The sequence below is a fragment of the Macrococcus sp. DPC7161 genome (assembly GCF_004117835.1).
In the GTDB taxonomy this organism is placed as follows: domain Bacteria; phylum Bacillota; class Bacilli; order Staphylococcales; family Staphylococcaceae; genus SDSC01.
The window spans coordinates 1-57,330 of record NZ_SDSC01000010.1; the positions used below are offsets into that span (position 1 = coordinate 1).

Genomic DNA, 57,330 nt, shown 5'->3' on the forward strand with positions numbered 1-57,330 from the left:
TCAAGATGAGATTTCCCAACTTCGGTTATAAGATCCCTCAAAGATGATGAGGTTAATAGGTTCGAGGTGGAAGTGCAGTAATGTATGGAGCTGACGAATACTAATCGATCGAAGACTTAATCAATTTTAAAAGATTTTTTACACGGTAATGTTTGGTTACCTAGTTTTCTTACTTATCTAGTTTTGAAGGTACAATACCTTTTAAATAATTGTCTGGTGACGATGGCAAAGAGGTCACACCTGTTCCCATACCGAACACAGAAGTTAAGCTCTTTAGCGCCGATGGTAGTTGGTCTTACGGCCCGTGAGAGTAGGACGTTGCCGGGCAATATATAATGGAGAATTAGCTCAGCTGGGAGAGCATCTGCCTTACAAGCAGAGGGTCGGCGGTTCGATCCCGTCATTCTCCACCATTTATATCATGCCGGAATAGCTCAATTGGTAGAGCAACTGACTTGTAATCAGTAGGTTGAGGGTTCAAGTCCTTTTTCCGGCACCATTCAGAGCCATTAGCTCAGTTGGTAGAGCATTTGACTTTTAATCAAAGGGTCAGAGGTTCGAATCCTCTATGGCTCACCATTTTAATAATAATCGTATTTATATATAAGCGGGTGTGGCGGAATTGGCAGACGCACTAGACTTAGGATCTAGCGCCTTTGGCGTGGGGGTTCGACTCCCTTCACCCGCACCATATCTATGCGGAAGTAGTTCAGTGGTAGAATACAACCTTGCCAAGGTTGGGGTCGCGGGTTCGAATCCCGTCTTCCGCTCCATTGAAAAGCTTAATATTACTAGCTTATTATTTAATAAGCCGGGGTGGCGGAACTGGCAGACGCACAGGACTTAAAATCCTGCGGTAAGTGATTACCGTACCGGTTCGATTCCGGTCCTCGGCACCATTAGCGCCCGTAGCTCAATTGGATAGAGCGTTTGACTACGGATCAAAAGGTTAGGGGTTCGACTCCTCTCGGGCGCGCCATTTATAATTTATCAGCTACGGGAAGTAGCTCAGCTTGGTAGAGCACTTGGTTTGGGACCAAGGGGTCGCAGGTTCGAATCCTGTCTTCCCGACTTACTAAAGCTAAAATATGGGGGCTTAGCTCAGCTGGGAGAGCGCCTGCTTTGCACGCAGGAGGTCAGCGGTTCGATCCCGCTAGTCTCCACCATATAAATTTAATATCATTTCGGCGGCGTAGCTCAGCTGGCTAGAGCGTACGGTTCATACCCGTGAGGTCGGGGGTTCGATCCCCTCTGCCGCCACTACTTTTTTTAAATAAGTGAATACCTTTTGGATTTAGGACCTTTAGCTCAGTTGGTTAGAGCAAACGGCTCATAACCGTTTGGTCGCAGGTTCGAGTCCTGCAAGGTCCACTTTATATAATGGAGGAATACCCAAGTCCGGCTGAAGGGATCGGTCTTGAAAACCGACAGGGGCTTAACGGCTCGCGGGGGTTCGAATCCCTCTTCCTCCGCCATTATTTTTTACTTCAGCAAACAACAATTGAATTTACATAATACTTATTATTATCGCGGGATGGAGCAGTCTGGTAGCTCGTCGGGCTCATAACCCGAAGGTCGGTGGTTCAAATCCGCCTCCCGCAATTAAAGTGGTCCCGTGGTGTAGCGGTTAACATGCCTGCCTGTCACGCAGGAGATCGCGGGTTCGATTCCCGTCGGGACCGCCATTTGTATGGCTCAGTAGCTCAGTCGGTAGAGCAAAGGATTGAAAATCCTTGTGTCGGCGGTTCGATTCCGTCCTGAGCCATCTTTTTATTATTTACTATTATGCCGGAATAGCTCAATTGGTAGAGCAACTGACTTGTAATCAGTAGGTTGAGGGTTCAAGTCCTTTTTCCGGCACCATTCATTTGGAGGGGTAGCGAAGTGGCTAAACGCGGCGGACTGTAAATCCGCTCCTTCGGGTTCGGCAGTTCGAATCTGCCCCCCTCCACCATTTAATTTCATATAGTTATGTTAATATATTGTTATAGGGGCATAGTTCAACGGTAGAATAGAGGTCTCCAAAACCTTTGGTGTGGGTTCGATTCCTACTGCCCCTGCCATGGCGATTGTGGCGAAGTGGTTAACGCATCGGATTGTGGTTCCGACATTCGTGGGTTCGATTCCCATCAGTCGCCCTTTATTATTAATGGGCTATAGCCAAGCGGTAAGGCAACGGACTTTGACTCCGTCACTCGTTGGTTCGAATCCAGCTAGCCCAGCTTTTAAGGCGCCATAGCCAAGTGGTAAGGCCGAGGTCTGCAAAACCTCTATCACCGGTTCAAATCCGGTTGGCGCCTCCATATACATGCGGGAGTATTTTAATTCTAAAATACGGATCTTCCTGATCCGAGTTGTAGGTGCAAGTCCTACCTTCCGCTCCATAAAAATTTTAAAATGCGGGAGTATTTCAACTTTTAGAATACGAATCTTCCTGATTTGAGATATAGGTGTAAGTCCTATCTTCCGCTCCATTTTAGTTACCATTGGGTAGCTTATTTTTTTGCACTTTTTTAGGTATAATAAGATAAATTGATATGAATCTACATATTACATAATCTTATTTTTTACCTAGAAGGTGTACATATGAAAAAGGATATTGAGAAAACAAAACATCATCTAATAGCGTTTCCTGATTTAGAACATCTGTCAGCGTCAATTAAGCAGTTAAAAGCAGAACTTTCGACATTGATACTTGAACATGATGAATTGCTATTTATTCAGTGTAGAAATATAGAAATGCAATATTCATTGCTATTTGGTGAATTAGAATATAAAGCATTTGAGAAACAATGTGAATCTCAAAGATTAAAAAGAAAAATAGATTTGATACAAATGAAGAAAAATCGACAAGAGGTTGTAAATATCCATGAAATAGAGTCACAATTAGATATAGAATTTGAATCATATCAGCAACAGCTTATGAATGAAATGAATAGGATTCAAAATGCAATTAAAAGGTATCAGTCTGAAACATTAACGGATAAAGAAGCCGTTGAAGTAAAAAGCTTGTATCGTATTATTGTAAAGAAAATTCATCCAGATATTCATCCTAATATTTCACCCGATAAATTAGAATTATTTTATAGGGCTATGACAGCCTATGATAATGGTGATTTAGAAACTTTAAGGTTAATAGCTACAGTCATTAGTGGTGATAGCATAGATGGTGATATTGGTGATAATAAAACGATATTTAAACTTCATGAAAAGTTAGATCACCAGATTCAAAAATTAAAAGCAAGCATTGAGAATATAAAAGACAATTATCCATATAATACAAAATTTATCTTGGAAGATGAAAAACAAATAAATCAGCGTAAACAAGAGCTGAATACAAATATTCAACTACATCAACAACTGATTGAACAATATGAGCAAAGAATCGATGAATTAATGAGGTGATATTATGAATGAAATTAAACCTATAGTATGTAACGGTTTGTTAAATGTTATACATTCTAAAGATACAAATCTTTCATTAAAACAGCCATTTTCAAGAGATATCTTCTTGTTTGAAACACATATTGCTGGAACAACGCACATTGATGATATTGAAATGATCGCACCTCAATTAAACGAAGGTGACCGATTAAACTTTTTTAGAGAACCTGATAATACGTATGATAAAAATGCAATCGTTATAAAAAATAATCAAAACAGAAAGATTGGGTATGTTCCAAAAGCAGATAATATTATTTTCTCGAGATTAATGGATGCCGGTAAATTATTATTTGGTAAAATCATTGATGTTGAAGAAAGAGGACGTTGGATTCAAATAAAAATAGGTATTTATTTGAACGATTAATACCACATTAAAATTGTAAAAAGTAGCATTGACACTAAAATTACCGTGTTCTATAATTATTACATTGCCTATTAGCCACCGTGGCGGAATTGGCAGACGCGCCGGACTCAAAATCCGGTTCCTTCGGGAGTGTCGGTTCGACCCCGACCGGTGGTATATTTGACAAGGTTTATGCCTTGTCTTTTTTTATGTTAAATTATATTTTTTAAATATTTAGACATATTAAGTACTATCTATTTTGTTTGTATGAGAGACATTAAAGGGGGATGTTTATGTACATAGGACATTACAAAGTGAGATGGTTATTTTTTATGACAGGGCTAGCGATAATTGGGCTAGGCATTGCATTGATGTTGAGGGGACGTCAATTTGGTTTAAGTAGTTGGGATGTACTGCATTATGGTCTTCAAAAGCAATTAGGATTAACGATTGGTTTATGGAGTATTATTATGGGCATCTTAATTGTATTGGTCACAGTCATATTTGATCGTAGGTGGCCAAAGACAGGTGTTTATATCAATATGTTAATGATCGGTACGTTTACAGATATATTCAACTATTTATTGCCGAATATCACTGGATTAATGCCACAAATCATTGTTTATAGTATTGGTTTTCTCGTACTATCATTTGGCATTGCATTCTACATAACACCTGAACTAGGAGCAGGACCGAGAGACACATTTATGTTGCTATTAATAGAAAGAACACCAATGGACTTAAAAACAGCGAGAACATTAATGGAAGTCATTGTGTTAATCATTGGTTATCTATTAGGAGGACCAGTAGGTATAGGTACAATCGTAGTTACATTATCGTTAGGTACATGTATTCAAATGTGGTTACCATTTACTAGAAAAATTTTGTCTTTATTAGGTGTTAACAGAAAAGAAATTGAAAGACTATAAACTAATATACTAAATCGGAGGTTATGATGGACTTAACATTATTATTAGATCAACAGAAACTCAATATTAGAACGTCAGTATTAATTAAACGCGGTGATGAATGGTTAATTCATCAAGGTAAAAAAGAAAAATTTGCAACTTCAATCGGTGGAAGAATTAAATTACTCGAAGATTCAAGAAAAGCATTAGCACGTGAAATTGAAGAAGAATTGAATATTAAAGTTTCAAAAGAAAGACTACAATTTAGAACAATCGTTGAGAACTTTTTTAGCTATAACAAGCAGAAGTATCATGAATTATTGTTTATATATCAATTAGAAATTACAGATGAACTAGGATTTGATAAAATCGTTGATCAACCTGATGAAACATTTGATTTCTTCTTTGTTAATCAAGAGGAACTTAAAAATATTGATATGAAACCAGAACTTTTAAAAGATATAATGTTAGGCAAGGTACAAGAAGCACATATCATTAATTATGATGAGAATTTTGGTAGTAATAATGATAAGGAAATCATCAGTTCTATTTCAGAAGCAAATGAAGATTACCAATCGACAAAACAAACTTACTCAGTTGATGAGGTATTTAATAAATATGAATAAAATCATGATAATAGGATCACCAGGTAGTGGTAAGAGTACGTTCTCCAAAGAACTTTCGAAAAAAATAAATTTGCCATTATTCCATTTAGATTTGTTAAATTGGAAAAGTGATGGGACAACTGTAGATAAATCTATATTTTTAGAAAAGCTAAAAAATATAATTGATAAGCCAAAGTGGATTATTGATGGTAATTACAATTCGTCATTAGAGATGAGATTTGAGGCTTGTGATACAGTGATATTTTTAGATTATGATGTTGAAACTTGTATTAATGGTGTTTTATATAGAAGAGGGAAGAAACGTACGGATATGCCATTTATTGAACCAGAAGAGAATATTGATGAAACGTTTTTAAATTTTGTTAAAAGTTATCCAGTAGATAGTAAGCCTGCTGTATTGAAGTTAATTGAAAAATATCATTTTAAACAAGTTTATATTTTTAAATCAAGAGATGAAGCTAAACATTTTCTAAATAACTTATAACCAAATCCGACTTGGATTTGGTTTTCTTTTTTAAGCATGATTATATCAATTGTGGGTAAAGTAAAAATAAAGGAGTGGTGAGCATGGTGAAATATGAAGAGATTAAATCGGGTGTTATTTTTGATGTGGGTCAGTCAGATCATATGATGAAGGATTTCTTTATTGGTAATAGTTTTATGAATTCACTTGTAAAAGATGAAAATGTGAATGTTACGGTTGCTAATGTTGTGTTTGAACCTGGTAGTAGAAATAATTGGCATAAGCATAATAATGGTTATCAAATTTTACTGGTTACTGGTGGTGAAGGTTGGTATCAAGAGGAAGGTAAGTCACCACAATCTCTTAAAGAAGGCGATGTTGTTGTGACACATGATGGTGTGAAGCACTGGCATGGTGCAAAAGAGGACAGTTGGTTTAGTCATATTGCAATCACTGCTGGTGAATTTGAATGGCTAGAAGCTGTTGATGATACATCATATCAGGCACTTAATTAAGGTCTGATATGAATTTACAAATGAAATAGAAGGTTAAAATCCAAATGATTAAAATAGGGATAGCATAATACCAACGTTTTAAATCATGTCTTGATAAGTTCTGTGCTTCAATTTGACATGCTTGAAATACGTCTCTGGGTATTAATTTTATAGTAATTGCGATGAATACTGGTAGTAATATCACATCATCTAAATAGCCAAGTACAGGTATAAAGTCCGGTATTAAATCGATTGGGGATAAGGCATATAAAATTGTAATCAGCGCGAGTATTTTTGCTAATACTGGCGTTTCTTTTTTATTTAATGCAATAAAGATTGCCGGTATATCAATTTTGATTTGTTTGGCACGTTGTATTAAGTTCATTGTTCATCTCCTTTGTAATAGGGTTATAATATTAATAATATTGAGTGATGTAAAGCATTACGATTGTTTATATTTGATGATAAATTACTAAAGAACAGGTTGGTTAAAGAAATGGTTCACATTAGAAGTGTTATTTATGCATTGCAAGATAAAGGTATCGTGAGTACGAAAGTAAGTATCGGTCAAATTTCAGGTGGTACATCGAGTAAGGTGTATTTACTTGAGGACAAAGGGAATAAGATGATATTAAAAATTAATGACCCTGAAGTTATTGAACAAGAAGTTTTATTTTTAAATGAATATCAATCGATTTCAAACTTTCCTAAGGTGGTTTATTTTGATGAGCGATTTCAATTCTTTATGATGGAATATGTTGTGGGGAAAATGATAGATCGACATGAATCAAAGGAAATCGTGTTAAATCAAAGCTATATATTTAAAGATTATCATTTAGCAAAGGATAATCGCGTTGGTTATGTGGATACGTTATATACAAACTTTCATGAATTTTTAAAAGTAAATGTACTTATTGATATCGACACTATTGTAAATTATGCACAAATAGATGAAGTTTTTTATATGGATAAGCTAGATACAATGCCTTTACCAAATGAGCATCCGAAATATGTACATGGTGATTTTGGTTATCATAACATGCTAGTGAATGAGAACAAAATATCTGTAATTGATCCAACACCGATGCAAAATTTAATATTATATGAACTATTGTTTATGTATTTTTCAACACCTTATGATATAAATGTAATCTCATTAAAAAGTATATACCAATTGTATATAGAATATGAAGAAATGACTTTTGATACGTTTCTTTTTTATGCTGAAGTCGTTTGTTTATTACGCATTGCAACATGTGCTAGACACCATATAGAAGAAATGCCTTTGTATATAGAAGTATTCGAAAATATTTTTTAAGAAATGTCCCCGAACGGTATTTCGGACTCTTTTTGGCAAATGAAATGTCCCCGAACAACATTTCGGACTCTTTTTGTCATCCAAAAAGTCCCCAAATCAAATCGATTCAGGGACTTTTACATTTTATATAAGTTTTAATTCAATCAAGCTTTCTGCTGAATCAATGATGGTTTGTTCAGCGGGTCTTGGTTGCCATTTCAATGATTCTGTTGCAAATTTATTCGTATGTAAGAATTGTCTATTTAACATTGGTATAAATGTTCTGAGTGGTTTGACACCAATTGCTATTGTTAGTAGTAAATTATCTGGAACGACTACAGTTTTTACGTTTTCTCCTGCTGGGCCTATTTTATAACGAAGTATTTCATTCATGCGTTTCATCATAATGTTTTCATTTAATGCGTTGATTCTTTTGTTGTTACTTGCTTCGTTTTCTAGTGCAATGATGTGTAAATCTGCAAGATCTCTTACATCAACCACTTCGAAGTTTACATTAAATGCAGGTAATTGTCCTTCTAATATTTTTTGTATGATGAGTACTGAACCATTTTGCTTTTTATCAAGCATTGGTCCAAAAACAGCACCTGGCAAAATCGTTGTGAGCGGAATTTCAGGGTATTCTTTCATAAAGTCCCAAGCTGTTTGTTCTGCCATAATTTTAGATTTACGATATGCGTTTAAATTTTTATTGTCTAGATCTGTCCAATACGTTTCATCAACTTCTTGATCAGTACAATTATTTTCAGGTGATGAAGCGGCGATAGATGATGTTAAAATGATTTTTTTGACTTTTGCATGTGTTGCACCTCTTAACACATTAAGTGTTCCTCTAACGGCTGTGTCTATTAATTTTGGATCATTTTGATTATTTCCACCTAATGGAGAAGCGATGTGCATAACTGCATCTTGTCCATGACAAATGGCTTTCCATGCAACTGGTCTTGTGATATCTGCAATTTTATATTCGAAATTTGCGAAGTTAGCATCATGATTTTCTAATAGCGCTTTAAGAAATTCACCTTTATCTTTAGTTCTTACAGTTGCTGTAACTTGATAATTTTTTTTGAGTAATTTTAAGATGGTCCAGCTTGCTACATAGCCTGTACCACCTGTTACAAGTACTTTTTTCATGATATACTCCTTTGCTTTTTTGTTTATTATATGTGTTTTTATTATTATTGTATAGAAAAAACGAGTATCTTAAAAGATACTCGTTGATTAATTAAATCTCATCACGTGATGAAATGATTTTATTTACAATGCCATATTCTAAAGCTTCTTGAGTGTTTAACCAGTAGTCACGACCTGTATGTTGTTCTACTTCTTCTACTGATTTACCTGTTTCGCGAGCGATTAATTCGTTTAGCTTTTGACGTGTACGAATGATTTCTTTCGCAGTGATTTCCATATTTGAAGCTTGTCCTTGTGTACCGCCACTTGGTTGGTGAATCATAAAGCGTGTATTCGGTAATGCGTAACGATTTTCTTTCTTACCTGATAAATAAATTAATACGCCAGCACTTACGACCCAACCAGCACCAATAATTTTTACTTCAGGTTTAATAAAGTTGATCATGTCGTGAATTAAATAACCTGAATCAACGTGTCCTCCCGGAGATGAAATGATTAATTTAATTGGCTCATCACCAGTTGATTCTAATAATAACAATTGTTTAACAACTTCTTCAGCCACTTCTGAATTGATTTCGCCAGAGATGACTATTGTACGCGTCTCGATTAATTTTTCTAATAATAAATCTTTTCTTTCTGATGACATATTTTTGCCTCCTAAGTAATGATTAATTTCATCATAAAATAATGGTCAATTTAAGTCAAAGCATATACATTTATATATTCTTAATCATTTATTTAAAATGTTTGAAGTTACAAAGTTTATCTTGTATATATGCTCATAGATGATATGATTAATGTAATTTGAGTTTAAAGGAGATAATGAAGTGAACAATGGATTGAAAGATTTTATCTTTAAAATATTGAATGGGATGGCAATGGGGATTGTGGTTGCATTAGTACCGAATGCAATGCTAGGTGAAGTATTTAAATACTTAGCAACCTTTAACCCTGTTTTTAATATATTTACTACAGCATTAATGATTTTTCAGTTTTCTTTACCTTTACTAGTAGGTGTTTGTATCAGCCATCAATTTAAATTTAATGGTATTCAAACATCAATTGTAGCAGGAAGTACACTACTAGGTTCAGGTGCCGTTGTCTTTAAAGATAAGGCATTTACGTTTGTTGGTATTGGTGATTTAATTAATATTTTGTTAGTTGCAATTATTAGTGTGTTAATTGTGAATTACCTTTATCATCGTTTAGGTACTTTAACGGTAGTAATTTTACCGATTATTGGGGGTCTAGTTCCTGGTTTAATCGGTATGGTGACTTTGCCATATGTAAAATTATTTACGGGAACACTCGGTCAAATGGTTGCGCATTTTACAACGTTAAATCCATTATTAATGAGTATTTTAATTGCTGTCACATATGCATTATTAATGGCTTCACCAATTTCAGTTGTGGCTATTGCAACAGTTATCGGACTTTCTGGGTTAGGTAGTGGTGCTGCCAACTTAGGCTGTACAGCATGTGTTTACACTTTCATCGTTGGATCAATGAAGGTCAATGATAAAGGTACAAACACTGCATTAATTATTGGTGCATCAAAAATGATGATGCCTGTTTACTTTAAAAATCCAATCATTGCTGTACCTTTATTAATTAATGGAATTGTGATGGGGATTACTGCTTATACATTTAATATTCAAGGTACACCTGCATCTGCGGGATTCTCATATACAGGTTTAGTTGGACCGATTAATGCACTTAAATTTATGGAAGGCAACTTTACTACGAACGTACTTATTTTATTAGTATGTTATATAGTGATTCCATTGACAAGTGCAGTACTTGTACATAGTACAATGAGAAAGTTTGTCCCTGTTTATAAAAAAGAAATTTATAAATTTAATATTTAATGATTCCATAGGGAAGTAGCGCTTGCTACTTCTTTTTTTATATGTAAATACAACTTTCTAAATTTTTAGAATATTTTGTATTGTTTATTTATACATACGTCATTATAATTATGTTTAGGTAAAGGGGAGGTAAAAAAATTGAAAATGTTAAAATGGCTAAAATTAGTGATAGCAATGCTTGTTTTAATGAGTGTTTTACCAGTTTCGAATGTATTTGCAAAAGCAGATCAATATGATGTTATCCAAAAACGAGGGGTTTTAAAGGTTGGATTGTCAGCAGACTTTGCACCGATGGAGTTTGAACGAACGATTAATGGTAAACGTCAGTATGCAGGTATTGACGTTGATTTAATCAAGAAAATTGCAAAAGATCAAAATGTTGAATTACAAATTGTGAACATGAGTTTTGATAGTTTATTAGGTGCGTTGAAAACTGGAAAAATCGATATGATTGCTTCAGGTATGACACCGACACCTGAACGCGAAAAGCAAGTTGACTTCTCGAATAACTATTTCTCAGTTACACAAAAAGTAATCATTCAAAAGAAAGATAAAAAGAAATTTAAAAGTTTAAAAGACTTTAAAGATGTGCCTGTATCGGTACAAAAACAAACAACACAAGAAGAATTGGCACAAAAAGAAATGCCAGACGCTGTATTAACGTCTTTAACACGCACACCAGAAGTTATCATGAGTGTGAATACAGGTAAGACTGAAGCGGCAGTCATTGATAGTATTGTTGGGGAAGCATATTTAACTCAAAATCCAAGTTTAACATTTGCTGATGTAGAGTTTAATGATTCTAAGAAAACAACAGCAATCGCAATTCCTAAAGATTCTCCGAAGTTATTAGATGCGATTAATAAATCAATCAAAGATGCGCAAGATAAAGGTTTAATTAAGCAATATGAGAAAAAAGCGCATAAACAAATGTTTGATGATGGGACATTTTTAAGTAAGTATGGCTCATTCTTTATTCAAGGTATTGGTGCGACAATATTAATCTCTATTATTGGAGTAGTATTTGGGTCATTAATCGGTGGTATTTTTGCATTCTTAAAGTTAAGTTCAAGTAAAATTTTAAAAGCAATTGCATGGGTATACATTGAGTTCATTCGTGGTACGCCATTACTTGTTCAAGTATTCTTAGTATACTTTGGTACTACAGCAGTATTAGGTTTAGATTTATCAGCATTTATTTGCGGTACAATTGCATTAATTTTAAATTGCGGTGCATATATTGCTGAAATCATACGTGCAGGTATTAAAGCCGTTGATAAAGGTCAAATGGAAGCAGCGCGTTCATTAGGTTTAAACCATGCACAAGCAATGAATAAAGTCATTATGCCTCAAGCCATTAAAAAGATTTTACCGGCATTAGGTAATGAATTTATTACTGTCATTAAAGAGTCTTCAATTGTATCTGTTATCGGGGTTTCAGAATTGATGTTTAATGCACAAGTTGTACAAGGTGCGAGCTTTGATCCATTCACGCCATTGTTAATCGCGGCAATTACTTACTTTGTTTTAACGTTTATTTTATCTCGAGTGATGAGCTTCATCGAAAGGAGAATGAGTGTTAGTGATTAAAATTAATGATTTACATAAATATTTCGGGAAAGTAGAAGTCTTAAAAGGAATTGATTTAGAAGTTAAAGAAGGTGAAGTGGTAGCTATCATCGGCCCATCAGGTAGTGGTAAATCTACGTTACTGAGATGTTTGAATTTGCTTGAAACACCAACAAGTGGTGAAATTATTTTTGAAGGCGTGCCTTTAACAGCTAAAGGTACAGATATTAATAAACTTCGTCAAAAAATGGGGATGGTATTCCAAAGCTTTAACTTATTCCCACATAAAACAGCACTTGAAAATTTAATACTTACACCATTATTACTTAAAAAGGGCTCGAGAGCTGATCTAGAAGCAAAAGGTATGGCGTTACTAGAGAAAGTAGGATTAAATGATCGTGCAAATAACTATCCTTCTCAATTGTCAGGTGGTCAAAAACAACGTGTGGCGATTGCGCGAGCACTTGCAATGGAACCCGATGTAATGTTATTTGATGAACCAACGTCAGCTCTTGACCCAGAAGTAGTTGGTGATGTGTTGGAAGTTATGAAGACACTTGCTAAAGAAGGCATGACAATGGTTGTTGTAACACATGAAATGGGTTTTGCTAGAGAAGTTGCAGACCGTGTGATTTTCATGGACCATGGTATTGTACAAGAAGATGCACCACCAGAACAATTATTTACAAATCCACAAAACGAACGTGCAAAAGCGTTCTTATCAAAAGTTTTATAATAAAAATAAAAGCTCAAATTCTCAAAAAGAATTTGAGCTTTTTTGCATGTTTTTGTATGAAATAATTTGAAAACAAATGAATTAAGAAAATTTTAAAAATCATATTGCATAAAGATACGTAAATATGTATAATTAACAAATATCAAAAGGAGTGGTTGTATTGAAGATTAGAAAATTAATTAAAATATTCATCGCGATGACATTGTTTTTATGCATGTTTCAAAATGTAACTTTTGCAAAAGATGATCAAATGGAGCTCATTAAAAAACGTGGTGAACTACGTGTTGGTTTATCTGCGGATTATGCACCGTATGAATTTGAACAAACGGTGAATGGTAAAAGGGAATATGTCGGCATTGATATTGAGCTTGCGAAAAAGATTGCCAAAGACTTAGGTGTAGAATTAAAAATTGTTAATATGAGTTTTGATAGTTTATTAGGTGCAATGAAAACTGGAAAAATCGATGTGATTATTTCAGGTATGTCACCGACACCTGAACGTAAAAAGGAAGTAGATTTTACTGACACATACATGCAAGTGACTCAACGCATGATTATTCAAAAGAAAGATCAAAAGAAATTGCAAACAGCAAAAGACTTTGATGGTAAATCTATTGGTGTACAAAAGCAAACCACTCAAGAAGAATTGGCAAAAACTGAATTACCAAATGCCAACGTGACTTCATTAACACGTGTACCTGAAATTATTATGGCATTAAATACTGGAAAAATTGATGGTCTTATCTTAGAAGGGCCAGTAGGTGAAGCATATTTATCTAAAAACACGAACTTAGCATTCTCCAAATTAGAATTTGCGAATGCTTCAAAAGGTACAGCCATTGCATTACCAAAGGATTCACCTAAATTATTAAATGCATTAAATAGTTCTATTAAAGAAGTAAAAGAAAAAGATTTAATTAAAGATTATAAGAAAAAAGCGAATACATTAATGTTTGAAGATGGTAGCTTTTTCAGTAAATATGGGACATATTTCATTCAAGGTGTTGGATTTACAGTATTATTATCACTTTTAGGTGTTGTATTTGGTTCGTTACTTGGTGGATTATTCTCATTTATGAAATTAAGCAGTAATAAACTATTAAAAGCGATTGCTTGGATTTATATTGAATTTATTCGTGGCACACCTTTACTTGTTCAAGTATTCTTAGTGTACTTTGGAACAACTGCAGTGCTTGGTTTAGACTTATCAGCATTTATTTGTGGGACAATTGCATTAATCATCAATTGTGGTGCATATATCGCAGAAATTATCCGTGCTGGTATTAAAGCAGTTGATAAAGGCCAAATGGAAGCGGCCCGTTCATTAGGAATGACACACAAGCAAGCAATGAATAAAGTCATTATGCCACAAGCGATTAAAAACATCTTACCAGCGCTAGGAAATGAATTTATTACTGTTATTAAAGAGTCTTCGATTGTATCAGTAATTGGGGTATCTGAACTGATGTTTAATGCACAAGTCGTTCAAGGTGCAAGTTTTGATCCTTTCACACCATTACTCATCGTAGCTGTTGTTTACTTCATCCTTACATTTGGACTATCAAGAATATTAGGTATCTTTGAAAGGAGAATGAGTGTTAGTGATTAAAATTAAAAATTTACATAAACAATTTGGTAAAGTAGAAGTTTTAAAAGGGATTGATTTAGAAGTTAAAGAAGGAGAAGTAGTAGCCATCATTGGTCCTTCTGGTAGTGGTAAATCCACATTATTAAGATGTTTAAACTTATTAGAATCTCCAACAAGTGGTGAAATCATTTTTGAAGGTGTGCCTTTAACAGCAAAAGGCACAGATATTAATAAGCTTCGCCAAAAAATGGGGATGGTATTCCAAAGTTTTAATTTGTTCCCACATAAAACGGTGATAGAAAATTTAATGTTAACACCACAACTGCTTAAAAAAGGAACGAAAGCGGATTTAGAAGTGAAAGCTTACGCATTACTTGAAAAAGTAGGATTAAAAGACCGTGCAACACACTATCCATCACAGTTATCAGGTGGACAAAAACAACGTGTCGCAATCGCTAGAGCCCTTGCGATGGAACCCGATGTAATGTTATTTGATGAACCAACGTCAGCTCTTGACCCAGAAGTAGTTGGTGATGTGTTGGAAGTTATGAAGACACTTGCTAAAGAAGGCATGACAATGGTTGTTGTAACACATGAAATGGGTTTTGCTAGAGAAGTTGCAGACCGTGTGATTTTCATGGACCATGGTATTGTACAAGAAGATGCAACGCCAGAACAATTATTTACAAATCCACAAAATGAACGTGCGAAAGCGTTCTTATCAAAAGTACTATAATAATGGATTGGGATATCGTGTCCCAGTCCATTTTTTATGTTAAAATATACTGTAATTATTTTTGAGGTGATCGTATCGAAAATTTAAAACAGGAAATCATCAATTATAGTAAAACGATTGGTATTAGTGCCATTGGTTTTACAACAGCTGAACCTTTTGAAGATTTAAGACCAATATTAGAAGCATATTATGCAAATAACTATCAATCTGGGTTTGAACCCGATGATATTGAAGCTAGAATTGACCCTAAGCTTTCGATGCCAAACGCGCAAAGTATTATCGCTATTGCGGTTGGTTATCCGAATAAATTAAAGGACGCACCTGCTTCTAAACGCGGTGCTCGTCGTGGCATATTTGCAAGAGCATCATGGGGGATTGATTACCATTCCTTGCTTAGAAATCGTTTAAATTTACTAGAAGCCTTCATTAAAGAACGCGTGCCAGAAGCAGAATGTTTATCGATGGTGGATACTGGTGTACTGAGTGATCGTAGTGTCGCTGAACGTGCGGGTCTTGGCTATAGTGCAAAGAATGGTTTTGTTTTAAATGAAAATTTAGGCACATGGACTTATTTAGGAGAAATGCTTGTTAATCTTCCATTTGAACCTGATACACCAGTTGTGGACAGTTGTTATGACTGTACGATTTGTATTGATAAATGCCCAACTGGTGCACTTGTTGGTAATGGACAATTAGATTCTAAAAAGTGCATTAGCTTTTTAACACAAACAAAAGGCATGATTGCTGATGAATATCGTTATAAAATAGGGAATCGTTTATATGGTTGTGATACTTGTCAGCAAGTTTGTCCTAAAAATAAAGGTATTAATGTGTTACAAGACGATATTCAATTAGAGCCAGAAATATTAAAACCACTGTTAAGACCTTTATTAACGATAAGTAATAAAGATTTCAAAAGTACATACGGCCATCTGGCAGGCAGTTGGCGTGGCAAAAAACCAATACAAAGAAATGCTATTTTAGCACTTGCGCATTTTAAAGATGATACTGCGATTGAGGATTTAAAGCATGTAGCAATTAATGATGTGCGTATTGAAATCAAAGCAACGGCATATTGGGCAATTGGACAAATTATGGGTGATGCTGAAAAAGGGTTTTTAATGAATCGATACGAAATAGAATCAGATGAATTAGTCAAAGAAGAAATATTAAAAGGATTAGAGGTAAATTAAATGTCATCAATTAATGTTGTTTTATATCAACCAGAAATACCAGCAAATACAGGGAATATCGCAAGAAGTTGTGCTGCTACTGATACGCACTTGCACTTAATACGACCATTAGGGTTTTCAACAGACGATAAAATGTTACGTCGTGCAGGGTTAGATTATTGGAAATTCGTAAACATCACATATTATGATAGTATTGAAGAATTTTTTGAAAAGACTGCAGGCGGCAAGTACTACTTATTAACGAAGTTCGGTAAAAAGCCACATACTACGTTTGATTACAGTGATACAAATGAGAAACATTATTTCATTTTCGGTAAAGAAACAACTGGATTACCTGATTGGGTAAAAGAAAAGTACATGGATACTGCACTTCGTATACCGATGAATGAAAATGTTCGATCATTAAACTTATCAAATACAGCAGCAATTTTAATTTATGAAGCATTACGCCAACAAAATTATCCTGGATTACAGTAGGTGATAATATGGAAGATGTATTAAAGTTATTACATCAACATCGTTCAATTCGAAAATTCGAAACAACAACTTTATCTAAAGAAACAGTTCAATGGTTAGTAGAAGCGGCACAAATGGCTTCTACGAGTAGTTTTTTACAAAGTTATAGTATTATTGGTGTGACTGATCCAGCTAAGAAACGTGCTTTACGTGACATTAGTGGTCAAAATTATGTTGAAGAAAATGGTCATTTGTTTGTATTTGTGATTGATTTTCATAAACATGAGCAACTTGCAAAAAGAAACGGTAAAAATATTGCACAAAATTTAGGCAATACAGAAAGCTTTATTGTAGGAACAGTTGATGCGGCACTTGCTGCTCAAAATATGAGTATTGCTGCAGAAAGTATGGGTTTAGGCATTTGTTTTATTGGAAGTTTAAGAAATGATATTCAACAAGTTGCTGAAATACTAGAATTACCTGAATTTGTTGTACCTTTATTCGGTTTAGTTGTAGGTATCCCAACAGATAAAGGCAGTCAGAAGGCACGTTTACCATTTGAAACCATTTATCATGAAAATGGCTATCAAGCATTTGATTATGAACAATATGAGGCTTATGACGAATTGATTAGTCAATATTATGCGGATAGAACGAATGGTAAAAGAAGTGATCTATGGTCAGATCAAGTGGTAGGTATGTTAAAAGAGAAATCAAGAGAAGATGTAGATGTTTTTGTGAAATCTAAAGGTTTCTTACAACAATAAAAAAAGCTGTGCCTGAGCACAGCTTCTTATTTATTTAAGTCTTCTTCTCTTACACCATAATTTGATTCACGGCCTGCAGTTAATAATGCTGTTAAAAATGAAATAACGACCATGCCAATTAATAAAGTTTTCATTAAAGTTATCCCCCTAATGGTTTAATATATTAATTATATAACAAGAATGCAAATTTTTAAATAGCGAATTAAAAGGTGATGTAAATGAAAGTATTCACAAACGGAAAAATATATACAGAGCAAGGTGTCATAGACAACGGTTATATCATTGTTAAAGATGGTACGATTGAGTCTATTCATCATGGATCGTATCAAGGAGATTTAGAAACAATTGATTGTAAAGGTCAACATGTATTACCTGGCTTTATTGATATTCACATTCATGGTGGTTACAGTTTTGATACGATGGATGCAACTAAAGAAGCGATTTCAGGTCTTGCCAAAAATTTAGTATCTGAAGGGACGACGAGTTTTTTACCGACAACCATGACTGATGATATAGAACGCGTAAAAAAAGCATTGGCCAATATTGCAGATTATCAAAACAACGAATTTGCAGAAGTACTTGGTATTCATTTAGAAGGGCCATTCATTTCTGAACATAAAGTGGGTGCACAAAATCCAAAGTACGTGATTAGACCCACTGTTGAACTTGTTCATGAATTACAAAAGGTAAGTAACAATCAAATAAAAATCGTAACCATTGCTCCTGAAGTGGAAGGTGCATTAGAGGTCATTGAACAATGTGATGATATTATTTTTTCAGCGGGACACACTATCGTTGATTTTGATGGCATGAATAACGCTGTGACTAAAGGGTTAAAGCATATCACGCATTTATATAATGCAGCAACACCTTTTACACATCGAGCACCTGGCGCATTTGGTGCCGCATTATTAAATGATGATTTAAAAACAGAATGTATCGTTGATGGCGTACACTCACATCCTGGTTCGGTTGCAATCGCTTATCGCATGAAAGGGAATACGAAGTTTATGGTGATTACTGATGCGATGCGTGCAAAAGGATTAGGCGATGGTGCTTCAGAACTAGGTGGACAGGCAGTTTATGTTAAAGGACAAGAAGCAAGACTTGAAGATGGTACGTTAGCGGGTAGTGTTTTAAAAATGAATGAAGGATTAAAGTTATTAAAACAATTTACAAACGAAACTATTGAAACACTTTGGCGTGTGATGAGTTTAAATCAAGCTGAAAGTTTAGGTGTTGATGACCGCTTAGGAAGTATCAAAGAGCAAAAGCAAGCAGATTTTGTTATAATAGATGATGAAATAAATGTTTTAACTACAGTTAAAAAAGGGTATACGGTGTATAACAGATAGAACTTCAGGAGGCGTTATTATGGCAATGAATTTTAAAATCTTTGAAAATAAGCAAATCGTAAGTGAGTATGCAGCAGATTTATTCCGTAAACAATTAAATAATAATCCAACTTCGATTGTTGCGGTAGCTTTAAATGATGAAGCGGATTTAGTATTAGATGCTGTAAAAGCAGATGTACAAAAAAATGCAGTTGATATGAGCCAAATTCACGTTTTTGATTATGACCAAAAGAAAGATGCATATTCAAATATTGGTCTTGTTGAACGTCAATATCATGCTGCAGGTAAAGACAAAGGTATTATTGATTTAATTAAATCAGAAGCTAAAACAAAAGAAAATAAAGGTAAATTAACAACACTTTTCGCCTCTTTAGATTCAGATGGATCAGTCGGATATCAATATATTGGTCAAAAAGAAGATACAGGATTACGTGCAGCACGTGAAATCGTAATTGTTGCAACAGGTGCGAATAAAGCATCGTTGATTGAAAAGTTATATCAAACTGAAGCTGGTGGCAATTTTGAAGCAGCAAATTTAAAAACACATCGCATGGTTAATGTGATTTTAGATTTAGAAGCAGCGGCTGGATTACCAGAAGATGTGAAAGAATATTACTTTAGTAAATTTGCTTAACATTATTAAAGGAAGTGATGATCATGACAAATGAGCATGTTACTGAAAACGAAATGGTACAAAACTTCGATGATGTTGTTGAGTTAGGTAAAGAAATGGAACAAATCTCTAAACAAAATAGTGAAATGTATGAAGAAAAACAATTAGAAGAACAAGACAATATTGATGAAAAATAACACGAACTTTTCGTGTTATTTTTTTTGTATTTTTTGTGAATGTAAGCGTTATTTAATGGTAAAATAATAGTGAATAAACATATAAGGGGAGAATTATAAATGACATTCAGAATTGAACATGATACTTTTGGAGAAATTAAAGTACCAGCAGATAAGTTTTGGGGAGCTCAAACGCAACGTAGTAAGCAAAACTTTCCAGTTGGTAAAGAACAAATGCCTATTGAAGTGGTCTATGGTTTTGCACATTTAAAGAAAGCAGCAGCAATTGTCAATTTAGGTTTAGGTAAATTATCAGAAGCGAAATCAAATGCAATTGTAAAAGCATGTGATGACGTTTTATCTGGTAAATTAGATGACCATTTCCCATTAGTTGTTTGGCAAACAGGAAGTGGTACGCAAAGTAATATGAACGTTAACGAAGTAGTTGCACACGTTGCAAATGATTATTTAAAAGCAGAAGGTTCGGATGAAACAGTACATCCTAACGATGATGTGAATAAATCACAAAGTTCAAACGACACTTATCCAACTGCTATGCATGTTGCACTTTATCATGAAATTGTTTCTAATTTACAACCTGCATTAACAAAGTTACGTACAACTTTAAAAGAAAAAGAAGATAGATTTGAGAATATTATTAAAATTGGTCGTACACATTTACAAGATGCAACCCCATTAACATTAGGACAAGAGATTTCAGGATGGCGTTATATGCTTGATAAATCTGAAGAAATTATTAAAGAATCAAGCAAACAATTATTGAACTTAGCAATTGGTGGTACAGCAGTAGGTACTGGTATTAATGCACACCCTGAGTTTGGTGATCGTGTCGCAAAACAAATTGGTATTCAAACGGGTTATGACTTCGTATCATCACCAAATAAATTCCATGCATTAACAGCACATGATGAAGTGACTTATGTACATGGTGCGCTTAAAGCGTTAGCTGCTGACTTAATGAAAATTGCAAACGATGTGCGTTGGTTATCATCAGGACCTCGTGCTGGTTTAGGTGAATTATCAATTCCTGAAAATGAACCAGGTTCATCAATCATGCCAGGTAAAGTGAATCCAACACAATCAGAAATGTTAACAATGGTTGCTGTTCAAGTGATGGGTAATGATGCAGTTGTTGGTATTGCAGCAAGCCAAGGTAACTTTGAATTAAACGTATTTAAACCTGTCATCATGTACAATACATTACAATCTATTTATTTATTAGCAGATGGTATGCGTTCATTTAATGACAATTGTGCAGTAGGTATTGAACCGATTGAAGAGAACATTACAGAGTACTTAAATCAATCTTTAATGTTAGTTACAGCATTAAATCCTCATATCGGATATGAAAAAGCAGCATATATTGCAAAAACAGCACATAAAGAAGGTTTAACTTTAAAAGAATCAGCACTTAAGAGTGGTTATTTAACAGAAGAAGAATTCAATGCGTGGATTAAACCTGAGGAAATGATTCACCCAAAATAAATTGGAGGCACTATGGATAGAATAGGATTAGTCGATATCGGCTCAAATACCATACGTTTGGTGATTTTTGAATATTCGAAAGCGTCAGGATTACAAGAATTACAAAACATTAAAACACCAGCAAGACTTTATCAATATTTAGATGATGAGAAAGTCATGTCAAAAGAAGGGGTACAAGTACTTTGTGATACTTTAAAAAGTTTCCAAAAAGTTGCTGAGAAATTTAATGTACGTTCTTTATATCCGGTTGCAACGGCCGCTGTAAGACAATCTTCTAACATAGATGAGATTATAACAACGGTTCGTGAAGAAACAGATATTGAAATGCGTATTATCTCAGAAAAAGAAGAAGCATTTTATGGCTTTTATGCAGTGATTCATACGTTACACTATGAAGATGGTGTAACGGTGGACATTGGTGGCGGTAGTACTGAAGTCACTTATTTTGAAGATAAAGAATTAAAACATTCGCATAGTTTCCCGTTTGGTGTTGTAACGTTACAAAAGTTATTCTTTAAAGATAAAGCACATAATGATAAAGAAGCCATTGAAAAATGTAAAGCATTTATTAAAGAACAACTTTCAACACTAAGATGGTTAGAAAAGCGTAAAGTACCAATCATAGCAATTGGGGGATCTGCGCGTAATATTGCTCGAATTCATCAATCACTTACGGAATATCCAATTGCAGGTGTCCACGGTTATCGCATGAAATCATCTGATTTAGAACAAGTATTTGAAGAACTCGTGAAGTCAGATGGAGATGATTTAGAAGATTTAGATGGATTAAGTCGTGACCGTCAAGACATCATCGTACCATCTTGTTTATTATTTAATACGTTATTTGATTATGTGGATGCTAAAGGATTTATTTTCTCTCGTAAAGGCTTACGTGAAGGTGTAATCATGCAGACACTTGAAGAGACTCATGATCATCCTTTTGATAAAGATAATGTCTTCAAGAATAGTCTAAAAAACTTGGCGAGTGATTATAATATTAATAAAGAAGAAGCACATCAACGTCAAATGATTGCAGAAGCATTGTATTATGAACTTGAAAAAAATGAATTGATTAAAGGTAATAAACAAGATAAAGCACTTTTAAGAAATGCAGCTTACTTATATTACTTAGGAAGTTATATTGATTCGGACGCTTCAAGTCAACATACATATTATATTATCTCGAATTCAAGTTTAAATGGTATTGAACATAAACAACGTGTGAAACTTGCCTTACTTTCAAGTTATAAAAATAAATCATTATTAAAGTTTTATGAAGATGAAACGAAATGGTTTTCAGGGGATGAAAAAGACAGTATTCAAATGTTAGGCAGCATTTTAAAGTTTAGTTATGCGTTAAATGTGAGTAATACGAATATTGTTCAATCATTGTATTTAGAAAAAAATAAAGAAAATTATGATTTGGTAATTATGTATGAAGGGGATCCAATTGCCGAAGAATACCAAGCTGAAAGACAGAAAAAGCACATCGAAAAAATTATCAAATCAAAACTTAACATCATATTTACAAAGAATTTACATTAATTCGGTATAAATAAGTGATAACATAAAACAAAATGGATGTGACAGGCATGGTAAATAGTTTAGATTTAAATAACACAGCATATTACAATAACCGAGAAGTGAGTTGGTTAGGCTTTAATTATCGCGTTATTCAAGAAGCTTTTGATAAGCGAAACCCTTTGTTAGAACGACTTAGATTTTTAGCAATTGCAAGCTCTAACTTAGATGAGTTCTTTATGGTCCGTGTTGCCGGATTAAAAGACCAAGTTAAAATGAACTTTAATGAACCAGAAAATAAAACAGGCATGACGCCTACAGAACAATTGATTGAAATTGACAAAGGGAATAGAGATAACGTATTGAAACAATATGATCAATATCATCAACTCTTACGTGAACTAGAAGGTCATCAATTTTACTTTAAAAGTATGGATGAATTGTCACCAGAGAACTACATGAATATTGAGAAAAAATTCAACTATGAAATTTTACCGACATTAACACCACTAGGTATCGATGCGTATCGTCCATTTCCGAAACTATCTAACAAATCTTTAAATATTTTTGTTGATGTTGTGACACCTTTAGGAGAGCAAAAGTCTGCAATTGTTCAAATTCCAGCATTATTGAATCGTATCATAACGTTACAAAACGAAAATAAAACAATTTTTGTTTTATTAGAAGATGTTATCACACATTTCATTAATAGATTATTTGTAGGTTATGAAATTAAGCGCACTTTTACATTTAGAATTACTAGAAATGCCGACTTAACGATTCATGAAGATGGCGCTGAAGATTTACTTATTGAGATTGAGAAGTTTTTAAAGAAACGTAAAAGTGGTGCAGCAGTGCGTCTTGAAATTGATACACGTTTTGATGAGACAATCAATGGATCATTTTTACAGCAAGAACTTGAACTTGAAGAACGTGACGTTTACAAAATCAATGGACCGCTAGATTTAACAATGCTATTCCAATTAACAGGCATTGTACAAAATAAATTACCACAGCTTGCCTTTAAACCATTTGAGCCATGTACACCTAAGTCTTTAGGTAAATCAAATATTTATGAAGCGGCATTGAAAAAGGATTTATTCTTCCATCATCCATATGAATCATTTACACCAATTGTGGACTTTATTAAAGAAGCATCAATGGATCCAAATACGTTAGCGATTAAACAGACGCTTTATCGTGTATCGAGTGATTCACCTATTATTGAAGCATTGAAAAATGCAGCTGAAGCAGGTAAACAAGTTACTGTACTCGTTGAATTAAAAGCGCGTTTTGATGAAGAAAACAATGTTCATTGGGCAAAAATGTTAGAAGAAGCTGGATGTCATGTGATTTATGGTATGACACACTTAAAAACACACTCTAAAATTACATTAGTAGTGAAAAAAATCGGTGAAGAAATTGTACCTTATGTTCATTTAGGAACAGGAAATTACAATGATAAAACCGCTAAAATCTATACAGATATGGGTATCATCACAACAAATAGAGAAATCGGCCATGATGCAATGAATTTCTTTAACTATTTAAGTGGTTATTCTGAAAAACCTACTTACAATAAATTGCATGTAGCACCATTTGAAATTCGTGATGAATTTATTGAACATATTGACCAAGAAATTGAATGTCATAAACAAAACGGTAACGGTTTAATCATTGCAAAAATGAACTCATTGACTGATAAGACCGTAATTAAAAAGTTATTTGAAGCATCTCAAGCAGGGGTGAAAGTAAATTTAATCATTCGTGGAATTTGCTGTTTAAAACCGGGCATTCCTGGCGTATCTGAAAATATTCGTGTAATCAGTATCGTTGGTAGATTTTTAGAGCATTCACGCATTTACTATTTCTATCACAATGGTGAGGAAAAAATGTACTTATCATCAGCGGATATGATGACGCGTAATATGATTAAACGTGTTGAGATATTATTCCCAATTTTAGATGAAAGTATTGTTCAAGAATTAAAAGATTTCTTACAATTACAATTATCAGACAATCAAAAAGCACGTGAACAAGACCAATATGGTGTGTATCATTATGTACGAAATGATGCTGAGCCAGTTAACTCACAAGAAGAGCTGGTTAGACGTGCAAATGCAGTTGAAAGAAGTTATACAAAACCTGTAGAAGTAAAACATGTACCACAAATGAGCAAACGCTCAAGATTATTAGGATTTGTGAAAGATAAGTTGATTAAAAAGTAGAGACTGAAACAAAAGTGTTCAGCAACAAGCTATAAATAAAAAACATCAACCTCTCCTAAAGTGGAGAGGTTGATGTTTTTTATTAATGATAAGTGACAACTTCACTTAATGGTCTTCTTGTTGAAGTTCTAGGGTCTTTTAACGTTTTACCGATAGTAATTAACATTAAAGGTACAAAACGCTCATCGATTTGAAATGCTTCTTCAAGTTGTGTTCTATTAAAGCCTCCAATAGCACATGTGCCAAGACCTTTAATAGTAGCAGCATTCATTATTTGCATTGCAGGAAATGTTGCATTCATAACAGCTGCTTCATATGCATAGTTTTGATTTTGATAGACTGCTTCAACTTGTTTTTGAACCATATTTTTAATATCTTCTGTAATTTCTCCGTTTTCAACTGCTGACCCATAAATCGTTTCGACATTCAAGTTAGCTTGTTTATCTCCAAGAACTACAATTGTAACGCTAGATTCTGTAATTTGTTTTTGATTATATGCAATTGGCAAAAGCTTTTCTTTAGCTTCATCTGATGTGATTGCTAAGAAATGCCAATGTTGCAAGTTCCATGCTGATGGTGCACGATTAGCGAAAGTTAAAATTTCTTCTAATTCACTTTTTTCAATTTTATATGTAGAATCGTATACTTTAACAGCGCTACGATTCAGTAAAGCTTGTAATTCAGTTTCCATGATAATCCTCCAAATTATTCTTATATACAAATCATATCGTAATGAAAAATGTGAAGCATTTCAAAATTATTGCTCAAGTGATGCTTCAATTAATTCATTTGTAAATGGATGAACGAATGATAATTTATAACTTTGTAGTTGTAATTGACGTAATTTAGAATCACTGTATAAAGGATCTCCTAAAACCGGGTAACCGATATGAGCTAAGTGCACACGAATTTGGTGTGTACGTCCTGTTTCTAAAGTAAGTTCAACTTCAGCAGTTCCATCACCTAATGCTTTCGATGAAATGATGTTCGTTACCGCACGTTGACCAGTAGGTGAAACACGACGTTTATTTGATTGTAACTTATCTTTACCGATTGGTGCGTCAATGACTTGCGGTTTTAATGGTAAATGACTTTTTACGACAGCTTTATAAGTACGAGTAATTTTTCGCTCTTCTAACATACGGTCTAATATTTTTTTGATTAATGGATTTTTAGCAACAAGTAATAAACCAACAGTTTCTTGGTCGAGTCGATGTACAGGTTCAACGTAATCCGTATCTAAAGTATAAATGGCATGATTTAATAATGTATTTGTTTCAGATAATTCGTTTGGATGTGTTTTAACACCTTTAGTTTTCACTAAGATGGCAACAAATTCATCCTCATATTTCACATCACATAAGCGATATGATGATTTGTAGTTGCTCACTTCTTCTTGCATCGGGATAGTTAAGATATCCCCCTCATTTAATAAACTTCTAAAATTTGCAGGTTGATCATTGATCATAAAATCTTTAGACATTCTAAATTCATGCATGACTTTCTTAGGTAATTGAAATGATTGAAATAAAGATTCAATTGATTGTCCAGCGAATTCAGGTATAATTGTAAGTTTCATTTTGCACTCCTTGTTAATTTATGAATAAATACGGGTATTGTTATGTATTCGTCAAAATTTAGTATAATAAGATTAACTATCATATTATAACGCACTTTAAGGAGAATAACATGACAGAAGAAATTAACTTAGAGAAATTAAATAAATCAATTGAAGCAAGACAAATGGAATTAAGGGATATACCTGAAATTATAGAATTACAAAAAATATGTTTTCCAGGGATGGAAACTTGGAAACCTGAGCATTTAGAGTCACATATTAAATTGTTCCCACGAGGACAAATGGTAATCGAATATGAAGGTACAATTATTGGCTCATGTTCAAGTTTAATTATTAACTTTGATGAGTATGATGACCGTCATACGTGGGATGGCATTACTGAGAATGGTTATATTACAAACCATAATGACAATGGCCATAACTTATATGGTATTGAAGTGATGGTACATCCAGATTTCCGTGGTATGAAAGTTGGACAACGTTTATATGAAGCACGTCGTGAGATTGCTTATGAATTGAATTTAAAATCAATCATCATTGGTGGGCGTATCCCGAACTATCATAAATATCAAGATGAATTAACGCCACGTGAATATGTAAATGATGTTATTAAACATAAAATTAAAGACCCAGTATTAACATTCCAATATATGAATGGCTTTACGTTAATGCGTATTAATCCAAATTATTTAAAGGATGATTTAAAGTCTAGTAAATATGCAACGTTAATGGAATGGAACAATCCGGACTATGTACCAAAATCAAATATTCACTTTAAAACGAGTGATCCCGTTCGTATTTGTACTGTAAACTATATGATGCGTAAAATTGACTCATTTGAAGAGTTTGCAAACCAAATTGAATATTTCGTAGATGTTGCTTATGATGCAGAAAGTGACTTTGTCGTGTTCCCTGAATTATTAACAACGCAATTAATGAGTTTTGATGAAAAGCGTAATCCAGCGGAATCGATTCGTCAATTAACGAAATATACGGATCAATACATTGAAATGTTTAATCAATTTGCAATGCGCTACAACATTAACATTATTGGTGGAAGTCACTTCGTTGAAGAAGATGATGAAATTTATAATATCTCATTCTTATTTAGACGTGATGGTTCAATCGAGAAACAATACAAAATTCATGTCACACCAAACGAACGCCGTTGGTGGGGGATTTCTCCAGGCCATAAAATTGAAGTATTTGACACAGATTGTGGTAAAATTGCGATTCAAATTTGCTATGATTCAGAATTCCCTGAAATGGCCCGTATTGCAACTGAGAAAGGTGCTAAAATCATTTTCACACCATTCTCTACTGAGGATAGACAAAGTTATTTACGTGTAAAATATTGTTCAATGGCACGTGCAATTGAAAACCAAATTTACACTGTAACAAGTGGTACGTGTGGTAACTTACCACAAACTGAAAATATGGATATTCAATATTCAGGTTCAGGCATTTATTCACCAAGTGATTTTGGATTTGCACGTGATGGTATCGTTGGTGAAACAGGTGAAAACGTTGAGATGGTTGTAATTGGAGACGTGGATTTAGAAGTATTACGTCGTGGTAGAGAAAATGGTACAGTAAGACAATTACGCGATCGAAGACATGATTTATATCAAGTAAATTACAAACGATAAGAGATGATGACATGCATAAACAAAATTCAACAAAGCTCTTAAAGGAAATTGCTGAATATTTGAATGAGGAAACAGAACTTTATTCGATGATGGACGGAGCACTAAAGAAACTCGTTGAAGGAACTAGTTTTTCAACCGGTTGGATCTTTTTTATCGATGATAGCGGTAAACACACGCTTGTCAGTGATTATAAATTACCAAGTGCTCTTACTAAGAGAGACTGCCACTATATGACACATGGCCCATGTTGGTGTGTTTCAAGATACAGTCAAAAGAAATTAACGAAAGCATCTAATATTATTACTTGCTCAAGAATAGTAAATGCGAGTAAACAATATGAAGATGAAACGGATAATATCACACACCATGCAACCGTTCCATTAGTTTCAGGAGATGAACGATTTGGGTTATTAAACGTTGCTACGCCAAATACAAAAGTATACTCTGAAGAAGATTTGGCACTTTTAGAATCGATTGCCTTTCAAATTGGAAGTGCAATTAAACGTATCTATTTAACGGATAAAGAGAAAGAAACACTCTTACAAGAAGAACGTAATCGATTAGCACGAGATTTACATGATTCTGTAAATCAGATGTTGTTTTCACTTAAATTAACCGCACATGCAGCAAAGCAAATGACGCATGAAGACAATGCTAAAGCGGCCTTTGATTTGATTGAAACAACATCTCAAAATGCTGTTAACGAGATGCGATCTTTAATATGGCAACTTAAGCCGATGGGACTAGAGCAAGGATTTGTTGAAGCCATTAAGCAATATGCGAGTACCATTCATTTAATACCTGAAATTGAAGTTCAAGGTTTTATTCAATTGACCAATGAACAAGAAACCACCTTATTTCGCATGATGCAAGAGTTACTTAATAACGTACATAAACATACGGATCAAAAAGATGTAAAAATAATATTGAGTGATGACGAAAATAAATTTAAAATGGTCGTCATTGATTATGGTCAAGGCTTTCATGTACAAAGTGCAAAGCGATTACCAACACATGGTCTCATGAATTTGATTTCCCGTGCGAAAAGTATTCATGCACATATCGATTTTGATAGCCAAATTGGTATTGGTACAACAGTGACCGTTGAAATGGAGAAACATTAATATGAAATTGATATTAGTAGATGATCATCATATCGTTCGCCAAGGGATGAAATTTTTATTATCAACACAACCACAATATGAAGTCGTTGAGGATTTTAGTAATGGACAACAACTGATTGATTACTTAAAAACTACTCAAGATTATCCGGAAGTCATCGTGATGGATTTGGTCATGCCTGAAATGAATGGCATTGAAACAACAGCTTATATAAAAACGCATTATCCTGACATTAAAGTGTTAATCTTATCCAGTTTTGTTGATGAAGTGCATGTGCTTGGAGTATTGCATGCAGGTGCAGATGGCTTTGAAATAAAGGACAGTGAACCTGATGTATTAATTGAGACCATTAACCGTGTCTATAACGGAGAGAAAGTATTTCATCCACATGTAATGAAAGTAAAAAATCAAGCAGGCACATTGCCACACTTAGAAAATCCATTGTCAAAACGTGAAATAGAAGTGTTAAGAGAAATGAGTAATGGTTATACAAATAAAGAAATCGCTGAAGTATTGTTTGTATCTGAAAAAACGATTAAAACACATGTCAGTCATATCTTTACGAAACTACAAGTAACAGACCGAACACAAGCATCGTTGTATGCGGTTAAATATCAACTTATATAAAAAGAGATGCCTCAGCATCTCTTTTTTAATGTTCTATTTTATTGTCATACATATCATCTGGCTCTAGGTGAACAATGGCTTCTACAGCACCAAAACAATGTTTAATTTCAAATTCAATATGCTCTGTAATGGCGTGGCTTTCTTTAACGTTTAATAATGGATTTACAGTCACAGTAACATCTAGAAATGTCATCATGCCATGATTACGACCTTTAATATCAACAACACGTATAACTCCAGGGACACCTGCAATGATTTGTTCCATATCTGCTAAAGTTTCTCCATCAAAGCCATCAGTTAATGCAATGGCAGTTTCTGCAAAGATTTCGATGGCAGTTTTCATAATGATTAAACCAACAACAATCGCAGCAATCGTATCTAAGAAATTCAATCCAATGAATACACCTAAAATACCAATAAATGTTCCAAAACTCACTAACGCATCTGATAAATTGTCTTGTGCAGCAGCTTTTAAAGCACTTGATCCCACTTTTTTAGATAATCTTTTATTGTATGCATAAACAACGAGCATAAATAACGTTGAAACAAGAGCGACACCCATTGCTTCATAAGTAGGTGTTTTAAAGTTTTGGTTAATAAAGTTCGTGATACCTTGAAGGATAACTTGAACACTTACGGCAAACATAATAAACGATGCTGTCAGTGAAGCGATAAACTCAGAACGATAGTGACCATAGTTATGATTATGATCTGCTGGTTTCATGGACATGGATAAGCCAATCAATAGTGCAATCGAACTGATTACATCTGTCGCATTGTTTAATCCATCAGCAACAAGTGCTTCTGAGTGATTTAAATAGCCAAATAATAATTTAAATGTAGTTAAAATAACATATGAAAAAATACTCACCCAAGCTCCTTGTTTGGCTTGTTGCAATCTTTCTTTTGCTTGCATGGAGACACTTCCTATCATTGAACTGTATATCATTATATTTATCATATCAAAACATTGATATTTTTTAAGCAATACGTCTTATAATACACAAAAAGTAATGGTTCTTAAAGCGGATTTTATACAAAATGTTAAACAACATAATACGCATAATATTCAAAATATATTTAAAAATATAGAAAAGCGTAAAATGAAAAAAAAGTTTCTTTTTTACGCTTTTTTTACTTTTAATTTTTTGTGAATTATATTAAGATGGTAAATGTGTCTTTAATAAATGTGTATTTTTTCAATGTATAAATTACATTATTGATGATAAATAATAGTGCTTAGAAAGGTAGATCGAAATGGACAGACAAAAATTTACAGACTTATTACAAACGAAATTCAAAATGGTGCGTATTGAAGCGGGTTACACGCAAGATACAATGGCACAAACAATCGGTTTATCTAAAAAAACTTTAGTTCAAATCGAAAAAGAACGCGTTTTACCAAACTGGACAACATGTATTTCATTATGTGCATTGTTCCGTGATTCAGAAATTTTACAAACAACTTTAGGTGGCGACCCATTAGAAGTGATTCAAGTGATTTCACGTGGTGAATGTGCATACCCAACTAAAGACAACAACAATGAATTAATGTGGACAACAATCGATACAAACAATGAATTTACATTACAACAAAACAAAATTTCTAATTTATACCGTGTATTAGATGAATCACACCAACCATTATTTGGTTCATACAAAGCACGTGAAGCTGAAATCTTTTATCATAAAAAGAAAAGCGAATTATTAATGACAATGTAATATAAAAGGCTAAACAAAAGTGTTTAGCAACAAGTAAAAACCGGACAACTCCAAAATCGCTTATTGATTTTAAGGAGTGTCCGGTTCTTTTTTATGTTTTTATGATTATTTTTATATTCATTTTTGTACTCATATTTATTAATTTCATGCGATTCATATTTCTTGTAAACAATGGGTATAGTCTATAATATGAATATCAATACGAAAGAAAAGGTGAAAAAATGCATACATTAGGAATTATTATATTCATGGGTGTTATTGGTGCTTTAATCGGTGGTTTTACGAATTTCATCGCGATTAAAATGCTCTTTAGACCCTTTAATCCCATTTATTTATTTGGACATCAATTACCGTTTACGCCAGGTTTGATTCCAAAAAGGCGTCAAGAGTTATCCATTAAGATTGGTGAAATGGTAACGAGTCATTTACTGACACCTGAAGTGTTTAAAGAGAAAATATTAACAAAGCAAACTGAAGTTTTTGTGAAGTCATTTTTAAATAAACAGTTACAACATATTCATAAAAATCGCTATGATATCCAACATTTTGCGAGTAAAATGAATATTGACTTGTCTCATCAAATTGAATCAACTTTAAAATTGAAGATGAACGCATTTGCTGATCATGAAATTGAAAGATTAAAACATCAGCCAATTCATACAATTATGCCGCAGTCAGTATATGACAAATGTCTTCAAAAGAAAGACAGTCTAGCACCATTAGCTTTAGAGAAGTTAAGAACGTATGTTAATTCTGAAAAAGGGTATCAAGATATTATGGATATGACAGAGCGCTTCTTTAATGAAAAGGGCAGAATAGTCAGTATGATTCAAATGTTTATGACTAAAGAAATGATTGCCGAGCGTATCGTTCATGAATTCACAAAGCTTTCTTATGAACCTAAAATTGAAAACATCATTCAAACGCAAATTGATCAAGAATTTGAAGCAATCATTCAAAAGACACCAATGGATTTCATTTCTGAAACGCAATTGCATGAATATCAAGACACGATGATTGATAAGATCATCAAAAAATTAAATATTTCACATTATACAACAACACCTATTTATGAACTTTTCCCTAAACAAATGGCGCAATTAGAAGGCCCAGTGGGGGATCAATTGATTCATTATGTATTAAATAGATCTGCAGAAAATATTGGTATCATTTTAGAAAAAATAAAAATTGCAGAAATTATTAAAGAGCAAATTGATCAGTTTGAATTATCATTTTTAGAGCAATTGGTGATTGAAATTTCTAATAAGGAATTAAAACTCATCACATTACTTGGTTTCCTATTAGGTGGTATTATTGGAATATTCCAAGGTATTATCGCCATTTTTGTATAAATGCGCTGAATATGTTACATTATTATTAACAACTATTGAAAATGAAGGAGAATATTATGTCAGTCAATATTTATGATGTAGCCAATCAATTAGAAAGTGCTGTTCGCAATAGCGATGAATACGCACAAATTAAAGCTTTACATGATGCAGTAAACACAAATCCTGAATCAAAAAAAATCTTTGAAGATTTTAGACAAATTCAATTATCATTACAAGAAAAACAATTAAGTGGTCAAGAAATCACTGAAGAAGATATCAATAAAGCTCAAAGTACTGCTGAATTAATTGAAAAAGATGAAAACATTTCTAAATTAATGCAAGCTGAGCAACGTATGAGTGTGATTATTCAAGACATTAACCGCATCGTTATGAAGCCGTTAGAAGAATTATACGGTATGAACGAAGCACAAGGTGAATAATTAATTATAAATTGATTGCTTTATCCGACACATCTAAATGGCTGTCCATTTAGATGTGTTTGATTTTGTATTTATAAATATTGTTTGGTTTATTCTTTTTAGCTCTTTTTATTTCTTATCATTCTTTTTAATTATTAATTTAATTAAATATGCATACTTTATTTTCAATTTTACAGTGAGGTCATTATGAAATTTTATTTATCCCATCCTGAATTTAATCGATTACAATTGAATATTCGTAATATATTAAACCTTTATTTTGAGGATGCTTATTTATTTGAAGGTCATGGTGATAATCAAGTTGAGATTCATCAATATGACCATGGCATTCAAGTAGCTTTAACAATAGACAATCAACATTACCAACATGAATTAAATAAATCGAGTGATGATTTCAAAGTGTTTAAAAGACATATCAATGAATGTCTCATTCATATTTTAACGAAGCATACGGGTATGCATCAAAGTTGGGGTGTTTTAACTGGGATTCGTCCTACAAAGTTGTATCATCAAATGGTGCAAAAAGGTGAGTCTCATGAAGCAATTAAATCGCACTTAAAGCATACGTATTTAATTGATGATGAAAAGATTGACTTGATGCGTGATATCGTTAAAGTACAACATGAAGCAATTCCAGATTTATATCAATTACAAGATGAAGTGAGTATTTATATTGGTATTCCATTTTGTCCAACAAAGTGTGCTTATTGTACATTTCCGGCTTATGCAATTCAAATTCATAAAAAGCAAGTGCCTGAATTTTTAGTAGGGCTGTTATTTGAAATTGAACAAATCGGTCAATGGTTAAAAACGCATCAAAAAAAAATCACAACGATTTACTTTGGTGGTGGGACACCAACTTCAATAAAGCCTGAAGAGTTAAAGCTACTTATAGAAGCGTGTTATAAACATTTTGACATGACTCATGTTCGTGAATTAACCATTGAAGCAGGACGACCCGATACGATTGATGAAGCAACGTTAAAAGTCTTAAATGATTACGATATTGATCGAATCAGTATTAATCCACAAAGCTTTACTGATGAAACATTAAAGGCAATTGGTCGTCATCATACAGTTCAAGAAACCATTGATAAATTTCAACTTTCAAGAGCATTTCATATGAACAATATCAATATGGATTTGATTATTGGTCTGCCGAATGAATCATTAACAGAAATGAAGCATTCACTTTCAGAAATTAAAAGGTTAAATCCAGAATCATTAACAGTGCATACTTTAAGTTTTAAGCGTGCGAGTGAAATGACGCGTAATAAAGATAAGTATCAAGTTGCTGATAGAACTGAAGTCATAAAAATGATGCAGTTAAGTCAAACATTCGCCAAAGAAAATGGCTATATTCCTTATTACCTTTACCGTCAGAAAAACATTTTAGGTAACCTTGAAAACGTTGGCTATGCTAAAGCAAATCAAAGTTCACTTTATAATATTTTAATCATGGAAGAATTACAAACGATTATTGGTTTAGGTTGTGGCGCTTCTAGTAAATTTATTCATCCGAAAACGAAAAAGATTGAAAACTATTTAAACCCGAAGGATCCTAAATCATATAACGAGACTTATCGACATTATACTGAGATGAAAATCAACAAATTAAACACATTATTTGATGTGGATTAATATATTTCATATATCTTATAAACCGAACAAAAATGAAATTCAAAAGAAATTCAATTTTTGTTCGGTTTTGTCTTTATAACACAACATAAACATACAAATTTATTGTAAAATATAAGTTAACGATAAAAAGAGAGGGTTTTGTCATGATTAAATTTATTCATACCTCAGATATTCATTTAGATATGCCTTTTCAACTTGAAAGTCATTTACCAGAGAAGGTATTAACGGATGTCGTTGAAGCATCTTTTACAAGTTTTAAGAAGTTAGTTGACGATGCAATCAGTGAAAAAGTTGATTTTATTATTATTTCAGGTGGATTGTTTCATCATGAATATCCATCGATTCGTGCGTATCAATTTATACAAAAACAATTCAATCGATTAAATGATGCACATATATTTGTTTATTACATTTGTGGAAATGAAGATTACTTAAATTTTAATACGTATATTGAAATACCAAATAACGTGATTGTATTCGGTCAAGATGTAAGTTCTTATGAATTGATTACGAATAATGGAACACGTGTTTATCTTCATGGATTTAGTTACTTCAATGAAGACTCTTTAGAAAATAAAATTGACCGATTTCCAGTTGTGCATGTTGATCAATCGATTCATATTGGTTTATTACATGGAACATATGCAAAAAGTGATATTAAAAAACGCATTACAGAATTTCAAGTCGAAGATTTAAATAGTAAGATGTATCATTACTGGGCGCTTGGTCATAGTGATAATGCTCAGTTTATAAGTGATATTCCTCATATCCACTATTCTGGAACGATTCAAGCAAATAGCTTTGATTGTTTAGGGGATAAAGGATATTTACTTGTATCTGGAGATCATATTGATTTAAATGTCTCTTTTGTTAAGACAAGTACCATTACGTTTAATCAAGCAGAAATCACTTTATCTGAAGTTGGAAAACATGCGATCTATCAAGATATTACCGACTTTAAAGAAAGTGTTAGAAATCATGGGAAACAATTTTATCAGTTGACTATCCATAATCCTCATGAAACGTTAGTTGATCAAGCGGAATTAAGAAAAATATTAACAGAAGTGCAACAATTTGAAGCAAATGAGGTCAATTTTGTATTTATTGATCAAATTCAGTTAAACGAAGCACATGCTGTTTATACGCTAGATGAAGAATTTAGAGATGAATTTTTAAATGATGAAATGTTGTATTATCAGTCGATGGCGGACATTAGAGCATCTAAAGCGAAGAAATATATGGATCCATTAAAGTTGAGTGATAAGTCTATGTTACTTAAGCATGGCGAAGCAATTTTAAAAAGTGTAATGAGGGATGATGCATGAAAATAGTATCTTTAGAAGTTTATGGTTTTGGTAGATTAAGCAATCAAACATTTGAATTAAATCAAACTTTTACCCAAATTTTTGGTGAAAATGAAGCAGGTAAATCTACATTACAACATTTTATTCATTTAATGTTATTTGGATTTGATCAAATTGATCATCGATTAGAACCGCGATATGCCAATCAATTTGGTGGTAAAATGATCATGCAGTTTGATGATGAAACTGTTGAGATTGAGCGTATTTATTTAAACCAAAAAGAAATTCATAACATTACAATGAACGGGATGAAAAAAGACCTTGAATGGTTTAATCAAAAAATCAATTTCATCACAAACGATACTTATAAAAACATTTTTTCATTCAATGTGCTAGATTTACAAGAAGTGCATCAGCAATTGACGGAATCACATCTACAAAATTACTTACTGCAAGCAGGTATTTTTGGCTCTAATGAATTCAATCATATGAATGATCATATTAAATCTGTTCAAGAGGATTATTTGACTAAAGAAGACAGTCAAATCATGAAATCTATTGAAACGATTGAATCTTTAGAATCTAGAATTCATGATAAGATGAAGCAATTTAAAACATATGATGGACTAATTAAAAATAAAACAGCCGCTCAAAAGAAAGTGGATGAGTATAAGCAACATATCAATCAGTTAACGGAGTTACAAAAACGTAAACAAAAAGAATTGGCATTTCATGATGATATGAAATTATGGAAGCAGCTTGAATTAAAACTTAACATTACGGCTCCAAAGTTTCCTGAACACGGGATAGATCGTTATGAAGCACAAAAGCATCAAAATTTAAATTTAGAACGAGACCATCAGTTAAGACAAGAACGATTGCATCAATTACAAAAGGAAAAAGAACAAATACAGTTAGTCGCTCCTGAATTGATTGCACAAGTGGAACAATTAACAAAAGAAGAACAGCATTATAACGAAACAAAAGCCGAAGTTGCGCGTTTAGAACGTTTAATTCAACAATTAAAATCTGAACAAGAAGGCTTAATGAATAACTTAGGCTGGTCAAGTATTCATGATGTTGAAGTTGGTGAATTGATTGAAAGTCAAATACATCAAGAAACAAGAAATTATGAAAAAGCGCAATTAAACTTAAATCAAATAGAGCGTCAAAAAGCGTTTATTGATACAACATTGAAACAAAAGCAAAAAGATTTAGATACATTAAATAAAGGCATCGTTCATGATGAACGTTTCGAAAAAGGTGTTCAATTAGCTTCTGATAAACGCCATTTAGAAGAAAAAACAACACTATACAAATCGATAGATGATGCTTCAAGAAGCTATGAAGATAAACAATTAAAGAAATATAACCAATTACGCTTATTATTTGTATTATTATCATTTGTATTTTTAGGGGCATCTGTTTATAGTTTCTTAAACCAACAAATGATCTTTGGTGCTTTATTTGCAGTATTACTGTGCTTTAGCATTATTTTACTAGTATTTAACAAAAAACCTGAACTTCATTTTAATAAGGCATTGCATGATGAAATTGAGACATTAACCGAAAGTGTTAATCAGTTATCAAAGCACTATGATTTATCATTTGATGTGAATGAACAACGTGATTTACGACAACAAAAAGCAATGTTAGAAGATGCGATTCAACGTGAGAAAAATAATTTAACACACCATGTTCAAGAAGCGGATTCGACTACTAAAGCATTAAATCAAGCGAAAGAACAATTACAGTTTCTTCAACAAAAATTACATATTCAAAATCAATTTGATATCACGCATTTAGGTATAGCTGTAAAATTGATACATTCTATTCATCAAAACAAAAAAGAATTGCAAGCATTGATGCAACAGTTAGAAGAAAAGAATACAGAAATCGAGCGTATTCACACCATTAAAAATGGTATCAATCAACAATTAAATGTTGATATCAATGAATCTTCGATGTTCCATGACTTAAAGCAAATTCTTGCGCAAAATGAAAAAATGCATTTTAGACTAGAAAAAAATGAAGAACAGTTAAGTCTTGTTCAAAAAGAAATCGAAATCATTGATCGCAGTTTAAACAAAGTAGCTGAAGAAATGCACGCTTTATTCCAAATGGCGAATGCACAAGATGAAAGTCATTATTACCAACAGTTTGAAAAATATAGTGAATATCAAAATCATTTATCATCATTCCAAAATGTATCTAAAAAATTAGAGTCTGAAAACTTTGCATATGAAACACTCAGCGAACTTGCATATGTAACGACTGAAGACTTACGTATTCAAGAAAGTGAACTTCAAGATCATTTATATGAAATTCAAAGTTTGTTGAATGAACAAACACAACAAATTCAAGAAATCCAAAATGAAATGACGATTATTGAACGCGATGGTACATTACCACTTTTAAGACAAAAATTAAATATTGAAACAGCAAAACTTAACAAGTTGGTGAAAGATTTATCAAGCGTGAACTATATCGAAGTATTAATCAATGCACACGTTAAAATGGTGCGTGACAAACGTATGCCTGAAGTTATTGATGCAGCAACAGATTACTTCAATGATTTAACGAACCAAAAGTACACACAAATCAAATACATCAATCATCAATTGGTTGTTAAGCAAAACGATGGACAACTGTTCCATCCAACGGATTTATCTCAATCAACGAAAGAATTATTATATATCGCATTTAGATTAAGCTTAATCAAATCATTAAATAAATACTATCCATTCCCTATCTTAATTGATGATGCTTTCGTTCATTTTGACAAAGAACGAAGAGAGCGTATTATTGAGAAATTAATGAAGATAGATTCAAATCAAGTATTGTATTTTACATGTAATCGATCAACTGTAGTGAATCAAAAACAAACGATTACAATCATGCACCAATCAAAGGAGGCTAAATGATGAGAACGATAGAAACGTTAAAAAAAGGGCAGTCCTTTGACGCATACTTTTTAATTCATAAAGCAACACAAGGTGTTACCAATCAAGGGAAACCTTATTTAACCTTAATATTCAAGGATAAAAGTGGAGAAATTGAAGCAAGATTTTGGACACCAACGCCACAAGACATGACTACATTAAAAGGTGAAACAATTGTTAGAGCTAAAGGCGATATTATTGAATATAAAAATAAATTGCAACTTAAAGTCAACGCCATTCGAATAGCGAATGAAGAAGATCCTGTTAAACTTGAGCACTTTTTAGAAAACGCACCAATCGATAAAGATGAGATGATGAATGCGTTAATGAAGTATGTATTAGATATTGAAAATGCAAACTTACAACGTATTACACGATTACTATTAAAAAAATATCAAACAGAATTTATCGTCTTTCCAGCAGCAAGTTCAAATCATCACAACTTTGTATCAGGATTGTTATATCACGTATTATGCATGCTTAAGCAAGCTGAAGCTTTAGTAGCTATATATCCAACATTAAACAAAAGTTTATTGTACTCAGGTATCATTTTGCATGACATGGGTAAAGTGAAAGAGTTGAGTGGACCAGTTGCAACGACATACACTGCAGAAGGTAATTTACTTGGACATATTTCAATCATGAGTGATGAAATTGCACAAATGGCTCGTGAACATAACATAGAAGGGGAAGAGATTATGTTATTAAGACATATGATACTTTCTCATCATGGAAAATTAGAGTACGGTTCACCAAAACCACCAATGATTAAAGAAGCTGAGATATTGAACTTTATTGATAATATTGATGCGAGAATTCAAATGATGGACAAACACCTTAAACGTGTTGAACCAGGCCAATTTACTGAGCGTATATTCCCATTAGAATATCGACAATTTTATAAACCGACATCACTGGATTAATAAAAAGACTGATATAAAAGCGTTTAGCAACAAGTAAAAACTGAACACGAACCAAAATCGCTTTTTGAATTTGAGTGAGTGTGATGTTTTTTACCGAAGTTGCTGCTTTTGTATCGTTGATAAAGAGACTGATATAAAAAAAGTGAGATATCATCATGATATCTCACTTCTTTTATTATTATTGCTCACTTGTTTTTGCAGTTAAGATTTGCTCTTCAACATATTTTTTAACTTCTTTATCTTTATAATCCACTTTATAGTCTTTTAATAATTTTTTGTAAGCATCAATTAAGACATTTGGATCTTTTTGGATTTTAGCCTGTCTTACTTTTTCAATGACTTTTTGTTTTTCTGCTTTAGACAACTTTTCGCTGTCTGCTTTAATGATGTGGTAACCATATTCAGTTTTAACTAAGTCAGAAATTTCATTTTCTTTAAGTTTGAATAATGCTTTTTCGAATTCTGGTACAGTGTCACCTTTAACAACATAACCTAATGAACCATTATTCGCTTTTGAACCAGGGTCTCCAGATTCTTTTTTAGCAATTTTACCAAAGTCTTTTGGATTTTCTTTTACTTGTTTTAAGATTTCTTCAGCTTTTTGTTTCGCTTCTTCTTTTGATAAACCAGATTTATCTGATGAAGATTTTATTTTAATTAATATGTGTGAAGCATTTTTTACGTTATCTGCGATATCTTTATCTGTTACTTTAATTGCTTCGTTCATTAATAATTTACGGTACTCGTTTGTTACTTTTGATTCTTTATATTTTTCAACAGTCATACCTGGTTGTTGTTGTGCTAGGATTTGATTGAATTTATCTTTACCACCAGCTTGTTTTACTTCATCGTCAGTTTGTTTGTTGATTTTATCTTCATCTACTTTTTTACCATATTTATCTTTTAAAATATCATTTAAAAGAATTTGGAATGCTGATTTCGCTACTTCATCTTTACCTAAGTTATCAATAACATTTTGAGTTGTAACGTCTCCAGCTTTAGAAGAGATGATAGTTTCACCACTGTTACTACCACATGCAGCTAAACCAAGTACTGAAACTGATAATGTTGCTGGTAATGCAATTTTCTTGAAACGATTCATAAGTAATACTCCTTTTTTCTATATATACTTTGTTATTTATTAAATATACAGAATTATAATGAAAATTAAAAGAAATTATGCTTTTATAAGTACTTCGAAGCCGTGTTTTCTTTCTTCCACAAAACAATCCTTTGGTGCTTTATAGACATAGTTTAAATAGATAAAGTCTATAAGTGAAATACCTAAATTTACTGAAAAAATAAACAGAAAATAATGAGCATAACTTGGTAATAATATTGCACATGATATCGTAATGACTGAAATAATCATAAATGGTAACAATAAAGATAAAATAAACGTATGTTTTTTAACAGGATGATTTAAACGAATATTAAAAATCGGCAACCATTTGTTTTTATTCGTTTGTTGCACGATAAACGACTTTGACTTATGTAAGTAAGGCAATACATGTAATGCCTTATGTAATGGATAAATGAATATCAGTGCAATGACAAAGAATATAAAATGATTGTCAGTGAATACATTGCCAAAAATACTTGTAAAGATTTCAAAGCTAATGATGTATGACAATATCGTAACGAGACACGACATTAAACTGATGCGTTGCACACCAATTGTCGTTTTTGGGTTAATGTTTTTTGAACATAAGAACATGGTACACCTGATTTCTTTTATAATAAATTCACCAAGCCATTATGCATCATCTGAATTATTTTCGTCAAGTAAAATCTTAAGCAGTTCTTCGTGAGAACGATCTAGATGTTCAATAAATTCTTGTCCGTATATTTGAGCAACAATAAATTTTATATCCGCAAAGTTAGGAGAAGTTAATAATACATTTTTATATGCTTCAGTCGCTTCATTAATACGGTCTTCTGATTCTTCATAATGTTTATACGTTTCATATAGTAGGTTTTTACCTTTTTCAGTAAGTTCTAAGTATGTATTACGTTTATCGAACTCACTTTTTGGCATGATTAATAATCCACGTTTTTCTAAATTTTTAGCAAAGTTAAATACTGTAGAAACATGCATTACACCATATTGAGATACTTCAGATATCGTTGCTTTTTCTAAGTTACGAATGATGACTAAAATATGATGTTCGTTGATGTTTAAATCAAACGGTTTAATCCAATTTTGCCAATCTTTTTCTACTGTTTTCCAAAGTGCTTTACTTAATTGTGAGACTTTATGTGTGTAGAGCATTCTTTCTAATGTTTCATGATCACGTTTCATGTCGGTCAGTCCTTTCGAAGATGTATTTTATTATACTATTATAGTAAACCAAAACTATAGAAAAAAGTATGATGAATTTCATCATACCTTTAAATTTTTCATATTAATCTAGAACAATTATAATAGTATCATAGAGTTATTATTTGGAAAAGGCTTTCTTCGCTTCATCGGCACGTGATTTAATGTTATCAACATCAGATTTGATTTGATTTATATTCGGTTGAATATCCTTTTTATACTGATCAATCATCGTTTTTACTTCTTCACCTAAAGTCTTCACAGCTTCTTGAGAAGTTGATTTTACTTTCATCACATTGTCTTTTAATTCTTGTAGTTCTAATTTCATTTGATTACTCGTTGCAGTTGCATCATACTTTGTATCTTTAAATCCTTGTCTTAATGCTTGACCTGACTTTGGTGCATTTAAAATAGCTAAAGCTGTCCCAACAGCTGTACCTACAACTAATCCAGTTGCTACTGATTTTAATTTCATAAGAACACTCCTTTTATTTTAGGTATACCCATATTTCTAGATGTTAAGCATAATTTTAATCATATTGAATCACAAGGTAGTGTTACAATGCTTTTGTGATTTTTTCAACTAAACCATTCATGTATTCATTGTCTTGTGCTAAAGCTTCATGAGTTTCCCATTTGTAACCAAAGCCGTCATCTTTTGAATCAAAGCGCGGAATGATATGGAAGTGTAAATGAAATACGGATTGGTCAGCAAATGCACGATTATTTTGAATGACATTGATACCTTCAGGTTTCAATGTTTCATCGATTGCCTTCGCAACTTTTTGTACAGATGTAATAACATGTTGTAAATCAACAGGATCAATCGCTAAAATATCTTCTGCTGGTGTTTTAGGAATAACTAATGTGTGTCCAACACTTACTTGTGAAATATCTAAAAATGCATAAGTATATTCGTCTTCATAGATTTTATATGATGGAATATCACCTTTTAAAATTTTGCTGAATACTGTTTCTGACATAATTTGTCCTCCTCATCTAGCTGTTTTTCATCATTATTTCTTTATATAAGTTTATGATGATATACTTAAAATTATTATATCAAATAATACGTTTTCAATACATTATGACAATCTTTATATTTTTGCTACAATAAATACAATCTTATAGACTGGAGTGATCTTGTTGACGGTTAAAGTACAACACTTAACAGGTGGATATGCCAACCAACCTGTCATTTACGATATTGATTTTGAATTACAAAAAGGAAGTATTATTGGATTAATTGGGCTCAATGGTGCTGGTAAAAGTACAACGATTAAGCATATGCTTGGTTTATTGCGTCCAATGGAAGGAGATATTTCAATTGATGACATTTCACTAAATCAACAGCCTTATGAATATCGTTCTAAGATTTCATATATTCCAGAGTCTCCAGTGTTATATGATGAACTTACTTTAAAGGAACATATTGATATGACTGCGATGGCTTATGGTTTAACTGAAGAAGAAGCCATGAAACGTGCGAAACCTTTATTAAAGACATTGCGACTAGATGATAAACTCAACGTATTTCCAGCACATTTTTCAAAAGGGATGAAACAGAAAGTGATGATTATTTGTGCATTCATCACACAACCAGACTTACATATTATCGATGAGCCATTTTTAGGTTTAGATCCGTTGGGGATTCAATCGATGTTGGACTTAATGGTTGAAGCGAGAGATGCTGGGAGAACGGTATTAATGAGTACACATATTTTAGCGACGGCTGAAAAATATTGTGATCAATTTCTATTATTACATCATGGGAAATTAGTAGGTAAAGGAACAATTGAAGATTTAAGAAAACAATTTAATATGCCAAATGCTGCTTTAGATGATATATACATTCATGTAACTGGTGATGTGCATGAATAAGGCAAGACAACTTTTCTTAAATCGAAATCAGCGTCATCAAAAAGAAATGATGTATTATAGTAAATTTGTATTTAATGGCCATTTTGTCGTCTTCTTATCGATATTCTTTGGTGCATTAATGCTACAATATTCGCAATTAATTAAGCATTTAGGACCAGGTATTAACTATCATTTAATCATTGGTGTCTTATTATGTCTTGCAATATTAGCACCATTAAAGACGCATATGAAACGTGCAGATGAAATTTATTTATTGAATTTTGAAGGTCAAATGCAACCGTATTTTCAAAGTGCAATTGTACAAAGTTTCTTTAAACGAATTGGTTTATTAGTTGCATTATTTTTAATCTTGCTACCGCTAAATATCAATGCACCAAATTTTTCAAAGAATGGAACAATCATTGTTTTTGTAAGTATGATCATCATATTGTATTTAGGTTTATGTATTAAAGGTGAAATGTTGAAACTATCTATTAAGCCGAGTTACATTAATATCGTTATATTCGTGATTAGTTTAGCAGGAATTTACACAGCATTAGAAGGTATTATTTTCACGCCTATAGTTAGTGTCGTCATGTTTATTGCTTTATTGTATTTGTTAAAGAAAAATACAAAAGACCGCTTAATGGATTTTTCTCATATTATTCAGTATGAAGAGAATTTAACGCAAAATACATATCAAATGATCAATATGTTTACTGATGTTAAAGGGATGAAGGGGACCGCGAAAAGAAGAAAAGTGCTAGATGTATTCTTAAGAACAAAGCCACAAACCTACAATCATCAGCATATGTTTAAGTTTTTGTTTGTTCGTAACTTTTTAAGAAGTAATGATAGTTTATGGATTATTGTTAGATTGTTGATTATAGCAATATGTGCAATGTACTTTTTGAAACATCCATATATAAGTGCCATTTTCGGTTGCTTCTTTGTGTATGTTATGATTTTACAAAGTTCACAGTTTTATAAACAACAAGCCTTTGGACTATGGCCACAAGTGTGGCCAGTCCAAGAACAGCTTGTTATTAAAGGGTTTAATCAATTTTTAACGCAACTGTCATTGACAGTTACGATTATTTTAATGATTGCTTATATGGTGATTTGTACAAAGACTTTTTATATAGGTTTCATTATGATTTTAATCATGCTTTGGACAAAACATCAAGTAACACAAAAGATTTATAAAAAAATGCATTTGTTAAAAGATTAATGCTCTTGTGTCGGTTCAGGTTCAGGTGTTAAATATTTTACAACGTTCATATTATTCGTAAAGTCCTCAGAAGCATAGCTTTTGAGGGCTTCTTTTGTGAATTGATTTTGATATACACTCGATTTCTGGAAATCCTTTAATAAATCCATCGTTTCAAATTGGAAGATAACAGCATAAGTCTTACCTTGAAATGGTTTTAATAATTGATAAGATTTGAACCCTTCATACGAAGACAATTTCGCAGCATCTAGTTTCGTTTCATTAAATACAACTTGTCTCGCTTCTTTAATCGTGAAATATTGTAACAACGTAGGTAAGTTGCTAAGCGCTCCGATTTGATCAATTGTTTCAAATGATTTTGGTGTATTAAAAGCCGTTTTTTCTGTTGTATTTTCAATTAAATAGACTGCATCACTAGAATAAAACTTTTGGATGTCACGCTTCGTATGTTTATTAATAATTTTATCTAAGAAAAACTCAGTGCCATATGTAATAAATGTTTTCATCTCTGTCATATTGTTTCTATCCTCTCTAGTTTAATCTTCATGTTTGGTCAGATACATGTTTATACCCATTTTAAATGAAAAGCATCATTATGTCAGTTTTATGACAAATGAAAGTCGTCTAATAATCGCATCCACGATATGTTAAAATCAAATTATATGAAATAATAGGGGGATTCTATACATGCAATTTAACGATACGATATTAAAGGCAGCACGTGGAGAGGCGCATGCACATACACCTGTTTGGTTTATGAGACAAGCTGGTAGAAGTCAGCCTGAATATCGCAAAATAAAAGAAACACATTCATTATTCGATATTACACATGATCCTGAATTATGTGCTTATGTAACAAAATTACCAGTAGACCAATATAATACGGATGCTGCAATTTTATATAAAGACATTATGTCGCCACTACCAGCTTTAGGTATTGATGTTGAAATTAAATCTGGCATTGGTCCGGTAATTCATAATCCAATTAAATCAATTCAAGATGTTGAAAAGTTAGGGGAAATCAACCCAGAACAAGATGTACCTTACATTTTAGATACGATTAAGTTATTAACAACAGAACAATTGAACGTTCCGTTAATCGGATTTACAGGTGCGCCATTTACATTAGCGAGTTATATGATTGAAGGTGGCCCTTCTAGAAATTACAACAGAACAAAAGCATTCATGTACGAACAGCCTGAAGCTTGGCACCGTTTAATGGAGAAGTTAGGTGATATGTGTATCACTTATACAACTGCACAAGTGAATGCAGGATGTAAAATGATTCAAGTGTTTGACTCTTGGGTAGGTGCTTTAAATGAGGAAGATTATCATATCTTTATTGCACCACATATGGACCGAATCATTAGTGGTATCAAACAAACTGGCGTACCGGTAATTATGTTTGGTGTTGGGGCGTCTCACTTAGTTTCTGAGTGGAATCAATTACCGATTGATGTATTAGGACTTGACTGGCGTATGCAAATTTCAAAAGCACGCGAATTAGGTGTTGAGAAAACGATTATGGGTAATTTAGATCCAGCAATGTTAATTAGTGACTGGTCAGTGATTGAATCACACTTAAAACGCATTTTAGATCAAGGTTTACAATCAGACAAATACATCTTTAATTTAGGTCATGGGGTATTCCCTGAAGTACAACCAGATACATTAAAGCGTGTGAGTCAATTTGTTCACGATTATTCATCAAAATATAAACAATAAGGAGTAAGGCATGGGTAAAAAAGGGTTACTAGTAATGGCGTATGGTACGCCTTACAAAGAAGAAGATATTGAACCATACTATACACATATTAGACATGGTAGAAAACCATCAGAAGAAAGTTTACAAGATTTAAAAGATAGATATCAGGCAATAGGTGGTATTTCACCATTAGCAGGCACAACTGAAAGACAAGCAGAAAGTTTAGTTAAAGCATTAAATGAAGCAACTGGTGAAGATTATCAAGTTTATATTGGTTTAAAACATATTGCACCGTTTATTGAAGATACTGTGAAACAAATGCATGATGATGGGATTACTGAAGCGGTAACGATTGTACTTGCACCGCATTTTTCAAATTTCTCAGTAGGTAGTTACAACAAGCGTGCAGCTGAAGAAGCGGAGAAATATGGTATTGCATTAAAGCATGTTGATCAGTTTTATAATCAAGAAAAGTTTATTCAATTTTGGGTTGATCAAGTGAATGATATACTTGATCAAATTCCTACGGATGCACATGAAAAGACGGTTTTAATTGTGAGTGCACACAGCTTACCAGAAAAAATTAAATTAATGAACGATCCATATCCTGATCAATTAGAAGAAACAGCAACACTCATTGCAGAACGTTCAAACATTTTAAATGTTGAAACAGGATGGCAATCGGAAGGCAATACACCAGATCCATGGTTAGGACCAGATGTTCAAGATTTAACGCGTGCCTTATATGAGGAAGAACAATATGAACATTTCATTTACACACCAGTCGGATTTGTATGTGAACATTTAGAAGTGTTATACGATAATGATATTGAATGTAAAGTCGTATGTGATGAATTAGGAGTACATTACCATCGTCCACAAATGCCAAATACACATGAACTATTTATTGGCAGTATGGTTGATGAAATTATTGAAGTTTTAAATAAATAGGAGATGTTTCTATGAAGAATGTAGCCATTATTGGTGCAGGCATTACGGGATTATCAGCAGCATATTATTTAAGAAAAGCACAAGAGGATATCAATATCGATGTCTATGAACAATCGAATCGTCCAGGTGGAAAGATTAAGACGTACCAAAAAGATGGTTATACGATTGAATTAGGTCCAGAATCATATTTAGGACGTAAAACAATTATGACTGAGCTAGCTACTGAAATTGGATTAAAGGATGAATTGGTTGTCAATAATACTGGGAAAAGTTATATTTACGCCAAAAATAAATTATATCCAATTCCAGGGGGCTCTATTTTAGGGATTCCAACTGAAGTAAAACCATTTGTAAGTACGAAACTGATTTCACCAATCGGTAAGTTACGTGCAGGATTGGATTATGTGAAGCGACCACAAAAGATGTATACAGATATCTCAGTGGGTGCATTCTTTAGACATCGTCTAGGTAATGAAGTATTAGAAAACTTAATTGAACCATTGTTATCAGGTATATATGGTGCGAATATTGATGAATTAAGTTTAAACAGTACTTTCCCTGAATTTAAGCTACAAGAAGAAAAGCATGGCAGTTTAATTAAAGGCATGCGCTATACGAAGAAATTAAGACCAAAACCATCACAAAGTACGCCTTCTAAACCATTAGGCCAATTTAGACAATTTAAAAACGGTCTTGAAGGATTTATTAAGACATTGGAACAGCATTTAGTTCAACAAAATGTAAAGATGCATTACAATCACGAAGTCACAGCGATTCAAAAGAACGAACAAGGCTATTTGATTACGGTAAATGGGACTACGAAACAATATGACCATGTCATCATTACAGTGCCACATACGGTATTTAGAAATTGGTTTGATGATGTTGAAATGAGTTATTTTAAATATATGAAAGCAACAAGCGTCGCAACTGTTGTCATGGCATTTGATGCATCTCAAGTAGATAACAGTGAGGATGGCACAGGATTTGTTATCGCTAAAAATTCAGATACTGTGATTACGGCATGTACTTGGACAGATAAAAAATGGTCACATGCTGCTCCAAAAGGCAAAACATTGCTAAGAGCGTATGTTGGCCGTCCAGGCGATGATGTTATAAAAACGCATACTGAAGATGAAATTGTACAATTAGCAAGACGTGACCTTGATAAAATGATGCATATTACAGGTGAACCAGAATTTACGATTGTAACGAAACTGCCTAATAGCATGCCGCAATATGAAGTAGGTCATAAAGCAAGAATCGATGCAATCAAATCATTCATTCAACAAAAGTATCCTAATTTAATTATTACAGGTGCATCATTTGATGCTATTGGATTGCCAGATTGTATTACGCAAGGGAAACAAGCAGCAGAACAAATTGCAAATATCAAATAAAGAGGTATAAAATGAAATTTATTCATAATAATGACATTCATGATCCTAGCATCAATTTAGCAATGGAAGAATATATATTAAAGAATTTACCAAATGATGAAACATATTTTTTATTTTATGTGAATGAACCGTCAATTATCATTGGAAAGAACCAAAATACATTTGCTGAAATCAATCAAAAATATGTCGATGAAAAAGGGATACATGTTGTTCGTCGAATTTCTGGTGGCGGCGCAGTATATCATGATTTAGGCAATTTAAATTTCAGCTTTGTAACAAATGCCGATGAAGATAGTTTCCATAACTTTAAAAAGTTCACACAACCTATTGTAGATGCACTTCAAACATTGGGTGTAGAAGCAAAGTTATCAGGTCGTAACGACTTGCAAGTCGGAGAACGCAAAATTTCTGGTAATGCCATGTTCCAATCAGGAGATCGTATGTTTTCACATGGCACATTAATGTTAGATAGTAATATTGATGAAGTCGTGAATAGCTTACACGTTAATGAAAAGAAATTAATCTCAAAGGGTATTAAATCGATTCGTTCACGCGTTGCGAATATCTCTGAATTTTTAGAAACACCGATTACTATGGATGAATTTAAAGCACTATTGTTAAAAGCCATCTTTAATAATGAAGCGGTAGATGAGTATGTATTAACAGAAAGCGATTGGCAAAAAATTCATGAAATCAGTGAAGCCAAATATCGTAATTATGAATGGAACTATGGTCGAAATCCAAAGTACAACTATGAAATAAAACAAAAATTTGAAGGCGGCTTATTAGAACTTAAACTTAATGTCAAACACGGTATTTTGGAAGACGTTAAAATATTCGGAGATTTCTTCGGTGTTGGTGAAGTTAAAGAGATAGAAGAGAAAATGACAGGTCTTCCACATCAATTAAAAGCAGTTGAAACTGCACTTGAAGATGTAGATTTCTCTCATTACTTTGGTAGGGTCACTAAAGAAGAATTTTTAAGTTTGATTGCAGTATAATTTAAAAATTTCATAATTAAACAAAGAGACATTGATTAATGATTTTCAATGTCTCTTTTTAATGCTTTAACATATTATGCCTCCAACGCCTTTAATTCATCAGTATAGCGCATAAAATCAACTTCATTATGCGTTAAAAGCGCTTGATCAATTTTTTCAATTAATTGAGCTTTCTTCGCAGACTTAATCGCATCAGTCATTAACAACTCAATATATAAGTCGTGAAGATTTGTTACGAATGTGTGTAAGTTTTGATTTTTAATCTTTGAATATTGATTCATATATACCCCTCCTTAATGATTGTAGTAAGTATAGTACATATACCCATTAAATTCAAGGAATATTCAGAATTTATTAATTATTTTTAGTTTTTATAATATGAAATATGTGAAAATTACGTAAATATTGTAAAATTAATCTATTTGTTAACAAAAAGTTAACTTTTTGATGTAAAATATGTTTATGTTAACTTAGGAGGAAATTTTGATGGATCGATATATCATTAATGAGAAAACAATGTATATTAGAGCTGTTGTTAAAAGTGATGGCGTGTATTCAATTGTGCAAGAATTTAATGAAAAACCAATACTCGTCAAAAAAAAGCCCTGCTTAATAATGGAAGAAACATGTTATTATTACCAAACGACTTATACTGTAAGGAAAGAGATTTCGAGAGATATCGGTAATATTTCTCATAAGCCACCGATTATATTAAGACCAGAAACATCGACTTATTTATTTCCAACACATAGTGATCGGTTAAAAGAGTGTAGTTGGATTAATTTACAATATGTGCATTCCTTTAAAAAGAAAAGTATGAATGAAACATTTGTCGTATTTGATGACAAAACTGAAATTTTATTTCCAGTAAGTGAGTATGTAATGAACAATCAATTCTTAAATACCATTAAGCTAGAATATTTATTAAGAACGAAGTCAATGAAAGTAGATCAAGTGACAAAACTTGCTGTCAATTTTGAGAAATCAAAAACAAGTATATTTGAAGTATTGGCGATGTATGCGATGTTAGACCAAAGTAAAGATACATAAAGATAATAGGGTTATCACTTTAGTGTAAAAGTTCCGTAAATTTATTTATGAAAACTATTGATAAATTTTGGCCACTTGATATAATAGTATTTGTTCCAATTATTCCACAGTAGCTCAGTGGTAGAGCTATCGGCTGTTAACCGATCGGTCGTAGGTTCGAGTCCTACCTGTGGAGCCATTGGAGATGTACTCAAGTTGGCTGAAGAGGCGCCCCTGCTAAGGGTGTAGGTCGGGAAACTGGCGCGAGGGTTCGAATCCCTCCATCTCCGTTACAAACACTTAACCAGAAGGTTAGGTGTTTTTTGTTTATTTATGAATTATTTAACAAAATGGCTTAATAGTGATAATTATCACACGCCTCGAATATCATATCGTGATATAATCAATAAATAAATTATATATGTTCAATTCATTGGCATGTATATTCAAGATACTTGCAGCTAGAGAAAAATATTTGTAGGTAGGAGGGGTCTTGTGCAGCAGAATATGATTAAAGTATTAGAAGGGATTAAAAATCACCAATCATTGAGCTATTCTGATTTGAATTTAACGAAAAATGAATTTGGCGACGTGGTACAAATGATTAAATCTAAAAAATATGCAACTAATATTTATGTCCGAAAAATGGATGATGTATACACGATGATTGATATTTCTGATGGGGATTTAACGAGTAAAGGCTATCATTATTTAGCCGAAGCATTAGATTTTAATGTAACTGATGAATTATAGATGATTTGTGAATTTAATATGATTATTATATATTGATGTTTATAAGAGAGGTTAAGACGAACAGGTCTTAATCTCTTATTTTTATTCTATTAATAAAAGCTATGAGGCCATAAATTATACCATTAGTAAGTTTGTGAAACGAGTAACAATCTCTAAGATCATTATGTTAGAATATAAATGTAGATGATGACTAAAGAAATGATTGAGGAGGAAGAACATATGAAAATTGTAATTGCAGGATCAGGAGCTATGGGAGGCCGTGTTGGTTTATATTTAACAGAAAGTGGTCAAGATGTTATGATGCTAGATGCTTGGCAAGCACATGTTGATGCAATGAATGAACAATTAATCGTGAATTCATATGGAGAACAAACGAAACATCAAGTTAAAGCTGCATTATTTGAAGATTATAAAGAAGAAGCAGATTTAGTGATATTATTAACAAAAGCATTAACGGCAGAAGCAACGATTGATCAATTGATTGCTCAAGGGGTAATTACAAAATCAACAAAAGTAATGTCATTAATGAATGGTTTAGGGCATGGCGATATGCTGTTGAAAAAATTAGATCAAGAGCAAGTGATATTAGCAGTTACTATGTGGTCTGCTGGATTAAAAGGTCCAGGTGAATTGATTTTAGAAGGTACTGGTAATATTGAATTTGGATATCCAGATGGACATGTAGATGCATACTTAGAAGCATTAAAAGAAATTTTTGATAATGCGAAGTTAAATGGTCATATTAGCCAAGATATCGTAACAACTATTTGGAATAAAGCATTAGTAAACTGCTGCTTCAACACGTATTGTTCAGTAACAGATAAACGTATCGGTGAGTTCGGTGCTTATGAAAAGTCTGATGAAATGTTAATTCCATTAGTGAAAGAAATCATTGCAGTAGGCGCAACAAAAGGTGCAAAATTAGACTTTGAAGCAACAATGAAAAAATTCCATGCAATGTATTCACCGGATGTAGTTGGTTTACATTATCCTTCAATGACGCAAGATATTCATAATGGCCGTAAAACAGAAGTTGATTTCTTAACAGGGGCAGTTAGCCGTTTCGGAGATGAAGCGGGTATTGAAACACCATACTGTGATATCTTAACGCATTTAGTACATCAAATTGAAAAGTAATTATCAGATTTAATTTTGAAGGAATGGAGAAATCCATTCCTTTTTTGTTATGGTTATTTGTTATGTGACTGGCTAGTATTTACCGAATACTAGCCACTGGGAGAGGAAATGGGTGTATTTTGTGGTTGAGTGGCTAGTATTTACCGAATACTAGCCACTGGGAGTGGAACTCGGCGTATTTTAAGGGTGACTAGCTAGTATTTAGATTATATCCATCAGAACAGTTTAAATAATAAGCACTTTTAAAGGAGTTAAATTTGTATGTAAATGTGAACATTTAAGGTGAATTATACACTTCTTATTGACATTATTATCGCTAATTTATATACTTAAGAAGTTCGATTGATTTTAGTAATTGTTGTGACGAATTACACTTTTTAATTGTTGACGCAGCAATATGAACAATGTTATATTTTTAAAGTACTCTTTTGAAACGAGTAAAAAATATTATTAACGCGGGATGGAGCAGTCTGGTAGCTCGTCGGGCTCATAACCCGAAGGTCGGTGGTTCAAATCCGCCTCCCGCAATTAAAGTGGTCCCGTGGTGTAGCGGTTAACATGCCTGCCTGTCACGCAGGAGATCGCGGGTTCGATTCCCGTCGGGACCGCCATTTGGCTCAGTAGCTCAGTCGGTAGAGCAAAGGATTGAAAATCCTTGTGTCGGCGGTTCGATTCCGTCCTGAGCCATATTTTTAAGTGTGGCGATTGTGGCGAAGTGGTTAACGCATCGGATTGTGGTTCCGACATTCGTGGGTTCGATTCCCATCAGTCGCCCCATTGTTAATTTCGCGGGTGTAGTTTAGTGGTAAAACCTCAGCCTTCCAAGCTGATGTTGTCGGTTCGATTCCGATCACCCGCTCCATATTATCCACAGTAGCTCAGTGGTAGAGCTATCGGCTGTTAACCGATCGGTCGTAGGTTCGAGTCCTACCTGTGGAGCCATTTAGGCCCCTTGGTCAAGCGGTTAAGACACCGCCCTTTCACGGCGGTAACACGGGTTCGAATCCCGTAGGGGTCATTTAATCAGAGACGAAAAATTGTCTCTGATTTTTTTTTGGATAAAAATAAATATAAATACGTACACTTTTATGAATTGTGCATGTATAATAAGCTTAATACGATATAAAATATAGGTGATGTCATGAGAGTAAAACAATCGACTAGAGCAACGTTAGAAAATCTGAAATATCCATTAAGATATAAACGTTTTTCTAAAATATTTAAACGAATAAAAAAATCAGACCGACGTTTCTTTATCAAGTTATTAAAAACAATTTGTAAAGATATCGAAAATAAAGAAATGATACACTTTGCGACTTTTAGTCAAGTCAATTTAAATCAACATGGTTTATTACTTTTAATGAAGAATAGAGTCATTTTAGTGCATAGTAAAGTTAAGTCAAGACGTATTTTTTATGAAGTAATTCCTTATAATGATATTTTAGATATCGACTTTGATTTAGGTGAAGAAGCATATGGTCATTTGTATATGAAAGCAAAACGTGAGCATTTGACAGATAAAAATTATAAAATAAGATTAATACGTAATGAAGATTTACCACAAATTGTACAATTCATACGTAATCATTTATAAGGGGTGAGTATATGTCAAACATCGATAAGTTAGTTTCATATGCACAATTAAAATTAGGTCAATTTGGCCAAGATTACAGAGAAAATCATGAACATGATGCAGTACAAGAAATTCAGCCTAAATCATATGATGTGAATGGTTCTACAATTACTGTACATTACGATGCACATGATTACACTTTAAACTTAGAAGAATCAGGTGTTTCTGAAGTAACTGAAGCAGATGCGAAAGCAGTTGTTGATAGATTAAATTCATTCTTTGGATAAGATAATTATGAGGGTAAGACTTTTTGGAGTCTTACTCTCTTTTTTGTGGTGATATTTATTTGAATTTTTTTGTGTTGTGGCACTCAGATACATTTTGAGTGCCACAACTAAAAGAATCATCGAAATTTCATGGAGTAGTGGCACTCAGATTCGTTTTGAGTGCCACAACGAAAAGAATCATTGAAATTTCATGGAGTAGTGGCACTCAGATTCGTTTTGAGTGCCACAACGAAAAGAATCATTGAAGTTTCATGGAGTAGTGGCACTCAGATTCGTTTTGAGTGCCACAACGAAAAGAATCATTGAAGTTTCAAGTCAAGTCCATATTATTGTGTAATAAAAATTACAATGCAAATTAACCTATTACTTTAAAAATGTTTTGTTAATATCAAGTGTTTCAGACAAGTCTAATAAAACTGCTCCTATCAATCTAAAAGCAGAATCTTGATTAGGGAAAATTCTAATTACTGACTCCCTTCTTCGTATTTGAAGATTAGTATTTTCTATACTGTTTGTAGTCCTGATATGTTTATGATGTCTCTCAGGGAATTTGAAAAATTGAGTGGCATCATGGAACCCTTCATCAAGTATATCTATAACTTTTTGAAACTTGGGGTTGTCTTCGACAAGAGAAATAAATTCGTCTCTTAATTCCTTTGCATGTTGTATTGTTGGAGCTCTAAAAATACTCTTAAGTATTAGTCTTTCTTGTTCTGTATTCTTCTTCGGCATAACATCAATCATGTTTCTTAAAAAATGTACTGTACATCTCTGCCATGGAACATCAAGAAATTCTTCTTTAATAGCTGATTTTAAGCCTTTATGTGCATCTGAAATTATTAGGTTCGGATTTGAAAATCCTCTAGCTCTTAAATCAGCAAAAAATTCTTGCCAGGCGATATGAGACTCTTTTTCAGAAACACTGAAACCGACTAATTCTCTTTTGTCTTGATGATTAATCGCTTGAGCAATATAAACAGCTTTAGACACTATTTTATGGTTTTCTCGCACTTTAATATACATAGCATCTACAAACAAATACTTGTATGTATTTTTAGTTAATGGTCTTTCTGACCATCGTTTAATTTCAGGATCTAATTTCTTCAGCATATTAGAAACAAAAGATTTAGACACTTGTTTGCCAGCTATGGATTCAACAAGTTTAGTTACTTTTCTTGTTGAAACACCATTTACAACTGATTCAATCATCATCAGTACCAATGTTTGATCCATACGTGAATACTTTTCAAATAGCTCAGTAGAGAATTCACCATCTCTAGTTCTAGGAATTTTGAGGTCAATAGTACCGACAGGTACAGTAAGCTGTCTTTCATAATAACCATTGCGAACTGCTTGTCTTTCATCTGTTTTTTCCTTGATATTTGCGTTGACCAACTTGTCACGTTCAGCTTCCATATACGCATTCATAATGGTGATAAGCTGTCCTTTAATAACATTGTTTAAATTACAATTTAATAATTCTTTTGTCATTTCTTCGAAATTTAATGTAAAATGAATCTGAGTCATTATATAGCCACCTCTACAATTTTTCTTGGTCGATTACATTGTACATTAGTGAGCTTATAATGGCTCTTTATATTACACAATTATATGGACACTTCCAAGTTTCATGGAGTAGTGGCACTCAGATACATTTTGAGTGCCACAACGAAAAGAATCATTGAAATTTCATGGAGTAGTGGCACTCAGATACATTTTGAGTGCCACTACTAAATCAAACCATACCTAACCAAATCATCCCAA

General features: G+C 33.0%; 56 protein-coding genes, 32 tRNA genes and 2 rRNA genes. 76 read left to right on the forward strand and 14 right to left on the reverse strand.

The features are described from left to right. The 31 genes from ER639_RS10660 to ER639_RS10805 all read left to right on the forward strand — a co-directional run. A 23S ribosomal RNA gene (locus ER639_RS10660) occupies positions 1–124 on the forward strand; the annotation flags it as partial. An 88-nt stretch (positions 125–212) separates the two neighbouring features. Further along, a 5S ribosomal RNA gene (gene rrf / locus ER639_RS10665) occupies positions 213–327 on the forward strand. 10 nt (positions 328–337) lie between these two features. Beyond that, positions 338–413 (forward strand) — tRNA-Val (locus ER639_RS10670). 10 nt (positions 414–423) lie between these two features. After that, positions 424–499: transfer RNA gene (locus ER639_RS10675), tRNA-Thr, on the forward strand. Between the two features lie 4 nt (positions 500–503). Next, positions 504–579 (forward strand) — tRNA-Lys (locus ER639_RS10680). A 28-nt stretch (positions 580–607) separates the two neighbouring features. Beyond that, a tRNA-Leu gene (locus tag ER639_RS10685) sits at positions 608–691 on the forward strand. A gap of 7 nt (positions 692–698) precedes the next feature. Next, positions 699–773, forward strand: a tRNA-Gly gene (locus ER639_RS10690). A 37-nt stretch (positions 774–810) separates the two neighbouring features. Beyond that, positions 811–899, forward strand: a tRNA-Leu gene (locus ER639_RS10695). A gap of 3 nt (positions 900–902) precedes the next feature. Then, positions 903–979 (forward strand) — tRNA-Arg (locus ER639_RS10700). Between the two features lie 18 nt (positions 980–997). Beyond that, positions 998–1,071, forward strand: a tRNA-Pro gene (locus tag ER639_RS10705). Positions 1,072–1,090: 19 nt separating this feature from the next. Next, positions 1,091–1,166, forward strand: a tRNA-Ala gene (locus tag ER639_RS10710). A 20-nt stretch (positions 1,167–1,186) separates the two neighbouring features. Then, positions 1,187–1,260: transfer RNA gene (locus tag ER639_RS10715), tRNA-Met, on the forward strand. A 37-nt stretch (positions 1,261–1,297) separates the two neighbouring features. Continuing rightward, positions 1,298–1,371 (forward strand) — tRNA-Ile (locus tag ER639_RS10720). An 11-nt stretch (positions 1,372–1,382) separates the two neighbouring features. Further along, positions 1,383–1,475 (forward strand) — tRNA-Ser (locus ER639_RS10725). 53 nt (positions 1,476–1,528) lie between these two features. Further along, positions 1,529–1,602: transfer RNA gene (locus tag ER639_RS10730), tRNA-Met, on the forward strand. Between the two features lie 7 nt (positions 1,603–1,609). Further along, positions 1,610–1,685, forward strand: a tRNA-Asp gene (locus ER639_RS10735). Between the two features lie 7 nt (positions 1,686–1,692). Next, positions 1,693–1,765, forward strand: a tRNA-Phe gene (locus ER639_RS10740). A gap of 22 nt (positions 1,766–1,787) precedes the next feature. After that, positions 1,788–1,863 (forward strand) — tRNA-Thr (locus ER639_RS10745). Between the two features lie 7 nt (positions 1,864–1,870). Then, positions 1,871–1,954: transfer RNA gene (locus ER639_RS10750), tRNA-Tyr, on the forward strand. Between the two features lie 35 nt (positions 1,955–1,989). Next, positions 1,990–2,063, forward strand: a tRNA-Trp gene (locus tag ER639_RS10755). A 2-nt stretch (positions 2,064–2,065) separates the two neighbouring features. Further along, positions 2,066–2,138, forward strand: a tRNA-His gene (locus tag ER639_RS10760). Positions 2,139–2,150: 12 nt separating this feature from the next. Further along, positions 2,151–2,222 (forward strand) — tRNA-Gln (locus tag ER639_RS10765). Positions 2,223–2,229: 7 nt separating this feature from the next. Continuing rightward, positions 2,230–2,303, forward strand: a tRNA-Cys gene (locus ER639_RS10770). Between the two features lie 7 nt (positions 2,304–2,310). After that, a tRNA-Gly gene (locus tag ER639_RS12330) sits at positions 2,311–2,384 on the forward strand. Between the two features lie 202 nt (positions 2,385–2,586). Then, entirely contained in the window at positions 2,587–3,405 is an 819-nt protein-coding gene (locus tag ER639_RS10775) for a molecular chaperone DnaJ (protein ID WP_129065772.1), read from the forward strand. A gap of 4 nt (positions 3,406–3,409) precedes the next feature. Next, on the forward strand, positions 3,410–3,808 hold the full coding sequence (locus tag ER639_RS10780) for an HIRAN domain-containing protein (protein ID WP_129065773.1): 399 nt from the start codon (positions 3,410–3,412) through the stop codon (positions 3,806–3,808). Positions 3,809–3,882: 74 nt separating this feature from the next. Continuing rightward, positions 3,883–3,964, forward strand: a tRNA-Leu gene (locus ER639_RS10785). Positions 3,965–4,080: 116 nt separating this feature from the next. Then, a complete protein-coding gene (locus tag ER639_RS10790) occupies positions 4,081–4,716 on the forward strand; it encodes a YczE/YyaS/YitT family protein (RefSeq protein ID WP_129065774.1) in 636 nt (211 codons plus the stop codon). A gap of 26 nt (positions 4,717–4,742) precedes the next feature. Next, the gene (locus ER639_RS10795; protein WP_164993432.1) at positions 4,743–5,321 is read left to right on the forward strand and encodes an NUDIX hydrolase; all 579 of its coding nucleotides are present in this window, start codon (positions 4,743–4,745) and stop codon (positions 5,319–5,321) included. 4 nt (positions 5,322–5,325) lie between these two features. Then, a complete protein-coding gene (locus ER639_RS10800; RefSeq protein ID WP_205757715.1) occupies positions 5,326–5,805 on the forward strand; it encodes a P-loop NTPase family protein in 480 nt (159 codons plus the stop codon). 83 nt (positions 5,806–5,888) lie between these two features. Further along, a complete protein-coding gene (locus ER639_RS10805; RefSeq protein ID WP_129065777.1) occupies positions 5,889–6,299 on the forward strand; it encodes a cupin domain-containing protein in 411 nt (136 codons plus the stop codon). Here ER639_RS10805 and ER639_RS10810 read toward each other — a convergent pair. Next, positions 6,292–6,663, reverse strand: coding sequence for a YkvA family protein (locus ER639_RS10810; RefSeq protein ID WP_129065778.1), 372 nt, complete (start codon positions 6,661–6,663; stop codon positions 6,292–6,294). The genes ER639_RS10805 and ER639_RS10810 overlap by 8 nt on opposite strands. 111 nt (positions 6,664–6,774) lie before the next feature. Between ER639_RS10810 and ER639_RS10815 the strand changes: the two genes are divergently transcribed. Further along, on the forward strand, positions 6,775–7,596 hold the full coding sequence (locus ER639_RS10815) for a phosphotransferase (RefSeq protein ID WP_129065779.1): 822 nt from the start codon (positions 6,775–6,777) through the stop codon (positions 7,594–7,596). Between the two features lie 123 nt (positions 7,597–7,719). On the opposite strand, the gene ER639_RS10820 is transcribed toward ER639_RS10815, so the two are convergent. Together ER639_RS10820 and ER639_RS10825 are read right to left on the reverse strand one after the other, a co-directional pair. Next, the gene (locus ER639_RS10820; RefSeq protein ID WP_129065780.1) at positions 7,720–8,727 is read right to left on the reverse strand and encodes an NAD-dependent epimerase/dehydratase family protein; all 1,008 of its coding nucleotides are present in this window, start codon (positions 8,725–8,727) and stop codon (positions 7,720–7,722) included. Between the two features lie 91 nt (positions 8,728–8,818). Then, positions 8,819–9,373 (reverse strand): ATP-dependent Clp protease proteolytic subunit, encoded by a 555-nt coding sequence (locus tag ER639_RS10825; protein ID WP_129065781.1) that lies wholly within the window; start codon positions 9,371–9,373, stop codon positions 8,819–8,821. A gap of 181 nt (positions 9,374–9,554) precedes the next feature. Between ER639_RS10825 and ER639_RS10830 the strand changes: the two genes are divergently transcribed. The 14 genes from ER639_RS10830 to ER639_RS10890 all read left to right on the forward strand — a co-directional run bounded on the left by ER639_RS10830 (position 9,555) and on the right by ER639_RS10890 (position 25,039). Beyond that, a complete protein-coding gene (locus ER639_RS10830) occupies positions 9,555–10,595 on the forward strand; it encodes a PTS sugar transporter subunit IIC (RefSeq protein WP_255420569.1) in 1,041 nt (346 codons plus the stop codon). Between the two features lie 144 nt (positions 10,596–10,739). Continuing rightward, positions 10,740–12,185, forward strand: a complete 1,446-nt coding sequence (locus ER639_RS10835) for an ABC transporter substrate-binding protein/permease (RefSeq protein ID WP_205757716.1) — start codon at positions 10,740–10,742, stop codon at positions 12,183–12,185. Beyond that, positions 12,178–12,900 carry an amino acid ABC transporter ATP-binding protein gene (locus ER639_RS10840; RefSeq protein ID WP_129065831.1) on the forward strand — a complete coding sequence of 241 codons (723 nt, stop codon included), beginning with the start codon at positions 12,178–12,180 and terminating at the stop codon, positions 12,898–12,900. Before ER639_RS10835 ends, ER639_RS10840 begins: the two co-directional genes overlap by 8 nt. Before the next feature lie 196 nt (positions 12,901–13,096). Further along, positions 13,097–14,509, forward strand: coding sequence for an ABC transporter substrate-binding protein/permease (locus tag ER639_RS10845; protein WP_129065832.1), 1,413 nt, complete (start codon positions 13,097–13,099; stop codon positions 14,507–14,509). Further along, complete coding sequence (locus ER639_RS10850; protein WP_129065833.1) at positions 14,502–15,224, forward strand: amino acid ABC transporter ATP-binding protein; 723 nt, start codon at positions 14,502–14,504, stop codon at positions 15,222–15,224. The genes ER639_RS10845 and ER639_RS10850 overlap by 8 nt, the downstream gene beginning before the upstream one ends. Before the next feature lie 74 nt (positions 15,225–15,298). Continuing rightward, a complete protein-coding gene (gene queG / locus ER639_RS10855; RefSeq protein WP_129065783.1) occupies positions 15,299–16,417 on the forward strand; it encodes a tRNA epoxyqueuosine(34) reductase QueG in 1,119 nt (372 codons plus the stop codon). After that, entirely contained in the window at positions 16,418–16,894 is a 477-nt protein-coding gene (gene trmL / locus ER639_RS10860; RefSeq protein WP_129065784.1) for a tRNA (uridine(34)/cytosine(34)/5-carboxymethylaminomethyluridine(34)-2'-O)-methyltransferase TrmL, read from the forward strand. An 8-nt stretch (positions 16,895–16,902) separates the two neighbouring features. Next, positions 16,903–17,640: an oxygen-insensitive NADPH nitroreductase gene (gene nfsA, locus ER639_RS10865; RefSeq protein ID WP_129065785.1), complete on the forward strand. Its 738-nt coding sequence runs from the start codon at positions 16,903–16,905 to the stop codon at positions 17,638–17,640. 218 nt (positions 17,641–17,858) lie between these two features. Further along, positions 17,859–18,995 carry an N-acetylglucosamine-6-phosphate deacetylase gene (gene nagA / locus ER639_RS10870; RefSeq protein ID WP_129065786.1) on the forward strand — a complete coding sequence of 379 codons (1,137 nt, stop codon included), beginning with the start codon at positions 17,859–17,861 and terminating at the stop codon, positions 18,993–18,995. Positions 18,996–19,014: 19 nt separating this feature from the next. Further along, on the forward strand, positions 19,015–19,629 hold the full coding sequence (locus tag ER639_RS10875) for a sugar phosphate isomerase family (RefSeq protein ID WP_129065787.1): 615 nt from the start codon (positions 19,015–19,017) through the stop codon (positions 19,627–19,629). A gap of 23 nt (positions 19,630–19,652) precedes the next feature. Then, positions 19,653–19,805: an SAS053 family DNA gyrase inhibitor gene (locus tag ER639_RS12335; RefSeq protein ID WP_164993431.1), complete on the forward strand. Its 153-nt coding sequence runs from the start codon at positions 19,653–19,655 to the stop codon at positions 19,803–19,805. Between the two features lie 99 nt (positions 19,806–19,904). Further along, on the forward strand, positions 19,905–21,290 hold the full coding sequence (gene fumC, locus ER639_RS10880; RefSeq protein ID WP_129065788.1) for a class II fumarate hydratase: 1,386 nt from the start codon (positions 19,905–19,907) through the stop codon (positions 21,288–21,290). Positions 21,291–21,302: 12 nt separating this feature from the next. Continuing rightward, entirely contained in the window at positions 21,303–22,835 is a 1,533-nt protein-coding gene (ppx, locus tag ER639_RS10885) for an exopolyphosphatase (RefSeq protein ID WP_129065789.1), read from the forward strand. Positions 22,836–22,882: 47 nt separating this feature from the next. Beyond that, complete coding sequence (locus ER639_RS10890; RefSeq protein WP_305036097.1) at positions 22,883–25,039, forward strand: RNA degradosome polyphosphate kinase; 2,157 nt, start codon at positions 22,883–22,885, stop codon at positions 25,037–25,039. Positions 25,040–25,121: 82 nt separating this feature from the next. On the opposite strand, the gene ER639_RS10895 is transcribed toward ER639_RS10890, so the two are convergent. Together ER639_RS10895 and ER639_RS10900 are read right to left on the reverse strand one after the other, a co-directional pair. Continuing rightward, positions 25,122–25,730, reverse strand: a complete 609-nt coding sequence (locus ER639_RS10895) for a nitroreductase family protein (RefSeq protein WP_129065791.1) — start codon at positions 25,728–25,730, stop codon at positions 25,122–25,124. A 66-nt stretch (positions 25,731–25,796) separates the two neighbouring features. Then, positions 25,797–26,618, reverse strand: coding sequence for an RluA family pseudouridine synthase (locus tag ER639_RS10900; protein ID WP_129065792.1), 822 nt, complete (start codon positions 26,616–26,618; stop codon positions 25,797–25,799). 110 nt (positions 26,619–26,728) lie between these two features. On the opposite strand from ER639_RS10900, the gene ER639_RS10905 reads away from it, so the two are divergent. From ER639_RS10905 to ER639_RS10915, 3 genes are read left to right on the forward strand one after another with little or no spacing between them, the layout of a single operon-like run. Then, positions 26,729–28,267: a bifunctional GNAT family N-acetyltransferase/carbon-nitrogen hydrolase family protein gene (locus ER639_RS10905; protein ID WP_129065793.1), complete on the forward strand. Its 1,539-nt coding sequence runs from the start codon at positions 26,729–26,731 to the stop codon at positions 28,265–28,267. Positions 28,268–28,278: 11 nt separating this feature from the next. After that, the gene (locus ER639_RS10910) at positions 28,279–29,391 is read left to right on the forward strand and encodes a GAF domain-containing sensor histidine kinase (RefSeq protein WP_129065794.1); all 1,113 of its coding nucleotides are present in this window, start codon (positions 28,279–28,281) and stop codon (positions 29,389–29,391) included. A 1-nt stretch (position 29,392) separates the two neighbouring features. Further along, positions 29,393–30,016 carry a response regulator transcription factor gene (locus ER639_RS10915; RefSeq protein ID WP_129065795.1) on the forward strand — a complete coding sequence of 208 codons (624 nt, stop codon included), beginning with the start codon at positions 29,393–29,395 and terminating at the stop codon, positions 30,014–30,016. 25 nt (positions 30,017–30,041) lie between these two features. Here ER639_RS10915 and ER639_RS10920 read toward each other — a convergent pair whose 3' ends face one another. Next, the gene (locus ER639_RS10920) at positions 30,042–30,932 is read right to left on the reverse strand and encodes a cation diffusion facilitator family transporter (RefSeq protein WP_129065796.1); all 891 of its coding nucleotides are present in this window, start codon (positions 30,930–30,932) and stop codon (positions 30,042–30,044) included. A 341-nt stretch (positions 30,933–31,273) separates the two neighbouring features. Here ER639_RS10920 and xdrA point away from each other — a divergent pair, with 341 nt between their 5' ends. The 7 genes from xdrA to yhaM all read left to right on the forward strand — a co-directional run bounded on the left by xdrA (position 31,274) and on the right by yhaM (position 40,319). Further along, complete coding sequence (gene xdrA / locus ER639_RS10925; protein ID WP_129065797.1) at positions 31,274–31,738, forward strand: XRE family transcriptional regulator XdrA; 465 nt, start codon at positions 31,274–31,276, stop codon at positions 31,736–31,738. Between the two features lie 221 nt (positions 31,739–31,959). Next, positions 31,960–33,090 carry a DUF445 family protein gene (locus ER639_RS10930; protein WP_129065798.1) on the forward strand — a complete coding sequence of 377 codons (1,131 nt, stop codon included), beginning with the start codon at positions 31,960–31,962 and terminating at the stop codon, positions 33,088–33,090. A gap of 56 nt (positions 33,091–33,146) precedes the next feature. After that, positions 33,147–33,509, forward strand: a complete 363-nt coding sequence (locus ER639_RS10935) for a YlbF/YmcA family competence regulator (RefSeq protein WP_129065799.1) — start codon at positions 33,147–33,149, stop codon at positions 33,507–33,509. A 186-nt stretch (positions 33,510–33,695) separates the two neighbouring features. Beyond that, positions 33,696–35,150 carry a coproporphyrinogen III oxidase gene (locus ER639_RS10940; RefSeq protein ID WP_129065800.1) on the forward strand — a complete coding sequence of 485 codons (1,455 nt, stop codon included), beginning with the start codon at positions 33,696–33,698 and terminating at the stop codon, positions 35,148–35,150. A gap of 143 nt (positions 35,151–35,293) precedes the next feature. Then, positions 35,294–36,475, forward strand: a complete 1,182-nt coding sequence (locus ER639_RS10945) for a metallophosphoesterase family protein (protein ID WP_129065801.1) — start codon at positions 35,294–35,296, stop codon at positions 36,473–36,475. Beyond that, positions 36,472–39,378, forward strand: coding sequence for an ATP-binding protein (locus ER639_RS10950; RefSeq protein WP_129065802.1), 2,907 nt, complete (start codon positions 36,472–36,474; stop codon positions 39,376–39,378). The genes ER639_RS10945 and ER639_RS10950 overlap by 4 nt, the downstream gene beginning before the upstream one ends. Beyond that, positions 39,378–40,319: a 3'-5' exoribonuclease YhaM gene (gene yhaM, locus ER639_RS10955; RefSeq protein WP_129065803.1), complete on the forward strand. Its 942-nt coding sequence runs from the start codon at positions 39,378–39,380 to the stop codon at positions 40,317–40,319. The genes ER639_RS10950 and yhaM overlap by 1 nt, the downstream gene beginning before the upstream one ends. A 178-nt stretch (positions 40,320–40,497) precedes the next feature. Here the strand turns inward: yhaM and ER639_RS10960 are convergent, their stop codons facing one another. The 5 genes from ER639_RS10960 to ER639_RS10980 form a co-directional block, all read right to left on the reverse strand. Then, on the reverse strand, positions 40,498–41,421 hold the full coding sequence (locus ER639_RS10960; RefSeq protein ID WP_129065804.1) for a peptidylprolyl isomerase: 924 nt from the start codon (positions 41,419–41,421) through the stop codon (positions 40,498–40,500). Positions 41,422–41,496: 75 nt separating this feature from the next. Beyond that, entirely contained in the window at positions 41,497–42,036 is a 540-nt protein-coding gene (locus ER639_RS10965; RefSeq protein ID WP_129065805.1) for a DUF3267 domain-containing protein, read from the reverse strand. A gap of 39 nt (positions 42,037–42,075) precedes the next feature. Beyond that, the gene (locus ER639_RS10970) at positions 42,076–42,621 is read right to left on the reverse strand and encodes an HTH-type transcriptional regulator Hpr (protein ID WP_129065806.1); all 546 of its coding nucleotides are present in this window, start codon (positions 42,619–42,621) and stop codon (positions 42,076–42,078) included. Positions 42,622–42,760: 139 nt separating this feature from the next. Continuing rightward, the gene (locus ER639_RS10975; RefSeq protein ID WP_129065807.1) at positions 42,761–43,114 is read right to left on the reverse strand and encodes a YtxH domain-containing protein; all 354 of its coding nucleotides are present in this window, start codon (positions 43,112–43,114) and stop codon (positions 42,761–42,763) included. A gap of 82 nt (positions 43,115–43,196) precedes the next feature. Then, on the reverse strand, positions 43,197–43,622 hold the full coding sequence (locus ER639_RS10980; RefSeq protein ID WP_129065808.1) for an HIT family protein: 426 nt from the start codon (positions 43,620–43,622) through the stop codon (positions 43,197–43,199). Between the two features lie 163 nt (positions 43,623–43,785). On the opposite strand from ER639_RS10980, the gene ER639_RS10985 reads away from it, so the two are divergent. Both ER639_RS10985 and ER639_RS10990 read left to right on the forward strand, forming a co-directional pair. After that, on the forward strand, positions 43,786–44,520 hold the full coding sequence (locus ER639_RS10985) for an ABC transporter ATP-binding protein (protein WP_129065809.1): 735 nt from the start codon (positions 43,786–43,788) through the stop codon (positions 44,518–44,520). Further along, positions 44,513–45,730 (forward strand): ABC transporter permease, encoded by a 1,218-nt coding sequence (locus ER639_RS10990; RefSeq protein WP_164993434.1) that lies wholly within the window; start codon positions 44,513–44,515, stop codon positions 45,728–45,730. Before ER639_RS10985 ends, ER639_RS10990 begins: the two co-directional genes overlap by 8 nt. Here ER639_RS10990 and ER639_RS10995 read toward each other — a convergent pair. Continuing rightward, a complete protein-coding gene (locus ER639_RS10995) occupies positions 45,727–46,245 on the reverse strand; it encodes a hypothetical protein (protein ID WP_129065811.1) in 519 nt (172 codons plus the stop codon). The genes ER639_RS10990 and ER639_RS10995 overlap by 4 nt on opposite strands. 172 nt (positions 46,246–46,417) lie before the next feature. Between ER639_RS10995 and hemE the strand changes: the two genes are divergently transcribed. The 4 genes from hemE to lplA are packed head-to-tail and all read left to right on the forward strand — an operon-like array spanning position 46,418 to position 50,787. Next, positions 46,418–47,455 carry a uroporphyrinogen decarboxylase gene (gene hemE, locus ER639_RS11000; protein WP_129065812.1) on the forward strand — a complete coding sequence of 346 codons (1,038 nt, stop codon included), beginning with the start codon at positions 46,418–46,420 and terminating at the stop codon, positions 47,453–47,455. Between the two features lie 10 nt (positions 47,456–47,465). Next, positions 47,466–48,386 (forward strand): ferrochelatase, encoded by a 921-nt coding sequence (gene hemH / locus ER639_RS11005; protein WP_129065813.1) that lies wholly within the window; start codon positions 47,466–47,468, stop codon positions 48,384–48,386. 11 nt (positions 48,387–48,397) lie between these two features. After that, positions 48,398–49,786: a protoporphyrinogen oxidase gene (gene hemY, locus ER639_RS11010; protein WP_129065814.1), complete on the forward strand. Its 1,389-nt coding sequence runs from the start codon at positions 48,398–48,400 to the stop codon at positions 49,784–49,786. A gap of 11 nt (positions 49,787–49,797) precedes the next feature. Continuing rightward, positions 49,798–50,787, forward strand: a complete 990-nt coding sequence (gene lplA / locus ER639_RS11015) for a lipoate--protein ligase (RefSeq protein WP_129065815.1) — start codon at positions 49,798–49,800, stop codon at positions 50,785–50,787. A gap of 74 nt (positions 50,788–50,861) precedes the next feature. Here lplA and ER639_RS11020 read toward each other — a convergent pair whose 3' ends face one another. Next, positions 50,862–51,068 carry an IDEAL domain-containing protein gene (locus ER639_RS11020; RefSeq protein WP_129065816.1) on the reverse strand — a complete coding sequence of 69 codons (207 nt, stop codon included), beginning with the start codon at positions 51,066–51,068 and terminating at the stop codon, positions 50,862–50,864. Between the two features lie 205 nt (positions 51,069–51,273). Here ER639_RS11020 and ER639_RS11025 point away from each other — a divergent pair, with 205 nt between their 5' ends. The 14 genes from ER639_RS11025 to ER639_RS11090 all read left to right on the forward strand — a co-directional run bounded on the left by ER639_RS11025 (position 51,274) and on the right by ER639_RS11090 (position 55,566). After that, positions 51,274–51,837 carry a competence protein ComK gene (locus ER639_RS11025; protein ID WP_129065817.1) on the forward strand — a complete coding sequence of 188 codons (564 nt, stop codon included), beginning with the start codon at positions 51,274–51,276 and terminating at the stop codon, positions 51,835–51,837. 103 nt (positions 51,838–51,940) lie between these two features. Further along, positions 51,941–52,015 (forward strand) — tRNA-Asn (locus ER639_RS11030). A 2-nt stretch (positions 52,016–52,017) separates the two neighbouring features. Continuing rightward, a tRNA-Ser gene (locus tag ER639_RS11035) sits at positions 52,018–52,106 on the forward strand. A 205-nt stretch (positions 52,107–52,311) separates the two neighbouring features. Then, positions 52,312–52,569, forward strand: coding sequence for a YjcQ family protein (locus ER639_RS11040; RefSeq protein ID WP_129065818.1), 258 nt, complete (start codon positions 52,312–52,314; stop codon positions 52,567–52,569). Between the two features lie 219 nt (positions 52,570–52,788). Beyond that, positions 52,789–53,706: a ketopantoate reductase family protein gene (locus tag ER639_RS11045; RefSeq protein ID WP_164993435.1), complete on the forward strand. Its 918-nt coding sequence runs from the start codon at positions 52,789–52,791 to the stop codon at positions 53,704–53,706. A gap of 454 nt (positions 53,707–54,160) precedes the next feature. After that, positions 54,161–54,234: transfer RNA gene (locus ER639_RS11050), tRNA-Met, on the forward strand. A 7-nt stretch (positions 54,235–54,241) separates the two neighbouring features. Continuing rightward, positions 54,242–54,317: transfer RNA gene (locus ER639_RS11055), tRNA-Asp, on the forward strand. A 3-nt stretch (positions 54,318–54,320) separates the two neighbouring features. Beyond that, positions 54,321–54,393, forward strand: a tRNA-Phe gene (locus tag ER639_RS11060). 14 nt (positions 54,394–54,407) lie between these two features. Next, positions 54,408–54,483: transfer RNA gene (locus tag ER639_RS11065), tRNA-His, on the forward strand. Positions 54,484–54,494: 11 nt separating this feature from the next. Further along, positions 54,495–54,568, forward strand: a tRNA-Gly gene (locus ER639_RS11070). A gap of 5 nt (positions 54,569–54,573) precedes the next feature. After that, positions 54,574–54,648 (forward strand) — tRNA-Asn (locus ER639_RS11075). Between the two features lie 4 nt (positions 54,649–54,652). Further along, a tRNA-Glu gene (locus ER639_RS11080) sits at positions 54,653–54,724 on the forward strand. 123 nt (positions 54,725–54,847) lie between these two features. Continuing rightward, positions 54,848–55,300 (forward strand): PH domain-containing protein, encoded by a 453-nt coding sequence (locus ER639_RS11085; protein WP_129065820.1) that lies wholly within the window; start codon positions 54,848–54,850, stop codon positions 55,298–55,300. A gap of 11 nt (positions 55,301–55,311) precedes the next feature. After that, entirely contained in the window at positions 55,312–55,566 is a 255-nt protein-coding gene (locus ER639_RS11090; RefSeq protein WP_129065821.1) for a hypothetical protein, read from the forward strand. Positions 55,567–55,929: 363 nt separating this feature from the next. Here the strand turns inward: ER639_RS11090 and ER639_RS11095 are convergent, their stop codons facing one another. Further along, positions 55,930–57,093 (reverse strand): IS256 family transposase, encoded by a 1,164-nt coding sequence (locus ER639_RS11095; protein WP_129065822.1) that lies wholly within the window; start codon positions 57,091–57,093, stop codon positions 55,930–55,932. Positions 57,094–57,330: the final 237 nt, after the last annotated feature.

What these genes read in the sequence shown, in the direction of transcription:
- ER639_RS10775 (WP_129065772.1), top strand. Translation starts at nt 2,587, where the DNA reads ATGAAAAAGGATATTGAGAAAACAAAACATCATCTAATAGCGTTTCCT.
- ER639_RS10780 (WP_129065773.1), top strand. Translation starts at nt 3,410, where the DNA reads ATGAATGAAATTAAACCTATAGTATGTAACGGTTTGTTAAATGTTATA.
- ER639_RS10790 (WP_129065774.1), top strand. Translation starts at nt 4,081, where the DNA reads ATGTACATAGGACATTACAAAGTGAGATGGTTATTTTTTATGACAGGG.
- ER639_RS10795 (WP_164993432.1), top strand. Translation starts at nt 4,743, where the DNA reads ATGGACTTAACATTATTATTAGATCAACAGAAACTCAATATTAGAACG.
- ER639_RS10800 (WP_205757715.1), top strand. Translation starts at nt 5,326, where the DNA reads ATGATAATAGGATCACCAGGTAGTGGTAAGAGTACGTTCTCCAAAGAA.
- ER639_RS10805 (WP_129065777.1), top strand. Translation starts at nt 5,889, where the DNA reads ATGGTGAAATATGAAGAGATTAAATCGGGTGTTATTTTTGATGTGGGT.
- ER639_RS10810 (WP_129065778.1), bottom strand. Translation starts at nt 6,663, where the DNA reads ATGAACTTAATACAACGTGCCAAACAAATCAAAATTGATATACCGGCA.
- ER639_RS10815 (WP_129065779.1), top strand. Translation starts at nt 6,775, where the DNA reads ATGGTTCACATTAGAAGTGTTATTTATGCATTGCAAGATAAAGGTATC.
- ER639_RS10820 (WP_129065780.1), bottom strand. Translation starts at nt 8,727, where the DNA reads ATGAAAAAAGTACTTGTAACAGGTGGTACAGGCTATGTAGCAAGCTGG.
- ER639_RS10825 (WP_129065781.1), bottom strand. Translation starts at nt 9,373, where the DNA reads ATGTCATCAGAAAGAAAAGATTTATTATTAGAAAAATTAATCGAGACG.
- ER639_RS10835 (WP_205757716.1), top strand. Translation starts at nt 10,740, where the DNA reads ATGTTAAAATGGCTAAAATTAGTGATAGCAATGCTTGTTTTAATGAGT.
- ER639_RS10845 (WP_129065832.1), top strand. Translation starts at nt 13,097, where the DNA reads ATGACATTGTTTTTATGCATGTTTCAAAATGTAACTTTTGCAAAAGAT.
- trmL (WP_129065784.1), top strand. Translation starts at nt 16,418, where the DNA reads ATGTCATCAATTAATGTTGTTTTATATCAACCAGAAATACCAGCAAAT.
- nfsA (WP_129065785.1), top strand. Translation starts at nt 16,903, where the DNA reads ATGGAAGATGTATTAAAGTTATTACATCAACATCGTTCAATTCGAAAA.
- nagA (WP_129065786.1), top strand. Translation starts at nt 17,859, where the DNA reads ATGAAAGTATTCACAAACGGAAAAATATATACAGAGCAAGGTGTCATA.
- ER639_RS10875 (WP_129065787.1), top strand. Translation starts at nt 19,015, where the DNA reads ATGGCAATGAATTTTAAAATCTTTGAAAATAAGCAAATCGTAAGTGAG.
- ER639_RS12335 (WP_164993431.1), top strand. Translation starts at nt 19,653, where the DNA reads ATGACAAATGAGCATGTTACTGAAAACGAAATGGTACAAAACTTCGAT.
- fumC (WP_129065788.1), top strand. Translation starts at nt 19,905, where the DNA reads ATGACATTCAGAATTGAACATGATACTTTTGGAGAAATTAAAGTACCA.
- ppx (WP_129065789.1), top strand. Translation starts at nt 21,303, where the DNA reads ATGGATAGAATAGGATTAGTCGATATCGGCTCAAATACCATACGTTTG.
- ER639_RS10890 (WP_305036097.1), top strand. Translation starts at nt 22,883, where the DNA reads ATGGTAAATAGTTTAGATTTAAATAACACAGCATATTACAATAACCGA.
- ER639_RS10895 (WP_129065791.1), bottom strand. Translation starts at nt 25,730, where the DNA reads ATGGAAACTGAATTACAAGCTTTACTGAATCGTAGCGCTGTTAAAGTA.
- ER639_RS10900 (WP_129065792.1), bottom strand. Translation starts at nt 26,618, where the DNA reads ATGAAACTTACAATTATACCTGAATTCGCTGGACAATCAATTGAATCT.
- ER639_RS10905 (WP_129065793.1), top strand. Translation starts at nt 26,729, where the DNA reads ATGACAGAAGAAATTAACTTAGAGAAATTAAATAAATCAATTGAAGCA.
- ER639_RS10910 (WP_129065794.1), top strand. Translation starts at nt 28,279, where the DNA reads ATGCATAAACAAAATTCAACAAAGCTCTTAAAGGAAATTGCTGAATAT.
- ER639_RS10915 (WP_129065795.1), top strand. Translation starts at nt 29,393, where the DNA reads ATGAAATTGATATTAGTAGATGATCATCATATCGTTCGCCAAGGGATG.
- ER639_RS10920 (WP_129065796.1), bottom strand. Translation starts at nt 30,932, where the DNA reads ATGCAAGCAAAAGAAAGATTGCAACAAGCCAAACAAGGAGCTTGGGTG.
- xdrA (WP_129065797.1), top strand. Translation starts at nt 31,274, where the DNA reads ATGGACAGACAAAAATTTACAGACTTATTACAAACGAAATTCAAAATG.
- ER639_RS10930 (WP_129065798.1), top strand. Translation starts at nt 31,960, where the DNA reads ATGCATACATTAGGAATTATTATATTCATGGGTGTTATTGGTGCTTTA.
- ER639_RS10935 (WP_129065799.1), top strand. Translation starts at nt 33,147, where the DNA reads ATGTCAGTCAATATTTATGATGTAGCCAATCAATTAGAAAGTGCTGTT.
- ER639_RS10940 (WP_129065800.1), top strand. Translation starts at nt 33,696, where the DNA reads ATGAAATTTTATTTATCCCATCCTGAATTTAATCGATTACAATTGAAT.
- ER639_RS10945 (WP_129065801.1), top strand. Translation starts at nt 35,294, where the DNA reads ATGATTAAATTTATTCATACCTCAGATATTCATTTAGATATGCCTTTT.
- ER639_RS10950 (WP_129065802.1), top strand. Translation starts at nt 36,472, where the DNA reads ATGAAAATAGTATCTTTAGAAGTTTATGGTTTTGGTAGATTAAGCAAT.
- yhaM (WP_129065803.1), top strand. Translation starts at nt 39,378, where the DNA reads ATGAGAACGATAGAAACGTTAAAAAAAGGGCAGTCCTTTGACGCATAC.
- ER639_RS10960 (WP_129065804.1), bottom strand. Translation starts at nt 41,421, where the DNA reads ATGAATCGTTTCAAGAAAATTGCATTACCAGCAACATTATCAGTTTCA.
- ER639_RS10965 (WP_129065805.1), bottom strand. Translation starts at nt 42,036, where the DNA reads ATGTTCTTATGTTCAAAAAACATTAACCCAAAAACGACAATTGGTGTG.
- ER639_RS10970 (WP_129065806.1), bottom strand. Translation starts at nt 42,621, where the DNA reads ATGAAACGTGATCATGAAACATTAGAAAGAATGCTCTACACACATAAA.
- ER639_RS10975 (WP_129065807.1), bottom strand. Translation starts at nt 43,114, where the DNA reads ATGAAATTAAAATCAGTAGCAACTGGATTAGTTGTAGGTACAGCTGTT.
- ER639_RS10980 (WP_129065808.1), bottom strand. Translation starts at nt 43,622, where the DNA reads ATGTCAGAAACAGTATTCAGCAAAATTTTAAAAGGTGATATTCCATCA.
- ER639_RS10990 (WP_164993434.1), top strand. Translation starts at nt 44,513, where the DNA reads ATGAATAAGGCAAGACAACTTTTCTTAAATCGAAATCAGCGTCATCAA.
- ER639_RS10995 (WP_129065811.1), bottom strand. Translation starts at nt 46,245, where the DNA reads ATGACAGAGATGAAAACATTTATTACATATGGCACTGAGTTTTTCTTA.
- hemE (WP_129065812.1), top strand. Translation starts at nt 46,418, where the DNA reads ATGCAATTTAACGATACGATATTAAAGGCAGCACGTGGAGAGGCGCAT.
- hemH (WP_129065813.1), top strand. Translation starts at nt 47,466, where the DNA reads ATGGGTAAAAAAGGGTTACTAGTAATGGCGTATGGTACGCCTTACAAA.
- hemY (WP_129065814.1), top strand. Translation starts at nt 48,398, where the DNA reads ATGAAGAATGTAGCCATTATTGGTGCAGGCATTACGGGATTATCAGCA.
- lplA (WP_129065815.1), top strand. Translation starts at nt 49,798, where the DNA reads ATGAAATTTATTCATAATAATGACATTCATGATCCTAGCATCAATTTA.
- ER639_RS11020 (WP_129065816.1), bottom strand. Translation starts at nt 51,068, where the DNA reads ATGAATCAATATTCAAAGATTAAAAATCAAAACTTACACACATTCGTA.
- ER639_RS11025 (WP_129065817.1), top strand. Translation starts at nt 51,274, where the DNA reads ATGGATCGATATATCATTAATGAGAAAACAATGTATATTAGAGCTGTT.
- ER639_RS11045 (WP_164993435.1), top strand. Translation starts at nt 52,789, where the DNA reads ATGAAAATTGTAATTGCAGGATCAGGAGCTATGGGAGGCCGTGTTGGT.
- ER639_RS11085 (WP_129065820.1), top strand. Translation starts at nt 54,848, where the DNA reads ATGAGAGTAAAACAATCGACTAGAGCAACGTTAGAAAATCTGAAATAT.
- ER639_RS11090 (WP_129065821.1), top strand. Translation starts at nt 55,312, where the DNA reads ATGTCAAACATCGATAAGTTAGTTTCATATGCACAATTAAAATTAGGT.
- ER639_RS11095 (WP_129065822.1), bottom strand. Translation starts at nt 57,093, where the DNA reads ATGACTCAGATTCATTTTACATTAAATTTCGAAGAAATGACAAAAGAA.